The organism is Streptomyces sp. NPDC008150 (assembly GCF_042956945.1).
Lineage (GTDB): Bacteria > Actinomycetota > Actinomycetes > Streptomycetales > Streptomycetaceae > Streptomyces.
The window spans coordinates 791,905-848,631 of sequence record NZ_JBIBHJ010000001.1 but is presented as its reverse complement, the minus strand read 5'-3'; the positions used below and the strand labels follow the sequence as shown (position 1 = coordinate 848,631).

General features: G+C 73.7%; 49 protein-coding genes. 26 read left to right on the top strand and 23 right to left on the bottom strand.

The features are described from left to right. The first annotated feature begins 234 nt into the window (after positions 1–234). Both aceE and ACFZA0_RS03655 read left to right on the top strand, forming a co-directional pair. The gene (gene aceE, locus ACFZA0_RS03660; protein WP_391010599.1) at positions 235–2,949 is read left to right on the top strand and encodes a pyruvate dehydrogenase (acetyl-transferring), homodimeric type; all 2,715 of its coding nucleotides are present in this window, start codon (positions 235–237) and stop codon (positions 2,947–2,949) included. A 188-nt stretch (positions 2,950–3,137) separates the two neighbouring features. Further along, positions 3,138–3,656 (top strand): DUF4240 domain-containing protein, encoded by a 519-nt coding sequence (locus tag ACFZA0_RS03655; RefSeq protein WP_391011813.1) that lies wholly within the window; start codon positions 3,138–3,140, stop codon positions 3,654–3,656. 14 nt (positions 3,657–3,670) lie between these two features. Here ACFZA0_RS03655 and ACFZA0_RS03650 read toward each other — a convergent pair whose 3' ends face one another. Then, positions 3,671–3,943, bottom strand: coding sequence for a hypothetical protein (locus tag ACFZA0_RS03650; RefSeq protein WP_391010596.1), 273 nt, complete (start codon positions 3,941–3,943; stop codon positions 3,671–3,673). 99 nt (positions 3,944–4,042) lie between these two features. Continuing rightward, positions 4,043–4,858 (bottom strand): N-acetylmuramoyl-L-alanine amidase, encoded by an 816-nt coding sequence (locus ACFZA0_RS03645; RefSeq protein WP_391010593.1) that lies wholly within the window; start codon positions 4,856–4,858, stop codon positions 4,043–4,045. A 234-nt stretch (positions 4,859–5,092) separates the two neighbouring features. Here ACFZA0_RS03645 and ACFZA0_RS03640 point away from each other — a divergent pair, with 234 nt between their 5' ends. Continuing rightward, positions 5,093–6,277 carry a MarP family serine protease gene (locus ACFZA0_RS03640; RefSeq protein ID WP_391010590.1) on the top strand — a complete coding sequence of 395 codons (1,185 nt, stop codon included), beginning with the start codon at positions 5,093–5,095 and terminating at the stop codon, positions 6,275–6,277. A 21-nt stretch (positions 6,278–6,298) separates the two neighbouring features. Here the strand turns inward: ACFZA0_RS03640 and ACFZA0_RS03635 are convergent, their stop codons facing one another. Then, the gene (locus tag ACFZA0_RS03635; RefSeq protein ID WP_391010587.1) at positions 6,299–6,802 is read right to left on the bottom strand and encodes a GNAT family N-acetyltransferase; all 504 of its coding nucleotides are present in this window, start codon (positions 6,800–6,802) and stop codon (positions 6,299–6,301) included. A 149-nt stretch (positions 6,803–6,951) separates the two neighbouring features. Here ACFZA0_RS03635 and ACFZA0_RS03630 point away from each other — a divergent pair, with 149 nt between their 5' ends. The 3 genes from ACFZA0_RS03630 (at position 6,952) to ACFZA0_RS03620 (ending at position 10,012) form a co-directional block, all read left to right on the top strand. Then, entirely contained in the window at positions 6,952–7,848 is an 897-nt protein-coding gene (locus tag ACFZA0_RS03630; RefSeq protein WP_391010584.1) for a TIGR01777 family oxidoreductase, read from the top strand. A gap of 275 nt (positions 7,849–8,123) precedes the next feature. After that, positions 8,124–9,620 carry an FAD-dependent oxidoreductase gene (locus tag ACFZA0_RS03625; RefSeq protein ID WP_391010581.1) on the top strand — a complete coding sequence of 499 codons (1,497 nt, stop codon included), beginning with the start codon at positions 8,124–8,126 and terminating at the stop codon, positions 9,618–9,620. Between the two features lie 158 nt (positions 9,621–9,778). Further along, positions 9,779–10,012, top strand: coding sequence for a hypothetical protein (locus ACFZA0_RS03620; RefSeq protein ID WP_391010578.1), 234 nt, complete (start codon positions 9,779–9,781; stop codon positions 10,010–10,012). Between the two features lie 244 nt (positions 10,013–10,256). Here ACFZA0_RS03620 and ACFZA0_RS03615 read toward each other — a convergent pair whose 3' ends face one another. After that, positions 10,257–11,708, bottom strand: coding sequence for a regulator (locus ACFZA0_RS03615; protein WP_391010575.1), 1,452 nt, complete (start codon positions 11,706–11,708; stop codon positions 10,257–10,259). Positions 11,709–11,956: 248 nt separating this feature from the next. Here ACFZA0_RS03615 and lipB point away from each other — a divergent pair, with 248 nt between their 5' ends. The 4 genes from lipB to ACFZA0_RS03595 all read left to right on the top strand — a co-directional run bounded on the left by lipB (position 11,957) and on the right by ACFZA0_RS03595 (position 15,128). Beyond that, positions 11,957–12,754 (top strand): lipoyl(octanoyl) transferase LipB, encoded by a 798-nt coding sequence (gene lipB, locus ACFZA0_RS03610; protein ID WP_391010572.1) that lies wholly within the window; start codon positions 11,957–11,959, stop codon positions 12,752–12,754. Between the two features lie 125 nt (positions 12,755–12,879). Further along, positions 12,880–13,845 carry a lipoyl synthase gene (gene lipA, locus ACFZA0_RS03605; RefSeq protein ID WP_391010570.1) on the top strand — a complete coding sequence of 322 codons (966 nt, stop codon included), beginning with the start codon at positions 12,880–12,882 and terminating at the stop codon, positions 13,843–13,845. 257 nt (positions 13,846–14,102) lie between these two features. Continuing rightward, positions 14,103–14,315, top strand: coding sequence for a hypothetical protein (locus ACFZA0_RS03600; protein ID WP_391010567.1), 213 nt, complete (start codon positions 14,103–14,105; stop codon positions 14,313–14,315). Positions 14,316–14,426: 111 nt separating this feature from the next. Beyond that, positions 14,427–15,128 carry a DUF4191 family protein gene (locus tag ACFZA0_RS03595; RefSeq protein WP_391010565.1) on the top strand — a complete coding sequence of 234 codons (702 nt, stop codon included), beginning with the start codon at positions 14,427–14,429 and terminating at the stop codon, positions 15,126–15,128. A 104-nt stretch (positions 15,129–15,232) separates the two neighbouring features. Here ACFZA0_RS03595 and ACFZA0_RS03590 read toward each other — a convergent pair whose 3' ends face one another. Continuing rightward, positions 15,233–15,700, bottom strand: a complete 468-nt coding sequence (locus ACFZA0_RS03590; protein ID WP_391010563.1) for an RDD family protein — start codon at positions 15,698–15,700, stop codon at positions 15,233–15,235. A 209-nt stretch (positions 15,701–15,909) separates the two neighbouring features. Here ACFZA0_RS03590 and glnA point away from each other — a divergent pair, with 209 nt between their 5' ends. Beyond that, entirely contained in the window at positions 15,910–17,319 is a 1,410-nt protein-coding gene (glnA, locus tag ACFZA0_RS03585) for a type I glutamate--ammonia ligase (protein WP_391010560.1), read from the top strand. A gap of 127 nt (positions 17,320–17,446) precedes the next feature. On the opposite strand, the gene ACFZA0_RS03580 is transcribed toward glnA, so the two are convergent. The 9 genes from ACFZA0_RS03580 to ACFZA0_RS03540 all read right to left on the bottom strand — a co-directional run bounded on the left by ACFZA0_RS03580 (position 17,447) and on the right by ACFZA0_RS03540 (position 24,984). Continuing rightward, complete coding sequence (locus tag ACFZA0_RS03580) at positions 17,447–18,358, bottom strand: acyltransferase domain-containing protein (RefSeq protein ID WP_391010557.1); 912 nt, start codon at positions 18,356–18,358, stop codon at positions 17,447–17,449. Beyond that, on the bottom strand, positions 18,351–19,121 hold the full coding sequence (locus ACFZA0_RS03575) for a 4'-phosphopantetheinyl transferase superfamily protein (RefSeq protein WP_391010554.1): 771 nt from the start codon (positions 19,119–19,121) through the stop codon (positions 18,351–18,353). Before ACFZA0_RS03575 ends, ACFZA0_RS03580 begins: the two co-directional genes overlap by 8 nt. A gap of 121 nt (positions 19,122–19,242) precedes the next feature. After that, the gene (locus ACFZA0_RS03570) at positions 19,243–19,965 is read right to left on the bottom strand and encodes an alpha/beta hydrolase-fold protein (protein ID WP_391010552.1); all 723 of its coding nucleotides are present in this window, start codon (positions 19,963–19,965) and stop codon (positions 19,243–19,245) included. Further along, complete coding sequence (locus ACFZA0_RS03565; RefSeq protein WP_391010549.1) at positions 19,962–21,323, bottom strand: beta-ketoacyl synthase N-terminal-like domain-containing protein; 1,362 nt, start codon at positions 21,321–21,323, stop codon at positions 19,962–19,964. Before ACFZA0_RS03565 ends, ACFZA0_RS03570 begins: the two co-directional genes overlap by 4 nt. After that, complete coding sequence (locus tag ACFZA0_RS03560) at positions 21,320–22,618, bottom strand: beta-ketoacyl synthase N-terminal-like domain-containing protein (protein WP_391010546.1); 1,299 nt, start codon at positions 22,616–22,618, stop codon at positions 21,320–21,322. Before ACFZA0_RS03560 ends, ACFZA0_RS03565 begins: the two co-directional genes overlap by 4 nt. Further along, on the bottom strand, positions 22,608–23,414 hold the full coding sequence (locus ACFZA0_RS03555) for an SDR family oxidoreductase (RefSeq protein WP_391010543.1): 807 nt from the start codon (positions 23,412–23,414) through the stop codon (positions 22,608–22,610). Before ACFZA0_RS03555 ends, ACFZA0_RS03560 begins: the two co-directional genes overlap by 11 nt. Then, entirely contained in the window at positions 23,414–23,926 is a 513-nt protein-coding gene (locus ACFZA0_RS03550) for a hypothetical protein (protein ID WP_391010540.1), read from the bottom strand. Before ACFZA0_RS03550 ends, ACFZA0_RS03555 begins: the two co-directional genes overlap by 1 nt. A 25-nt stretch (positions 23,927–23,951) precedes the next feature. Then, on the bottom strand, positions 23,952–24,725 hold the full coding sequence (locus tag ACFZA0_RS03545; RefSeq protein ID WP_391010537.1) for an SDR family NAD(P)-dependent oxidoreductase: 774 nt from the start codon (positions 24,723–24,725) through the stop codon (positions 23,952–23,954). After that, the gene (locus tag ACFZA0_RS03540) at positions 24,718–24,984 is read right to left on the bottom strand and encodes a phosphopantetheine-binding protein (protein ID WP_391010534.1); all 267 of its coding nucleotides are present in this window, start codon (positions 24,982–24,984) and stop codon (positions 24,718–24,720) included. The genes ACFZA0_RS03545 and ACFZA0_RS03540 overlap by 8 nt, the downstream gene beginning before the upstream one ends. A gap of 442 nt (positions 24,985–25,426) precedes the next feature. Between ACFZA0_RS03540 and ACFZA0_RS03535 the strand changes: the two genes are divergently transcribed. Then, entirely contained in the window at positions 25,427–26,035 is a 609-nt protein-coding gene (locus tag ACFZA0_RS03535; RefSeq protein WP_391010531.1) for a helix-turn-helix domain-containing protein, read from the top strand. A 305-nt stretch (positions 26,036–26,340) separates the two neighbouring features. Here ACFZA0_RS03535 and ACFZA0_RS03530 read toward each other — a convergent pair whose 3' ends face one another. Then, entirely contained in the window at positions 26,341–27,660 is a 1,320-nt protein-coding gene (locus tag ACFZA0_RS03530; protein ID WP_391010528.1) for an alpha-amylase family glycosyl hydrolase, read from the bottom strand. Between the two features lie 184 nt (positions 27,661–27,844). Next, positions 27,845–28,414, bottom strand: a complete 570-nt coding sequence (locus tag ACFZA0_RS03525) for a MarR family transcriptional regulator (protein WP_391010525.1) — start codon at positions 28,412–28,414, stop codon at positions 27,845–27,847. Positions 28,415–28,543: 129 nt separating this feature from the next. Here ACFZA0_RS03525 and ACFZA0_RS03520 point away from each other — a divergent pair, with 129 nt between their 5' ends. From ACFZA0_RS03520 to ACFZA0_RS03505, 4 genes are all read left to right on the top strand, one after another. Next, positions 28,544–30,184, top strand: a complete 1,641-nt coding sequence (locus ACFZA0_RS03520; protein WP_391010522.1) for an FUSC family protein — start codon at positions 28,544–28,546, stop codon at positions 30,182–30,184. 164 nt (positions 30,185–30,348) lie between these two features. After that, entirely contained in the window at positions 30,349–31,857 is a 1,509-nt protein-coding gene (locus tag ACFZA0_RS03515; RefSeq protein WP_391010519.1) for a HEAT repeat domain-containing protein, read from the top strand. 135 nt (positions 31,858–31,992) lie between these two features. Continuing rightward, the gene (gene htpX / locus ACFZA0_RS03510) at positions 31,993–32,916 is read left to right on the top strand and encodes a zinc metalloprotease HtpX (protein ID WP_391010516.1); all 924 of its coding nucleotides are present in this window, start codon (positions 31,993–31,995) and stop codon (positions 32,914–32,916) included. A gap of 2 nt (positions 32,917–32,918) precedes the next feature. Continuing rightward, positions 32,919–33,524, top strand: a complete 606-nt coding sequence (locus ACFZA0_RS03505; protein ID WP_391010513.1) for a hypothetical protein — start codon at positions 32,919–32,921, stop codon at positions 33,522–33,524. Positions 33,525–33,566: 42 nt separating this feature from the next. Here ACFZA0_RS03505 and ACFZA0_RS03500 read toward each other — a convergent pair whose 3' ends face one another. The 3 genes from ACFZA0_RS03500 to ACFZA0_RS03490 form a co-directional block, all read right to left on the bottom strand. Further along, positions 33,567–33,884, bottom strand: coding sequence for a hypothetical protein (locus tag ACFZA0_RS03500; RefSeq protein WP_391010510.1), 318 nt, complete (start codon positions 33,882–33,884; stop codon positions 33,567–33,569). A 599-nt stretch (positions 33,885–34,483) separates the two neighbouring features. Further along, entirely contained in the window at positions 34,484–35,824 is a 1,341-nt protein-coding gene (locus tag ACFZA0_RS03495; protein WP_391010507.1) for a DUF2252 family protein, read from the bottom strand. A 227-nt stretch (positions 35,825–36,051) separates the two neighbouring features. Further along, on the bottom strand, positions 36,052–36,360 hold the full coding sequence (locus tag ACFZA0_RS03490) for a hypothetical protein (protein ID WP_391010504.1): 309 nt from the start codon (positions 36,358–36,360) through the stop codon (positions 36,052–36,054). Positions 36,361–36,606: 246 nt separating this feature from the next. On the opposite strand from ACFZA0_RS03490, the gene ACFZA0_RS03485 reads away from it, so the two are divergent. The 6 genes from ACFZA0_RS03485 (at position 36,607) to ACFZA0_RS03460 (ending at position 42,396) form a co-directional block, all read left to right on the top strand. Then, entirely contained in the window at positions 36,607–37,152 is a 546-nt protein-coding gene (locus ACFZA0_RS03485; protein ID WP_391010502.1) for a hypothetical protein, read from the top strand. A gap of 299 nt (positions 37,153–37,451) precedes the next feature. After that, positions 37,452–38,480 carry a glutamine synthetase gene (gene glnII, locus ACFZA0_RS03480; RefSeq protein WP_391010499.1) on the top strand — a complete coding sequence of 343 codons (1,029 nt, stop codon included), beginning with the start codon at positions 37,452–37,454 and terminating at the stop codon, positions 38,478–38,480. Positions 38,481–38,542: 62 nt separating this feature from the next. Further along, complete coding sequence (locus ACFZA0_RS03475; protein WP_391010496.1) at positions 38,543–38,752, top strand: hypothetical protein; 210 nt, start codon at positions 38,543–38,545, stop codon at positions 38,750–38,752. Positions 38,753–38,869: 117 nt separating this feature from the next. Next, on the top strand, positions 38,870–39,490 hold the full coding sequence (locus tag ACFZA0_RS03470; protein ID WP_391010493.1) for a winged helix-turn-helix domain-containing protein: 621 nt from the start codon (positions 38,870–38,872) through the stop codon (positions 39,488–39,490). Positions 39,491–39,604: 114 nt separating this feature from the next. Then, positions 39,605–40,612 carry an NAD-dependent epimerase/dehydratase family protein gene (locus tag ACFZA0_RS03465; RefSeq protein WP_391010490.1) on the top strand — a complete coding sequence of 336 codons (1,008 nt, stop codon included), beginning with the start codon at positions 39,605–39,607 and terminating at the stop codon, positions 40,610–40,612. Positions 40,613–40,845: 233 nt separating this feature from the next. Further along, a complete protein-coding gene (locus ACFZA0_RS03460; protein WP_391010487.1) occupies positions 40,846–42,396 on the top strand; it encodes a DUF1996 domain-containing protein in 1,551 nt (516 codons plus the stop codon). 140 nt (positions 42,397–42,536) lie between these two features. Here ACFZA0_RS03460 and ACFZA0_RS03455 read toward each other — a convergent pair whose 3' ends face one another. Then, positions 42,537–42,944 carry a hypothetical protein gene (locus tag ACFZA0_RS03455; RefSeq protein WP_391010484.1) on the bottom strand — a complete coding sequence of 136 codons (408 nt, stop codon included), beginning with the start codon at positions 42,942–42,944 and terminating at the stop codon, positions 42,537–42,539. 180 nt (positions 42,945–43,124) lie between these two features. On the opposite strand from ACFZA0_RS03455, the gene ACFZA0_RS03450 reads away from it, so the two are divergent. The 3 genes from ACFZA0_RS03450 to ACFZA0_RS03440 all read left to right on the top strand — a co-directional run bounded on the left by ACFZA0_RS03450 (position 43,125) and on the right by ACFZA0_RS03440 (position 46,445). Next, positions 43,125–43,640, top strand: a complete 516-nt coding sequence (locus ACFZA0_RS03450; protein ID WP_391010481.1) for a tetratricopeptide repeat protein — start codon at positions 43,125–43,127, stop codon at positions 43,638–43,640. A gap of 98 nt (positions 43,641–43,738) precedes the next feature. After that, positions 43,739–45,652 carry a hypothetical protein gene (locus ACFZA0_RS03445; RefSeq protein ID WP_391010479.1) on the top strand — a complete coding sequence of 638 codons (1,914 nt, stop codon included), beginning with the start codon at positions 43,739–43,741 and terminating at the stop codon, positions 45,650–45,652. Positions 45,653–45,755: 103 nt separating this feature from the next. Continuing rightward, entirely contained in the window at positions 45,756–46,445 is a 690-nt protein-coding gene (locus ACFZA0_RS03440; protein WP_391010476.1) for a TetR family transcriptional regulator, read from the top strand. Between the two features lie 30 nt (positions 46,446–46,475). Here ACFZA0_RS03440 and ACFZA0_RS03435 read toward each other — a convergent pair whose 3' ends face one another. Then, positions 46,476–46,832 (bottom strand): 5-carboxymethyl-2-hydroxymuconate Delta-isomerase, encoded by a 357-nt coding sequence (locus ACFZA0_RS03435; protein WP_391010474.1) that lies wholly within the window; start codon positions 46,830–46,832, stop codon positions 46,476–46,478. Positions 46,833–46,970: 138 nt separating this feature from the next. Then, entirely contained in the window at positions 46,971–52,385 is a 5,415-nt protein-coding gene (pulA, locus tag ACFZA0_RS03430; RefSeq protein WP_391010472.1) for a pullulanase-type alpha-1,6-glucosidase, read from the bottom strand. A 247-nt stretch (positions 52,386–52,632) separates the two neighbouring features. Between pulA and ACFZA0_RS03425 the strand changes: the two genes are divergently transcribed. Further along, the gene (locus tag ACFZA0_RS03425; RefSeq protein WP_391010469.1) at positions 52,633–54,708 is read left to right on the top strand and encodes a carbohydrate-binding module family 20 domain-containing protein; all 2,076 of its coding nucleotides are present in this window, start codon (positions 52,633–52,635) and stop codon (positions 54,706–54,708) included. A gap of 93 nt (positions 54,709–54,801) precedes the next feature. Here the strand turns inward: ACFZA0_RS03425 and ACFZA0_RS03420 are convergent, their stop codons facing one another. Next, entirely contained in the window at positions 54,802–56,493 is a 1,692-nt protein-coding gene (locus ACFZA0_RS03420; RefSeq protein WP_391010467.1) for an alpha-amylase family glycosyl hydrolase, read from the bottom strand. Between the last annotated feature and the right edge of the window lie 234 nt (positions 56,494–56,727).

The window sequence follows — 56,727 nt, the reverse complement described above, 5'->3', positions numbered from 1 at the left end:
CCTGCGCAAACCGCCGAAAATCACGGCACCGGGTGCCGATTCGGGAGGCACCGGGTGCCTACTTTCTCGTGATCAAGAGATTTTGACCTTCAACCCTTTGATCGATCATCGATCAGGGAGTTAGAGTCGCCGACGGGCTTCCACCGGAGCTCACGCCCTGTCCTGCCAAAGACCAAGGGCACCCCCGAACCCTTACCGATGAGGGAACCCCCTTCGACTGAGGAAGGCGGCGACATGACCGACCCCCACGCCATCCAGCCGAGCGAGCTCGACCAGCTCCCGGACCGCGACCCCGAGGAGACCGCCGAATGGCAGGCCTCCCTGGACGCCGTCACCCAGGCGGCCGGGCCGCACCGCGCCGCGTACCTGATGCGCCGCACGCTGGAGAGGGCGGAGGGCGCCGGCGTCGCGCTCCCCAAACTCCTGGAGACGGACTACCTCAACACCATCCCGACCGCCGCCGAGCCCGGCCTTCCCGGTGACCCCGAGCTGGAGAGCCGGATCACCGCGTGGAACCGCTGGAACGCCGCGGCGATGGTCAGCCGCGGCAGCAAGTACGGCGTCGGCGGCCACATCGCCACCTTCGCGTCGGCCGCGTGGCTGTACGAGACGGGCTTCAACCACTTCTTCAAGGGCAAGGAATCCAAGGATTCCCCCGGCTCCGGCGACCAGCTCTACATCCAGGGCCACGCCTCCCCCGGCATCTACGCCCGCGCCTTCCTCGACGGCCGCCTCGACGAGACGCAGCTCGACAACTTCCGCCGCGAGGCGGGCGGCAACGGCCTCCCGTCGTACCCGCACCCGCGCCGGCTGCCCTGGCTGTGGGAGTTCCCGACCGTCTCCATGGGTCTGGGCCCGCTCTCCGCGATCTACCAGGCGCGGTTCAACCGCTACCTGACCAGCCGCGGCATCAAGGACGTCTCCTCCTCGCACGTGTGGGCGTTCCTCGGCGACGGCGAGATGGACGAGCCGGAGTCGACGGCCGCACTCGCACTGGCCGTTCGCGAGGGTCTGGACAACCTGACCTTCGTCATCAACTGCAACCTCCAGCGCCTCGACGGCCCGGTCCGCGCGAACTTCAAGATCGTGCAGGAGCTGGAGGCCCAGTTCCGCGGCGCCGGCTGGAACGTCGTGAAGACGCTGTGGGGCTCCGCCTGGGACGAGCTGTTCGCGCTCGACACCACGGGCGCGCTGGTACGCCGGCTGCGCGAGGTACCCGACGCGCAGGTGCAGACGTACCAGACGCGCGGCGCCGCCTACATCCGCGAGGACTTCTTCGGCAAGGACCCGGCGCTCGCCGAGATGGCGAAGCTGCTGAGCGACGACAAGATCCTCGACTGCTTCCACCTCTCCCGCGGCGGCCACGAGCCCCGCAAGGTGTACGCGGCGTACAAGGCGGCCGTCGAGCACAAGGGCACGCCGACCGTGATCCTGGCCCAGACGGTCAAGGGCCACACCCTCGGCAACGGCTTCGCGTCGAAGAACGCCAACCACCAGATGAAGAAGCTCTCGGTGGACGAGTTCAAGACGATGCGCGACCTGCTCGAACTGCCCATCTCCGACGCGCAGTTCGCCGACGGCCAGGTGCCCTACGGCCACCCGGGCGCCGACTCCCCCGAGGTCCGCTACCTCCAGGAGCGCCGCGCCGCCCTCGGCGGCCCCGCCCCCGCGCGCCGCGTGCACCCCGTCGCTCCGCTGCCCGCCCCCGCCGACAAGGCGTTCGCCTCGTTCGACAAGGGCTCCGGCACGCAGAACCTGGCCACCACCATGGCGTTCGTCCGCCTGGTGAAGGACCTGGTCCGCGACAAGGAGACCGGGAAGCGCTGGGTGCCGATCGTCCCGGACGAGGCGCGCACCTTCGGCATGGAGTCGCTGTTCCCGTCGCTCGGCATCTACTCCCCCAAGGGGCAGACGTACGAGCCGGTCGACCGCGACCAGCTGATGTACTACAAGGAGGCCAAGAACGGCCAGATCCTCAACGAGGGGATCACCGAGGCCGGTTCGATGGCCGACTTCATCGCCGCGTCCACGTCGTACGCGACGCACGGCGAGACGATGATCCCGTTCTACATCTTCTACTCGATGTTCGGCTGGCAGCGTACGGGCGACCAGTTCTGGCAGCTCGGCGACCAGCTCGGCCGCGGTTTCGTGGTCGGCGCCACGGCCGGCCGCACCACGCTGACCGGCGAGGGTCTCCAGCACGCCGACGGCCACTCGCCGGCGATCGCCGCGACCAACCCGGCGGCGGTGACGTACGACCCGGCGTTCGCGTACGAGATCGGCACCATCGTCAAGGACGGCATGCGCCGGATGTTCGGCGAGGCGGCACCGGACGAGGACCAGAACGTCTTCTACTACCTCACCGTCTACAACGAGCCGCTGCCGCAGCCCGCGAAGCCGGCCGGCGCCGGTGTCGACGAGGGCATCGTCAAGGGCCTGTACCGCTACAACACGGCGGAGTCGGCGGGCCTGAACGTGGCCTCCGCCAACGCCCCGCGGATCCAGCTCCTCGGCTCCGGCACGGCGATCCACTGGGCGCTCGACGCGCAGCGCAGGCTCGCGGAGGAGTGGGGCGTGGCCGCCGACGTCTGGTCGGCGACGTCCTGGACGGAGCTGCGCCGCGACGCCATGGAGGCGGACGCCGCGCTGCTGCGCGGCGAGGAGCGGGTGCCGTTCGTGCGCCGCGCGCTCCAGGGCGCCGAGGGCCCGGTCCTCGCGGTCTCCGACTACATGCGCCAGGTCCCGGACCAGATCGCGCAGTGGGTGGACCAGGACTGGTCCTCGCTCGGCGCCGACGGCTTCGGTCTGTCGGACACCCGCGAGGCGGCCCGCCGCCACTTCGGTGTCGACGCCGAGTCGATCGTCGTCGCGGCCCTGGCCCAGCTCGCCCGGCGCGGCGAGGTCAAGGCCGCCACGGTGAAGGAGGCGCGCGAGCGCTACGGTCTGTAGAGACCGCCAGACCCCGCGAGGCCGGCGCCCCTTGAGGCTCGGTGACGCGGTGACCGCGCGAAGGGGCACGGCTTCGGCCGTGCCCCTTCGTCGTGCGCGGCCTTCGCCGGATCTCCCCCGTACGTGTACGAGGTGTTCGCCGCGCTCCGCGTGCGTGGGCGGGGCGCAGGAACCATGCTTGTCCCGTGATGGACGAGACGGAGTTCTGGGAGCTGGTGGACACCAGCCGCGAAGCCGCCGGGGGCGACCCCGAGGAGCAGGCCGACCTGCTGGTGGAACGGCTGCTGCGGCTGGACCCGGAGTCCGTGCTGGACTTCGCCCGTCATTTCGAGGCCCGCTTCAACCGCGCGTACCGCTGGGACCTGTGGGGTGCCGCGTCGATCCTGCTGGACGGCGCGGACGACGACACCTTCGACTTCTTCCGCTGCTGGCTGATCGGCCAGGGCCGCGAGACGTACGAGGGCGCCCTCGCCGAGCCCGACGCGCTCGCCGGGCTCCTGCCCGGCTTCGACGACGAGATCGACGGCGACGGCGAGGAGTTGGGGTTCGCCGCCGACGAGGCGTACGAACAGCTCACCGGCGCCGTCGCCGCCGACCTGGGCCTGCCCGCCGCGCCGGCCGAACCGGCCGGGCCGCCGCTCGACCTGGACGACGACGGCGCGCTCGCCGACCGGTTCCCGCAGCTCTGGGAGCGGTTCGGGGACTGAACCCCCGCACGCTCCTACGCGGTCGCCCGGCGCCGCGTGTCGGACGGCAGGTACGCCGGTGCCTGGTCGGCCCGCACCGCCGGGTGCGGCGGCGCCGCGTTGGCGAGGTCGAGGGCGGACGCGGTGACCGCGGCCGGGCCGAGCACGACCGCGACGGCCGCGCAGACCGCCGTCCAGGGGGCGCGCAGGACGCGGGTCCGGACGGCGGCCGCGGGTTCGTCCCCCGGCGCCCCCGCCGCCCTCGGCGCTCCCGGTGCCGCCGTGCTCACTCGGTGCTCGTCCTTCATGGTCCCCGCCCTCCGCTCGGTTGCCGGCTTCGACAACTCCGAACGTAGGGCGTGGAGTTCTGAGCACTCTGCGCACCCGCTGTGGTGTCGCTGTGGACCTCAGTCGCGGCCCTGGAGGTGGGCGGCGAGGCGGCGGACCTCCGGGAGGCGGACGCTGAGCGCGACGCCGGGGCAGGTGGTCGCGTAGCCCTCGTTGTGGCCGGAGAGCGCGGGCAGGGTGGCCTTGGTGCCCTTCGGGTAGCGGCTGAGGCTGTTGCTGGAGACGAGGTGCGCCTCGGAGCGCGGGTCGACGTCCGACATGCCGAGCTTCCACGCGACGATCGCGGCGATCGAGTCGGTCATCGCCTTCGGCACGTCCACTCCGGCCGTGAAGGTGCCGAGCGCGGCGATGCCGGCCGTGCGGTGGTTGAAGCCCTGGGTGTGCGCGCCGGTGACGGGGCGGTCCACGCCGCCGGCCCGGCCCTCGTAGATGGTGCCGCAGCGGTCGACGACGAAGTTGTAGCCGAGGTCGTCCCAGTGCCGGTTGTCGGTCTGCCCCGCGTACAGGGACTGGATGATGTCCGGCGCGTCCGCGCAGTCGTAGCCGTTCGGCGAGTCCGTGTGGTGCACGAACACGGCGACGACCCGGTCGTCGTAGCGCGGCGGCGGCTGGTGGTGCGCGGCGTCCTTCAGCCACGTGGAGCGCGGCAGGATGTGCGGCCTGGGCGCGGTGTGCCCGGCGGGGCGGGCCGCCGGCGCGGTCGTCGACCGCGCGGCCGACGGGCGACGGCCGCCGCCGCGCACGAACAGCGCGCCCACGACGGCGCCCGCGACCGCGAGGGCGGCCACGCAGGCGAGCAGGACGAGCACGCCGCGCGGGGGCCGGCCTGCCGAACGCCACGCGCGTACTCTCCGTGTCCACCTCGCCACGCCCATGGTCACCACTGTGGGTGCGTTCGGTTCGGCCCGCGATGTGTGCTGTGCCACCCGGTGGAACCATCGTCCCGGTCCGGCACGTTTTCGCAGGTGTCCGGAGCGTGCGCGCGCCGGTGCGGCCCGTGGCGTGCGTACGTGTCCGTGCACGCCCGTACGCGGCGCTCTGCATGGGTACGTTCCGGTACGCGTGCTCGTGTCCGTCGCGCCGCCGGGCCGTCCGACGAAAGGGGTTCCGTGGACCTGCTCGATGTCCTGCTGGTGCTGGTGATGGTCCTGTACGCCGCGTCGGGGTACCGGCGGGGCCTGCTGGCCGGCTGCGTGTCGCTGGCCGGGTTCGTGGGCGGCGCCGTCGTCGGCGTGTGGCTGCTGCCGTGGACGACGGGCCTGGTCACCGCCGGGACGAACACGGCGACGGTGGTCGCGGTGGTCACCGTGCTGGTGCCGGCGGCCGTGGGGCACGAGCTGGCCGGCCGGCTGGCGGTGAGGCTGCGGCACGGCGTGGACCGGGGCCCGCTGCGCGTGGCGGACGGGGTGGGCGGCGCGGCGGCGAACGCGGCGGCGGTGCTGATCGTGGCGTGGGTGGCCGCGAGCGTCCTGGCCGCCTCCTCGTCGTCCCTGCTGTCCACGGCGATCCGCGACTCGCGGGTGCTGGGCACGGTGCAGCGGGCGATGCCGCAGAGCACGCCCGCGTGGTTCTCCCGGGCCACCTCGGCGCTCGCCCAGGCGGGGTTCCCGCAGGTCTTCAACCCGTTCGAGAACGAGCCGGCCTCCGGGGTGTCCGCGCCGTCGGGCGACAGCGTCACCGCGAGCGCCACGCAGGCGGCGCGGCGCAGCACGGTGAAGGTCGAGGGCGTCTCCGGCAACCAGGGCCGCGAGGGCAGCGGTTTCGTGTACTCCGCCGCGCACGTGATGACGAACGCGCACGTGGTCGCGGGCATCGACCGGCCGACGGTACGGGTGGGCGGCACCGGCGAGTCGTACCCGGCGCGGGTGGTGCTGTTCGACCCGGACCGGGACGTGGCGGTGCTGTACGTGCCCGGCCTCTCCGCGCCCGCGCTGTCGTTCGACCGGAGCGCGACGCGCGGCGACCCGGCCGTGGTGGCGGGGTATCCGCAGGACGGCGACCTCAACCTGCGCGCGGCGACGGTCGCGAGCAGGGTGCGGGCGACGGGCCGGAACATCTACAGCGACGGCACGGTCACCCGCGAGATCTACTCGGTGCGCTCGGTCGTGCGGCCCGGCAACTCGGGCGGCCCGCTGCTCACCACCGGCGGCAGGGTGTACGGCGTGGTCTTCGCCCGCTCGACCTCGGACCCGGAGACGGGGTACGTGCTGACGGCGGGCGAGGTCGCCTCCGACGCGGCACGGGCGGCCACCGCGACGGAGTCCGTGGACACCGGGGACCTGGTGACGTCCTAGCTGGCCGCGCGGCCCCGCGGGTCAGACGAGGGAGAGCCCCATGGCCACGTCGTCGACGTACTTGCCGTCGAGGCAGAACTCCTCGCGCAGCACGCCCTCGACGACGAAGCCCTCCGACTCGTAGAGCGCGCGGGCGGGCGCGTTGTGGCCCAGCACGTGCAGCGTCATGCGGCGGGCGCCGGCGTCGCGGGCCTCGCCGAGGGCCGCGCGGATCAGGGCCCGCCCGACCCCGCGGCCGCGCGCCTCCTCGGCGACGACGAACCCCTGGATCTGCCGCACGTGCGCGTTGGAGGCGAGCGGCGTCGGGAACACCACGCGCACGTACCCGACGACCCGCCCGCCCAGCTCGGCGACGAGGTGCTCGCGCGGCCCGGCCCGGTCGGTGAAGAAGGTGTCGTCGTACGGCGGCCGCGGCCGCGGCTGCACGGCGTGCACGTACGACCAGGTGACGCGGTCGAGACGGGCCAGCGACGCCTCGTCGTCGGGACGCGCGGTACGTATGCGGGGCGGGTGCGGCTCGGACATGGGGGCAACGATACGACGGGCGGGAAGGGGGGCGGGGGCGCCCTCCGGGGCCTTTCCCGGGGGCCCGCGCGGTCCTCCGGCGGGGCCGCGTGCCCGCCGTACGGCCCCGCGGCCGGGAGGCACCCGCGCGGGTGGCGCAGGATGGGCGCATGGAACGTACGCGAATCGCGGTGGCCGGCGCGTCCGGACTCATCGGCAGCGCCCTGGTGGCGTCCCTGACCGCCGACGGGCACGAGGTGGTGCGCCTGGTGCGCCGCGCTCCCCGCGGCGCCGACGAGGTGCGCTGGGACCCGGAACGGCAGCACGTCGACGCGGCCGGGCTGTCCGGCTGCGACGCCGTGGTCAACCTGGCCGGCGCCGGCATCGGCGACCGCCGCTGGACCGACGCCTACAAGAAGACGCTGCGCGACAGCCGGGTGCTGGGCACGGCCGCCCTCGCGGAGGCGCTGGCCACCCTGGACCGGCCGCCGCGGGTGTTCGTGAGCGGCAGCGCGATCGGCTTCTACGGGGACACCGGCGACCGGGCCGTCGACGAGGAGGAGCCGCCCGGCGCGGGCTTCCTGCCGTCGATGTGCGTGGAGTGGGAGGAGGCCGCCGCCGCCGCGCAGGAGGCGGGCGTGCGCACGGCGTTCGTCCGCACCGGTCTGGTCGTCGCGCGCGGCGGGGGCGCCTGGGGGCGGCTGTTCCCGCTGTTCAAGGCCGGGCTCGGCGGGCGTCTCGGCAACGGGCGGCAGTACTGGTCGTTCATCGCCCTGCACGACGAGGTCGCCGCGATCCGGCACCTGATCGACACCGACGGCCTGTCCGGGCCGTTCAACCTCACCGCCCCGCACCCGGTGACCAACCGCGAGGTCACCGCCGCGATGGGCCGGGCGCTGCACCGCCCGGCGCTGTTCCCGGTGCCGGCACCGGCGCTGGGCGCGGTGCTGGGCGAGCTGGCGGGTGACGTGCTGGGCAGCCAGCGGGTGCTGCCGAAGCGGCTGACGGACTCGGGGTTCGTCTTCGCGTTCCCGGACGTCGACGGGGCGATCCGCGCGGCGCTGTGACGCGGGGGTGAACCCGGCGCGGCGCCCCGGTGTCCGCGGGGCGGCCCTCCCGTGGCCGGAAACGGTGCCGCGCCCGCCGCCCGCCCACGGGCGACGGTTTCCGCGCCCCCCTCCACCGGGATGCGACCACCGTGCGACCGTGCCCTGTTCATGCGCGTCTGCCGTGCGCCGGCCACCGGCCTACCCTCAAGCCGAACTCGGGTAACTCGGTTGATCCGAACGCCCGCCGGGGGCACGCGGCCCCCGGCGGCCGCGCAACCTCGGGGAGGGGCCACGTGCTTGAGCCCGTGTACGAAACCGATGTCGTCGTCGTGGGGGCGGGAGTCGCCGGACTCGCCGCGGCCCAACGCCTGAACAGTGCGGGAGTGACGACCACGGTCCTGGAGGCCGCCCCCGCGACGGGCGGCCGCGCGGCGACCGAGAAGGTCGACGGCTTCCGGCTGGACCGGATCGGGCAGCTCCTGACCGCTCCCGGCCCCGAACTCCCGCTGCCGCCGGGGCTCGACGCGCTCGTCCTGCGTCCGTTCGCCCCCGGGGTCCTGCTGCACGCCGACGGCCGCAGGCATCCGGTGGCCGTCCCGGCGGGCGGGGGGAGCGCGCGGGGCGCACTTCATGCCGTACGCGCCCTCGCGAGCGCCCCGCGGTCCGTACCGGCGCCGGTTGCCGGGGCGTTCGGGCGCCCGGGGGTGCTGGGCGGCCCGAGGGGGCCGGTGCGCGCGGGAGTTCGGGCCGGTGCCCGGACGGGCTCCCGCGGCGCGCACCGCGCGGAGGCCCGCGCCACCGCCCGGCCCGGCTTCCCGCTGGGCGGACCGCTCGACCAGGCCCGGCTCGCCGCCGCCCTCGCGCGCACGGCGGCCATGCCGGTCGAACGGCTGCTGGCCCGGCGGGAGTCGACCGCCCGGCAGGCGCTGGCGGACCGCGGTGTCCCGGCCCGCACGGTCGACGGGTTCCTGCGGCCGCTGCTGGCGGCCCTGTTGTGCGACCCGGACCTGGTGTCGTCCAGCCGCTGCGCGGACCTGGCGCTGCGCGCGTTCGCCCTGGGCGGCCCGTGCCTGCCCGAGGGCGGTGCCGAGGCGCTGCCGGTGCTGCTCGCCGAGTCGCTGCCGCCGGGCACCGTGCACACCGGGGTGCGGGTCACGTCGGTGTCCACGACGTCGGTGACGACCGCCGAGCACGGGGTGTTCCGCTGCCGCGCGGTCCTGGTGGCGACCGACGCGCGCTCCGCCGCCGAACTGCTGCCGGGGCTGCGCGTGCCGGACTTCCTGCCGGTGACGGTGGTGCACCACAGCACCGACGAACCGCCCACGACGGGCGCCGCCCTGCTGCTCGACGCCGACCGGGGCGGCCCGGTCGCGCACACCGCGGTCGTCAGCGAGGTCGACCCGAGCCGGGCCCCCGCCGGCCGCACGCTGGTCTCGTCCACGGTTCTCGGCGTGCCCCCGGCCGGTACCGACGCCGAGGTCCGCCGGCACCTGGCCCGGCTGTACGGCACGTCGACCGCGCGCTGGGAGACACTCGCCGTGCACCACGCCGCCGAGGCGGTCCCCGCGGCACGGCCCCCGCACGACCTGCGCCGTCCGGTGCGGCTGATGGCCGGCCTGTACGTGTGCGGCGACCACCGCGACACGGGCGTCGCGTGGTCGGCGCTGCACTCGGGCCACCGCGCGTCCGCCGCGATCCTCGCCGACCTGGGCGCCCGGGGCTCCCTGCACAGCGCGGAACCCGTTCGGAGCACCCCGGGCGACGGGCCGCGGGCGGCACGGGCGGCGTAGGACGGCCGGACCGTCACGGAGCGGGTGCGCCGGATCCGCCGCGGGGCCGGGTTCCATCCGGGTGAGTGCGCCGACGTGCCGTTTCGGCCGCGGAGAGCGCCGGGAAGGGATCACAGCGTTTTGCCCGCGCAGGACCCGAAAGTGAACTGGAGACGCTCATGCGTATTCGCTCTGTGGTGGCCGCGACCTTCATCGCGGCGGCCATCGCCGCCGTCGGCGCCGGCACCGCCTCCGCCCACGGCAACAACGACCACGACGGCTTCGTCGGCGCCGGCTACGCGCAGGAGTCCGGCTACGCCCACTTCTCCAACATCGGTGGCCCCTTCGGCATCACCGAGGGTCACTTCGGCGGCTCGGCCTCCGAGGGCGGCTTCATCGCCGCCGGTCACTGACCGACCGCTTCGCCCGGTGCGGGACCGGGAGCACGACGACGTGCCCCCGCCCCGCACCGGCGGTGCGTCCGGCACTCCCGCGCGGCGGGCCGTCGAGGCCGGTCCCGTCGCGCGGGGGCGCCGGACACATCGCCCGCCGGGTGCCTCCCCCCCAACAGGTGGAACCCGCAAGGGACTTGACGGCTCCGGGACGCCCGGGGCCGTCCGGCGCGTCCGGGACCCGCCGGCCCGCCCGGTCCCGCGCTCAACCCAGCGCGGCGACCTTGTCGCGGTACCCCCGCACCGGCGCCGCGTCCCGGTAGGGCTCCAGCCGGCGCTCGAAGTCGCGCACGTACTCGACCGCCCGCACCGAGCGCATCTCCGCCGCCTGGCCGGCCGCCTCCGCGCCGAGCTGGCAGGCCTGGTCGAGCTCGCCGAGCCCGAGCCGGGCGGTGGCCAGCACGACCCGGCAGAAGAGGCGGCTGCGCGCGTAGCCCGGCGCCCGCAGTTGCAGCGAGCGCTCGGCGTGCTGGGCCGCGACCCGGAACTGCTGGAGGTCGCGGTGGCAGTGCCCGAACTCGTCGGCGAGCTGGGCCTCGTCGAAGAACCTCGCCCACGGCGGGGTGTCCTCGCCGGACCCCGCGCTCTCCAGCGCGCGTTCGGCCCGCAGCAGCGACGCGGTGCAGGCCCGTGCCTCGCCGAGCACGCCGTGCGCCCGCGCCTCGGCCGCGTGCAGCAGGGACTGCACGATCGGCGGGGCCGCGCCGCCCGCGCCCTGCTGGGCGACCCGGGCGAGCTGCACGGCCTCCCGCCCGTGCCCGAGGTAGACGGCCTGCCTGCTCATCGTGACCAGGACGTACGAGCCGTACACCCGGTCGCCCGCGGCCTGCGCGAGCCGCAGCGCCTGGACGAAGTAGCGCTGGGCGAGGCCGTGCGCGGCGATGTCGTACGACGTCCAGCCGGCGAGCCGGGTGAGGTCGGCCGCGGCGGCGAACAGCCGGCGGCCCGTCTGCTCGCCGTAGGTGCCGCGCAGCATCGGGTCGCACTCGTGCTCCAGGTAGCGCACCAGGGCCTGCCGGGCGTGGCCGCCGCCGTAGGCGTCGTCGAGGGTGCGGAACAGCTCGCCCACCGAGCGCAGCGCGGCGATGTCCCCCGGGCCGACGCGCTGGGCGGTGCCGCGCTCCCCGTGGCCCCGCTGGCGCGGCACCGCCGGACGGCCCTGCACGGGGACGCGGACGGCCGCCTCGCGGACCGCCGGCTCGCAGCGGGCCACGTGGTCGTCGGCCCGGCCGATCAGCCAGTCGCGGCTGGGCACGACCAGGCCGGCCGCGGTGAACGCGATCTTCCGCAGTTCGGCATGACTGCCGGAGTCCTTGCGCCACAGTCCCCCGACGATGTCGACGGCCTCCTCGGGACTGCCGGCGAACTCCAGCCCCGCGTACACGGGGGCACAGGCGTCGAGGCCGAGGTCCTGTGCGGTGAGGCGGCGGCCGAGGCGGCGGGTGAACACCTCGGCGATGAGCGCGGGGGTGGTGCCGCGCGGTTGCTGCCCGCGCAGCCACCGGGTGACGGACGTCTTGTCGTATCGGAGATCCAGGCCGTGTTCCAGGCCGAGCTGGTCCACGCGACGGGCGAGACCTGCGTTGGAAAACCCCGCTTCTGCGATGAGCGCGGCGAGCTGGCGGTTGGGAGTGCGCTGCGCGGGTCGTTCCGTCATCTGCGGTGCGGTCTCCTGCCTTCCGGACCCTTGACGTGTCCGGATTGCCTGTGAGCAGCCCTTATGGCCTCGTGAACGGCGAGAATGTAGCGGAGGGTAAGCAGCCGGTAGCACTCTTGGACTTTCATTCATCCGATCGTGTGAGTATTGGCCTCGAAACTGACGCGAAAAGCGCGGACGTACAGTGGCGTGGGCGCTCCGGAAGCGCCCGACGCAGTCGTTGGTCGTGGTCGAGGGAGGCGCTTGCCGTGAGTGGGTTGCGGTTCGTCCGCATGGGGTTCGGCGCCGAGGCCGTCGACTACCAGGACGCCTGGGACGAGCAGCGCCGCGTGCACGCGGCCCGGTTCGCCGACGAGACCCCGGACACCGTGCTGCTCCTGGAGCACCCGCCCGTCTACACCGCGGGCAGGCGCACCCAGGACAGCGAGCGCCCCCTGGACGGCACCCCCGTCGTGGACGTGGACCGCGGCGGCAAGATCACCTGGCACGGCCCCGGCCAGCTCGTCGGCTACCCGATCCAGAAGCTGCCCCGCCCGGTGGACGTGGTGGCCCACGTGCGCCGCCTGGAGGACGCCCTGATCCGCACGTGCGCCGAGTTCGGCCTCGACACCAGCCGCGTCGAGGGGCGCAGCGGGGTGTGGGTGCTCGGCGACCCGGTGGAGCAGCGGCCGGCGGCCGGCGGGCTGTCCCTGGACTTCGACCCGCGGCTGGCCGACGAGGAGTTCGACCCGCGGCTCAACGGCCCGGAGTACGCGCCGTCCAACGCGGGCCAGCGCCGCGAGGACCGCAAGCTCGCCGCGATCGGCATCCGCGTCGCCAAGGGCGTCACGATGCACGGCTTCGCGCTGAACGTGAACCCGGACACCACCTGGTTCGACCGGATCATCCCGTGCGGCATCCGGGACGCCGGTGTGACCTCGATCTCGCACGAGCTGGGCCGCGAGGTGACCATCGCGGAGGTGCTGCCCGTCGTGGAGCGGCATCTGCGGGACGTGGTCGAGGGCGCCGAGCTGAAGCCGCGCGAGGTCGAACGAGCCACCGCGTAGGAATCGGCGGGCCCCGCGGGGTCCCGTGCCGACCCGGCGTCCGGGAGGTTCGCCCGGCGGCGGAGCAGCACTCGTACGGGCGTACCCTGGGTGTCGCCGTGGAATCGAAGCTACAGGGAGCCGATGTGTCCGCAGTCGCGCCGGACGGACGCAAGATGCTGCGCCTGGAGGTCCGCAACAGCCAGACCCCCATCGAGCGCAAGCCCGAGTGGATCAAGACGCGGGCGAAAATGGGCCCCGAGTACACCAAGATGCAGGGCCTCGTGAAGAGCGAGGGACTGCACACGGTGTGCCAGGAGGCCGGCTGCCCGAACATCTACGAGTGCTGGGAGGACCGCGAGGCCACCTTCCTCATCGGTGGTGACCAGTGCACCCGGCGCTGCGACTTCTGCCAGATCGACACCGGCAGGCCCGAGGCGCTGGACCGCGACGAGCCGCGCCGCGTGGGCGAGTCCGTGGTCACCATGGACCTGAACTACGCGACCATCACCGGCGTCGCCCGCGACGACCTCGACGACGGCGGTGCCTGGCTGTACGCGGAGACGGTCCGCCAGATCCACGCGCAGACCGCGGAGCGCGCCGAGGGCCGCACCAAGGTCGAGCTGCTGGCCCCCGACTTCAACGCCGTCCCGGAGCAGCTGGCCGAGGTCTTCTCCTCGCGCCCCGAGGTCTTCGCGCACAACGTCGAGACGGTCCCGCGCATCTTCAAGCGCATCCGCCCCGGCTTCCGCTACGAGCGCTCGCTGCGGGTCATCACCGAGGCGCGCGACGTCGGCCTCGTGACGAAGTCCAACCTGATCCTCGGCATGGGCGAGACGCGCGAGGAAGTCAGCGAGGCGCTGCGCCAACTGCACGACGCCGGCTGCGAGTTGATCACCATCACGCAGTACCTGCGGCCGACCGTGCGGCACCACCCCGTGGAGCGCTGGGTCAAGCCGCACGAGTTCGTGGAGCTGAAGGAGGAGGCCGAGCAGATCGGCTTCTCCGGCGTGATGTCCGGACCGCTGGTCCGCTCCTCGTACCGGGCCGGCCGCCTCTACCGGATGGCCGTCGAGAAGCGCGGCGCGTACGTCGCCTCGCAGGCCGTCTGAGAACGGCCGGGGCACGGCGCCAGCCGTGTGAATTCACGCACAAGGTGCTACCGGTGAGTAACCGGGCTGTCGGCGCGGGCCGCCGCCGTCCTCGCAGTTGAGGGCGTGCGGACGGCCCGCTTCGCGGTCGCGCACGATGCCGTCAGGGCTTCATGGCCGTTTGACCGCCCGGTCACGCCCTGGTAACACCAATCAGTGAGCATGGACTCACGCCACGTGCACCCACCACCCGCCGCCCTCACGAGGGGGACATCACCATGCAGGCCGCACCCGCCACCGCGTCCGTACGCGCCACCGCCATCCCGTCCTTCACCGGCGCCCTGCGTGCCGTCGAGTCCCTGCTGCTGAGCGGCGGACAGCGCACCGCCCGGCGCAACGCGTGGACCTCCGTGCTGGAGGACCGCCGCCGGGCCAAGGACCGGGTCGAGACGGAACGTGTCTTCGAACAGGTCCTCGAAGCCCGGCTCTGACCGCGCCCCGCCCGCTCCGGTCGTCCGCCGGTCCCGCCGTGCCCGTCCCCGCCCGCATTCCCCCGGGCACTGCCGTCGAAGGCGCTCGCGGGGGCACGTAGACTTCACGGCATGGCGAGGAAGGAACCCGCAGCGGACGCTGCGACGAACGGGCGACTCAAGCAGATCGCTCTGACCTACAAGATGACCCGCAAGGTCGACAAGAAGATCGGCCTTGTACTCGCGGCTGTCGGAATCGTCACCTTCGGTGTCTTCCTCGCGATCGGTTTCCTGATCGGGCACCCCGTCTATCTCGGCATCCTCGGTGTCCTGCTCGCCTTCCTGGCGACGGCGATCATCTTCGGACGCCGTGCCGAGCGGGCGGCCTTCGGACAGATGGAGGGACAGCCCGGCGCCGCGGCGGCCGTGCTGGACAACATCGGCCGGGGCTGGACGACCACTCCGGCGGTCGCGATGAACCGCAGCCAGGACGTCGTGCACCGCGCGGTCGGCAAGGCCGGCATCGTGCTGGTGGCGGAGGGCAACCCGAACCGGGTGAAGACCCTGCTCGCGGCCGAGAAGCGCCGGATGAACCGCGTGGTCGTCGACGTCCCCGTGCACGACATCATCGTGGGCAAGGGCGAGGGCCAGGTCGACCTGAAGAAGCTGCGCACCACGATGCTGAAGCTGCCGCGGGTGCTGGCCGGACCGCAGGTCACCAGCACCAACGACCGGCTGCGCGCGATGGGCGACCTGATGAGCAACATGCCGCTGCCGAAGGGCCCGATGCCCAAGGGCATGCGGATGCCCAAGGGCGGCCCGAAGACCCGCTGACCCGCTCCACCCACTCCGCTGCGCCCGATGCGCAGGACGAAGGGGGCGCCCCGAACCGAGGTTCGGGGCGCCCCCTTCGTCCTGCGCATCGGGCCGACGGCCGGTCAGATCCGGACCTCGACCGTGCGGGCCAGCCGGTCGTGCAGGCCGCGGCCGTCGCGGTCCCAGATCAGCGCGGGGATCGCCAGGCACAGCAGCACGGTGCGCACGACGGCGCGGGCCGGGCTGACCCGGCCGGTGCCGAGCGCCACGACGCGCAGGCCGAACAGCCGCTTGCCCGGCGTGAATCCGATGGTGCCGACCGTGAGCACCCCGAGGACCAGGAAGACCAGCAGCGCCCAGTTGCCGGTGGCGCTGTCGTAGCCGTGCGTCAACAGGCCGTATGCGATCAGCAGGCACAGGGCCCAGTCCACGACGAGGGCGCCGATCCGCCTCCCGGGACGGGCCACCGAGCCCGGCCCCTCCTCCGGCAGACCGAGCCGTTCGCCGCGGTACCCGAAGTCGTAACCAGCCTCTTCGGCGGCGGCGCGGGGTCCCGACAGCCACGATCCGATTGCTTGCCTGTTGTCCACCCGACCACGGTACTGCGCCCCTCCGGAGCCGTGGCACCTCGGGGTGCGCGCGGATCGGCCGTAAGCTGGCCTGGTTAACTTCTGCGAAACAAACGAGTCACGCCCGAGAAACCGCGCCTGCCTAGGGTCGGGCAAAGCGTGTGCCACCGCACTGGCCGCACGAACGAACTACCACCCCGGCGAGGACGGCCGGAAGTAGGAGGAGCTGGATGTTCCAGAACGCCGACGAGGCCAAGAAGTTCATCGCGGACGAGGACGTCAAGTTCGTCGACGTCCGCTTCTGCGATCTGCCGGGCGTGATGCAGCACTTCACGGTGCCTGCGGAGGCGTTCGACCCGGACGAGGAGCTGGCCTTCGACGGATCCTCCATCCGCGGCTTCCAGGCCATCCACGAGTCCGACATGGCGCTGCGCGCCGACCTGTCGACCGCGCGGACCGACCCGTTCCGCCGCGACAAGACGCTCAACGTCAACTTCTTCATCCACGACCCGATCACCGGTGAGCAGTACAGCCGTGACCCGCGCAACGTGGCGAAGAAGGCCGAGGCGTACCTGGCCTCCACGGGCATCGCCGACACCGCGTACTTCGGTCCCGAGGCCGAGTTCTACGTCTTCGACTCGGCCCGCTTCGAGACGAAGGCCAACGGCTCCTTCTACGAGATCGACTCCGAGGCCGGCGCCTGGAACACGGGCAAGGAAACGGACAACCGCGGCTACAAGGTCCGCTACAAGGGCGGTTACTTCCCGGTCCCGCCGGTCGACCACTTCGCCGACCTGCGCGCCGAGATCTCCCTCGAACTGGCCAAGTCCGGCCTCCAGGTCGAGCGCCAGCACCACGAGGTCGGCACCGCCGGCCAGGCGGAGATCAACTACAAGTTCAACACGCTGCTCGCCGCGGCCGACGACCTCCAGCTCTTCAAGTACATCGTGAAGAACGTCGCCTGGCGCGCGGGCAAGACCGCGACCTTCATGCCGAAGCCGATCTTCGGCGACAACGGCTCGGGCATGCACGTCCACCAGTCGCTGTGGAGCGGCGGTTCCCCGCTGTTCTACGACGAGGCCGGCTACGCGGGCCTGTCGGACATGGCCCGCTACTACATCGGCGGCATCCTCAAGCACGCCCCGTCGCTGCTCGCGTTCACCAACCCCACGGTGAACTCGTACCACCGTCTGGTGCCCGGCTTCGAGGCCCCGGTCAACCTGGTGTACTCGCAGCGCAACCGCTCGGCGGCCATGCGCATCCCGATCACCGGCTCGAACCCGAAGGCCAAGCGCGTCGAGTTCCGCGCGCCCGACTCCTCCGGCAACCCGTACCTGGCCTTCTCGGCGCTGCTGATGGCCGGCCTGGACGGCGTGAAGAACAAGATCGAGCCGGCGGAGCCGATCGACAAGGACCTCTACGAGCTGGCCCCCGAGGAGCACGCGGGCGTCGCGCAGGTCCCGACCTCGCTCCCGGCCGTCCTCGACCGGCTGGAGGCGGACCACGAGTTCCTGCTCCAGGGCGACGTCTTCACGTCCGACCTGATCGAGACGTGGATCGACTACAAGCGCACGAACGAGATCGCCCCGCTCCAGCTCCGTCCGCACCCGCACGAGTTCGAGCTGTACTTCGACGTGTGATCCGCCCCCGGTCCCGGACAGCCGTTCCGGGACCGCGGCCGTACGCGTGTGCCGAGGGCCGCGTCCGCTTCCCGCAGGGAGCCGGACGCGGCCCTCGGCCGTGAACGGGGTGCGCACATCACCCCGTTCACGGCCACCACTCGGCCGCCACCGCCGCCAGCCGGGCCGGGGTCGCGACCGGGCGGACCTGGACCTCCGGCGGCAGCCGGCGACGGGCCAGCCCGGTGAGGGTGGTGCCGGGGCCCAGTTCCAGGAGGCGCAGAGGGGCGCGGACGACCGTGGCCAGGGTCCGCATCGAGCCCGACCAGCGCACCGGCGCGACCAGTTGCCGCAGCAGCAGTGCGCGCCAGCGTTCGGGCTCGCCGCGGTGGGCGCGCGCGTCCACGTTGGCGATCACCGGGCAGTGCGCCGGGTGCAGCGCGGTCGCCGCGACGGCGGCGGCCAGGCGCGGGCGGGCCGCCGCCATCAGCGGGGTGTGGAACGCCCCGGCGACGGGGATGCGGATTGCCCGCACCCCGTCCGCCCCGTCCGCCGCGGCCTCCTCGGCGAGCGCGTCGACGGCCTCGGCGGTGCCGGAGACGACGACCTGCTCGGGGCCGTTGATGTTGGCCACCCACACCCGCGCGCGCCGGGTCGCGCGCAGCCGGGCGGCGAGGCGCTCCGCGCGGGCCGCGACGTCCGGGCCGACCAGCACGGTCATCGTGCCCGGGACGGCGCGCACCGCCTCGGCCATCGCCGCGCCCCGCTCGCCGACCAGGCGGCCGGCGTCCTCGACCGTGAGCACCCCGGCGGCCGTCAGCGCCGCGTACTCGCCGAGGCTGTGGCCGGCGCACACGGCCGGGCGCAGGGTCTCCACCGTCGCGCGCAGCGCGTCGAGGATCACCATCTCCAGGGTGAACGTGGCCAGTTGGGCGTTGTCCGTACGCATCAGCTCCTCGGGGCCCGCACGCAGCAGCAGCCGCCCGAGATCCCGGCCGCAGACGGCGGAGAGGCGGCCGACGAGTTCCCAGTGCGGGGTGTCCCGCCAGGGTTCACCCATGCCGGGCCGCTGCGCCCCCTGTCCCGGAAAGAGCAGGCCGGTGGCGAACGACGTGGGCGGCGGCACGGGCGCGGCCCTCGGGGGTGACGCCGGTGAAGTCGGTGCGGACAACGGTCCAGTCCTTTCCCAGTACGGCGACGGCGGCGGTGAACGGGCCGCCCGGTGAGGGGCGCAGCAGGGTCCAGTGCCCCGGCAGTCCGCGGGGCGTCCCGGACCCGTCGGGGACGACGACGCGGCGCGCGGCGGCCACGGTGACGCCCCGGCCGGTCGCCTTGAGGACGGCCTCCTTGCCGGTCCAGCGGCGCAGCAGCGCGGCCCTGCGCAGCTCGGGCGGCAGCAGGCGGTACGCGCGCAGCTCCGGCGGGGCGAGGACGGCCGCGGCCAGGTCGTCGAGGTCGCCGGGGCCGGGCGGACCGGCGGTGAGGTGTTCCAGGTCGGCGCCGACGGGCGCGCCCCGGCACACGGCGAGCAGGGCCAGGTCGCGGCTGTGGGTGAGGCTGAACCGCAGGGCGCCGCGCCCGGGTCCGGGCAGCCGGGGCTTGCCGTGCCGCCCGTAGGCGAGGGTGACGCGGTCGGGCGGTGTGCCGGTGCAGTGGGCGAGGACGGCGCGCAGCGCGACGCGGGCCGCGGTCCAGCGCCGCCGGTCCACGTCGGTCAGCAGGCGGGCGGCGCGGGCGAGTTCGTCCGGGGCGAGGACGCGGGGCGCGAGGGCGAGCGCCTCCTGGGCGGTGCTCCCGGTCAGCGGCACGCGCCACAGGTGCACGACTCCGGGGGCGGGGTCCGGACCGGCCGGCGCGGGGTGCGGGGGCCGCGGCAGGACCTCCGCCGCCGGTGGGGGAGCCGCCGGGGAGCGTCCTGCCGCGGTGGGGCGGGGCACGGCGGTCTCAGCTCGCCCTGGCCGTGGGGCCGGGCTCGCCGACGTGGGGCACCGGGGTGCCCAGGACCGAGCCGAGGAAGTCCGGCAAGGAGGCCCGCACCCCGGCGAAGGGTTCGTGGCCGCCGGGGTAGCGCTGCCAGGTCACCGGGTGTCCCCAGGAGGCGAGGAGGTCGCGCAGCCCCTCGCCGCTGCGTTCCGGGACGACCCAGTCCCGGGCGCCGTGCCCGATCCACACCGGCAGCCGCGCGTTGGCGGGCGCGGGCCCGCCGCCGGGCAGCAGCGCGGGCAGGTCCGGCGGCAGGTAGGGCGCGTACAGGGCGGTGCCCGCCAGGCGTTCGGGGTGGCCCAGCGCGAGGGTGAGGGCGACCGTCGCGCCCTGGGAGAAGCCGGCGACCAGGGTGCGGGCGGCGCCGACGCGGGCGGTCTCGGCGGTGAGCAGGGCGGTGAGCGGCGTGAGCACCGCGGCGAGGCCCTCGACGTCGATCCGGTCGAGCGCGAGGACGCTCTGCGGGAACCAGCACGACACGGGCAGTCCGGTCAGCAGGCTGGGCGCCGTGACGGGCGCGCGGGGGAAGACCCCGCGCACGCCCGCCCGGTCCAGCCGCAGCCGGTCGGCCACCTCGGCGAGGTCGCCGGGGACCTGGCCGATGCCGTGCAGCCACACCACGGTCGCCCGGTGCGGCCCCACGGGCTCGGTCACCTCCCGCTCCAGCCCCTCCACGGCGCTCACACCACCGCGGGCGCGGTGCGGGGCGCCCCCGGGCGGCGGAAGAACATCGACGCGTACTGGCCGCCGAAACCGAAGGAGTTCTTCAGCACGCCGGCCACGGGGCGCTCGACCGGGGTCAGCGACGTCTTCACGCCGCACGCCGGATCGGGCTCGGTGCACGTCGTCACCGGCGGGACGATGCCGCTGCACAGGGTGAGTGCCGCCACCGCCGTCTCCACGACGCCCGAGGCGGCGGAGCCGTGCCCGGTCAGCGACTTGACGGCGCTGACGTCGAGTCCGGCCATCCGCTCGCCGAAGACCTGGTGCAGGGCGCGCGCCTCGGTGACGTCGTTGAGGCGGGTGGAGGTGCCGTGCGCGTTGACGGTGTCGACGTCGTCGGGGGTGGCGCCGGCCTCGGCGAGGGCGGTGCGCATGACCCGTTCGATCATCTCGACGCGCGGTGCCGTCATGTGCGCCGTGTCCACGGCCAGGCCCCAGCCGCCGACGACGGCGTACGAGCGGTCCATGCCGCGCCGGGCGGCGTGCTCGGCGGTCTCCAGGACCAGCGCGCCCGCCGACTCGTTGATGACCATGCCGGTGCGCCGCCTGTCGAACGGCATGGACGCCTTCGCCGGGTCGCCCTTCCAGCGCGACAGCGCCATCAACTGCCCGTACTGGGACAGCACATAGGGGGTGTTGCGGGAGACGGCGGCGGAGACCACCGCGTACTGCGCGCGGCCCGAGCGCAGCAGCCGGGCCGCCTCGGCGATGGCGCGCAGACCGCCGGAGCAGGTGGCCTCCAGGCGCACCGGCAGCACGGCGGTGCCGAGCCGTTCGGCGATCTCCCTCGGGTAGGCCGACAAGTCCTGCGTCTCCAGAGTGAGTTGCTTGGTGCGCAGCCGGGCGAGGACTGCCGCGGGGTCGGTGCCGACGGTGTCGTAGCGCTCGGCGAGGTCCTCCATGTGCGTGACGTAGTCCTGCGGGAACGACCCGGTCGGGCCGGGCCAGACCCGCGCGTACACCAGGGCGGCCGGTCCGGCGGCGGGCGGCCGCGCCGCGAAGTCGGCGTCGGACAGGGCCTGTTCGACGCAGGCGTGCATGAGGGTGTCGCCCCAGGAGCGGTCGGCCGTGCCGTGCTCGGCGCGCACCTTGTCCTTGACGTCCTCCGGGATCAGCCCGGCGGTCCAGCCGCAGGGCAGCCCGGTGGTGTCCATCCGTTCCTCCAGGACGACCCCGGACCGGCCTTCGAGGTTGGCCGACCAGAAGGCGGGCACGTCGCCGCCGATGGGGGTGACGACTCCCAGGCCGGTGATGACGATGTCGTCGCCGTCCGCGTAACTTCCCTGCGAACCGGGGGTGTTGGTGTCCGTGCCGGTCATGTCCGTGCCTCTCCGGTGACGGGTTCGGCGGCGAGCACGACGGCTCCCGCCGCCGAGGCGCCGCGACCCTGGTTGAACGCGGTGAGCAGGGCGGTGGCGTCCGCCGGGAGCGGGCGGGGCTCCCCCAGCACCGGGTCGAGGCCGGCGAGCAGGGGGTCCGCCCGGCGCAGCAGCCCGATCGGGGGCAGTTCACGGCGGCCGAGGCTCTCCACGGTCAGGGCGGTGTCGATGAGCGCCGAGCACTCGAAGGCGTTGCCGATGGTGCCCTTGGAGCCGGTGACCGGCAGGCCCGCCCCGGCTGCCCCGGCGCCGGCGCCCGTGCGGCCGAGGACCGTGCGGGCCTCGACGGCGTCCAGGTGCGGGGAGCCCGCGCCGTGCGCCCACCACACGGTGGGCGCGCGGCCGGACGCGCCGAGGACGGCGTCGACGGCGAGCGCGGAGGCGGTCTCCGCGTCGGCGGCGGCCAGCACCTCGCAGCCGAGGAACCGGGCGAGCGCCGGGCCCCGCGCGAGGTCCGCCCGCTCCAGCAGGACGGCCGCGGCGCCCTGTCCGACCAGCGTGCCGGCCCGGTCCGTGTCGAAGGGGCCCGCCCCGGCGGTGGCGCGGGTGCCGAACGGGTCGTCCTGGTCGAAGGCGGCCATGGAGGTGACCGACAGCGGGGCGCCGACGCCGACGACGAGCACCCGGTCCAGCTCGCCGCTCTCCAGCAGCCGTGCGGCGAGCGCGAGGGCGCCGGTGCCGCCGGCCGCGGCCTCCCCGTACGCGGCGACGTTCGAGCCGCGGAAGCCGCTGGCCATCGAGACGAACTGGCCGAGCTGCGAGGGGATGCCGCGGATGTAGGAGTAGTCGGGGACCTCGTCGTGCAGGAACTTCGCCAGCGGGCGGGGGTCCTTGCGGAAGCGGGACGCCAATCTCGGTATGACGTCGCTGAGTTCGTCGCCGCTGCTGCCCACCGCCATGACAGTGCCGCCGCGCACGTCCTCGACCGCGCCGTCGATGCCGGCCTGCTCCAGCGCCTGCCGCGCCACGGCGACGGCCCACCGGGCGGACTGGTTCGCGTACTTGCTCGCGTCGGCCCACGAACGGCCCTCGGGCCAGCCGATCTCGGAGGTGTCCACGGCGGCCGACGGCCAGGGCAGCGCGGGGGCGGGCCCGTCGTGGTCACCGGTGCCGAAGAACGTCTTGCCGGCGGCCATGGCCTCCCACAGGCGGGCGGTGCCGAGGCCCGCCGGGGAGATCACGCCCGTACCGGTCACCACGACGGGCACGTGCCGCGTCCCCGGTTCAGACGGCACGCCGGCCTCCGCCGCTGATGCCGCCCCACAGGCGGTAGCCGCCGTCGACGGTGATGGTCTGCCCGGCGATCCAGGAGGCCTCCTCCAGGCAGAGCAGGGCCACCACGTCGGCGCTGTTCTCCGGCGTGGTCATCCGGTCGCCGGGCCACGGGGAGACGGACAGCTCCTTGGTGACCCCGTGCGCGAAGTCGGGGCGCACCTTGAACACGCCTGTCTGCACCAGGCCGGGGCGCACGCAGTTGGCGACGATGCCGTAGGGCGCCAGCTCGTAGGAGAGGTAGTCGGTCAGGGCCTCAAGACCCGCCTTGGCCGCCGCGAACAGACCGGCCCGCGGGATGATGCGCGTGGTCGTGGAGTTGGTGATGGTGATGAACCGGGCGCCCTGCCGGTCCCGCATCAGCGGCAGCGCGTGCTTGGCGAGCAGCCAGGTGGCACGGGAGTTGGTGTCCTGCACGAACTGCCAGTCGCCCAGGGAGGCTTCGGTGAGCCGGGCGAACTTCGTGGCGGCGGCGTTCTGCACCAGGATGTGCAGGTCCTGGTGGATCTCGCCGATCTCCGCCATCAGGTTCTCGATCTGCGCGGGGTCGCCGAGGTCGGCGCGGTGCAGGGTCACCTCGGTCCCCCGGTCGCCGAGTTCGGCGGCCAGCTCCTTGGCGGGCCCCTCCCGGTCGACGTAGTTGACGGCGAGGGTGGCGCCCCACTCGGCGAGCTTGCGGCTGATGCCCTCGCCGATGCCGCGCGATCCCCCGGTCACGAGGGCGACCTTGCCCTTGAGCGGCTGGTACTGGCTGTCCATCACTGAGCCCTTCCCGTCGTCGTGGCGGTGCGTGCCGCGGCCGCCGCGGGGCGGCCTGCGGTGGTGTCCGTCGCGGCGTGCCGCAGCAGCACGACGCTCATGCGTCCGATGGCGTACGTCCGGTCGTTCTCGTCGAAGACGCGGCGCGTGGTGTCGATCAGGCCGAGCCGGTCGTCGATCTCCGCGGCCCGGTCGGTGGCGGTGGTGAACCAGAACGGTGTGTCGGGGTAGAGGGGTCGTACGAAGTCCCAGCTCATGCGGCGCATGCCGACGATGGCCGCCGGTGAGCCGTGCTGGACGACCCAGCCCGAGGTGACCGAGTGGATGAACCCGCCGGGCACGATGCGCTGCCTGCGGTCCGTGCCGTGGGCGAACGAGTCGCTGTCGTGCACGGGGTGCTTCTCCCCCATCAGGTCCAGCAGCCGGTCCAGCAGCTCGGTGCCGAACACCACCGGCCCGAACGTGCGCACGGGCGCCTCCGCCAGGTCCTCCCAGTACTTCACGGCGCCCACGGCCGCACCTCCTCGTGTCGGGCGCTCACCGGCGGGACCGCCGGGGAGCACCGGCGCGCATGACCATGCGCCCGCCGTCGACGGTGAACGTCTGGCCCTGCACGTAGTCCGCCTCGTCGCCGGCGAGGAACGCGACCAGGCCGCTGATGTCCTCCGGCAGCCCCCAGCGGGTGCCGTCGCCGTCCGCGCCGAGCTGGTCGGCGACGGCGGCGGTCATCTCCGTGCGCACCTTGCCGGGGGCCACGCAGTTGACCCGGATGCCCTTGCGCCCCACCTCGACGGCGAGGGCGCGGGTGAGGGACTCGATGCCGCCCTTGGACGCCGCGTAGGCGCTCTGGCCGGGGCCGGGCGTACGGGCGGAGTTGGAGGAGATGTTGATGATCCGCCCCCAGCCCTGGTCGAGCATGGCCGGCAGGACCGCCCGGCAGGTCAGGAAGGGGCCGGTGAGGTTGGTCCGCAGGACGTTCTCCCAGCGCTCGGTGCGGGTCACGGCCAGCAACTGGTCGTCGATGACGGCCGCGTTGTTGACCAGGACGTGCAGGGCACCCTCCTGGTCGGTGACCGTGTCCACCAGGGCCTCGACCTCGGACTCCACTCCGACGTCCGCCCGGTGGAGCACGGCCCGGCCGCCGGATGCCTCGATCTCCTTGACCACCCGGAGCCCCGCGTCCGTGGCGCTGCGGCACACCAGGTGCACGGTGAGGCCGTCGGCGGCGAGCCGGTGGGCGATGGCGGCACCGATGCCGCGCGATCCGCCGGTGACCAGGGCGACGCGTGGCGCCGTCGCCGCCTCAGGCACGGCTGCCGGCGACGGCCGCCGCGATCGAGGCGACGCTGCGGTGGTGCTCGTCCGCCTCGGCGTTCCAGCTGTCGAGGTCGAACTCGGCGCCGAACTGGCGGTTGATGCGGCGCGAGAGCTGGAGCAGGTCGAGGGAGTCGAGGCCGAGGTCCTCCACCACCGACTGGTCCGCCTCGACCGTCAGGTCGGCGATGCCCGGCTTGACCTCCTTGAGCAGCTCGATGATGTCGTCGAGGGTGGCGTTGGATGCCGTGGTCATGGTGTTTCTCCTCTTGGATCGGACGGCTGGCGCAGCCGGGCCTCCCGGCGGCCCGACCATGCCAACAGAGCGCGGAATGCCATCGCAAGGCGTTCTCGGCGCGGGGCGCCGGACAGTTCCTCGGGCACCGTGGAGTCGACGCGGTAAAACACCCTGTCGGCACGGAGAATTCGTTCCTCCGCTTCCCGGACGGAATGAAACCGGTACGCGCCGCGAAGATCGGCCCAAGAGGCCGGTCGGGTAAAGCTGTGTAAAGTCTTCTTGACCCTTCATCTGCCCTGTCCATAAGGTTGATTCGATCGCACCCATTCCGGTTCCGATTCGATTCGTGCGGGCCGTGGAATCCGCCGCCTCCGGTACGCGGATGATTTCCGGGTGCGCCGTTCCTCCGGTCTTTGAAAAGCGCCGCACGTCCAGGGTTTCGCCATCCAGGGGAGCAGTGGTGGTTCGCAGCAGAGGACCGGTCCCGCAGTCCGCCGGCTACGACGAACTGGCGCAGTGGCTGCGCGCGCTGCGCCGTCGGGCGGGGCTGACCTACCGGCAGATGGCCGATCTCACGGAGCACGACAGGGTCGCCGCGCCGGGCTGTTCGGCCGTGACGCTGTGCCGCGCCGACAGCGGTACGGTCCTGCCGCGCCGGTCGGTCGTCGAGGCGTACGCCCAGGTCTGCGGGGCGACGCGGCGCGAGGCGCGGCTGCACTGGGAGCGTGCGGCGCAGCGGGCCGAGGGCGCGGGTGCCGGCCGGGAGACCGCGGCGGCGCGGACCGGGCGCAGGCTCGAATTCGTCTATCACCCGGCGCACCTGCTGGAGGCGATGCACCGGGTGCGGCTCGCGGCGGGCCAGCCGTCGTTGCGCGAAATGCAGCGGCGGGCCCGGGATCTCGGTGCGGGGCCGCTGCCGCGCAGTACCGTCGCCGATGTCCTGGCCGGTCTGCGGATGCCCTCGGAGGAACTTCTGATCGCCTATCTGCGCGCCTGCGGACAACAGGAGCAAAATCTCGCCCCGTGGCGGCAGGCATGGGCCCGCGCACTGGATTCCGACGCGGCGTGAGGGCGGCTGCCGGATGATCTCCCGAGGGTCGGTGGAAGAAGGCGGACCGGCCGTCGCCGGGCGTTCTCCGGGATGATCCGGAATTCCTCGGCACGGCATTCGTGAATCCTGTGAGTATTTCCAGGAACGAACACCGGATGGCGCACGGAAAATACGGCCGATATTCCGAACGGCCGATATTCGGCCGGATTCGGCCGGCCGCGGGGGATGTATCGCGGCCGGCGCATGGCCGGTTCTGTCCGCGGCGGCGCGGCGGACGGTGCCGGGCGGGCGCCGGCCGCGTCGGACGGGCCCGCCCGGCCGGGTCAGGCCGGGGCGCTCACGGAGGTCGCCACCGACCAGCCGAACGGGGGCAGGGCCACCGAACCGGTCACCGGGTCGACCGCGGTGTCGCCCGCCGCGTGCGTCCAGGGCGCCGCGGGAACGCCGACGGTGGTGTGGCCGGCGCCGAAGTTGAGGGCGACGGCGACGGACGCGCCGCCCTCCGGGTCCACGAGCGTGTAGGTGAGCGCCGCGTTGCCCAGGCTGTGGACGGTGGTCCGGGCCCGGACCAGCCAGGGGTGGCGGCGGCGGACACCGATCAGGGTCTGGTGCAGCCGTTGCAGCGGCAGCCCGTCGTCGCCGAGGCCCGCGGGGCCGCCGGGCGGGAACGCGGGCCGTACCGCGTCGTCGCCGCCGACGCGTTCCTCCTTGACGCCGAGCAGCCCGCGCTCGTCGCCCGCGTACACGGACGGGATGCCGCCGAGGGTGAACAACAGGGCCAGCGCGTGCGGGAGATGGCGCGAATCGTCCAGGCGGCTGGCGATGCGGGTGACGTCGTGGTTGCCCACGAAGGTCTGCGGGGCGAAGGTGTCGAGCAGCGCGTTGTGGCGCTTGAGGGCCCAGGCCAGTTCGTGCGGGTTGGCGTCGTTGAGGGAGCTCCAGACCGCCTTCCACAGCTCGTACTGGGTGACGGTGTCCAGACCCCCCTCGGTGACGTACGCGGCGTAGTCGCCGTGGATCACCTCACCGCTGAACCAGGCGCCGGGGTGGCGGGCGCGGACCCGGTCGGTGACGGCGCGCCAGAAGGGGCGCGGCACGGCGTACGCGGCGTCCAGGCGCCAGCCGGCCACCCCGCGGTCCAGCCAGTGGCCGAGGACGGCGGCGACGTGGTCGGCGACGGCCGGTGCGGCGTGGTTGAGGGCGACGAGGTGGCGGTGGCCCTCGAAGGTGCGGAAGTCGTCGCCCTCCGGGACGAACCAGTCGGCGTACGGGGAGGCCTGCCCGTCGCGCAGGACGTCCGCGAACGGGCCGAAGGAGCGGCCCACGTGGTTGAAGACGCCGTCGAGCTGGACGCGGACACCGCGCGCGGCGGCCCGTTCCACCAGGTCGACGAGGTCGTCCTCGGTACCGAGGCGCGGGTCGATCCGGAAGTGGTCGACGGTGTCGTAACCGTGCGTCTCGGACGCGAACACCGGGCCGAGCGCGAGGCCGTTGCAGCCCAGCGCGACCAGGTGGTCCAGCCAGTCCGCGAGGGCGGGGAGCCGGTGGTGGGGCGGGACGTCCGCGGGCAGGGCGGCGCGCTCGGCGCCGAGGAAGCCCAGCGGGTAGACGTGCCACCAGATGGCGTGGTCGGACCAGGGCACGGCAGCCTCCGTCGGCGAGGGGGTCGGGGCGTGCGGTCGGGTGGGGCGAACCGGTCGAACCGGCTGAACTGGGCGAAAGGGTCTGGCTGGTTGAACTGGTCGAACCGTTCTGGCGGGTCTGGCTGGTTGCTCTTGTCGGCGTGCTCTGCCCGGTCGGCCTTGCCGGTCCGGTCGGACCGGTCGCCTACCGGCCGAACTGCCGTGCCGTGTCGGGTGCTTGACCGTTCCGCGCGGCCGTCGTGCCGTCCGGATCCGTCGACGCGCCGTCCGGCGTGGGCAGTTCGGCCGCCGAGTCGGCGAGGCGGTTGAGGAGACCGGCGGCGAGAAGCAGGATCTGCCGCTCGGTCTCGGTGAGTTCGGACAGGGCGACGTCGAGCCACGCGTCGCGCCGCGCCATGTCCCGGGCGAGGGTCTCGCGTCCCGCCTCGGTCACCTCCAGCACCCGCTGGCGCCCGTCGTGGCCGTCCCGGGTGCGGCTGATCAGGCCGTCCCGCTGCAGCTCGGCGAAGACGCGGGTCAGGGACTGCGGCTGCTGGTGGTCGGCGGCGGCGAGGGCGCCCGCGGACATCGGGCCGTTGCGCCGTAGGTGACCGAGCACGCTGCTCTTGTTGAGGCTGAGCCCGTCCGCGGGGCGCTCGGCACTGAGCCTGCGGGCGAGCCGGACGACGCCCTGCCGGATCTCGGCCGAGGCCCGGGGCTCGGGCCGCGCCCCGGGGGCGGTGGACGCGTCGCGCCCTGGTTGGTCTGTCGTCACGACGCTAAGATATCACTTACTAAATCCCGTCGACCGATCTTCTCGGCCGATCTTCCGGAAGCCCGTCGCATGCGGCTCCGGCCATCATCCTGCCAGGCTCTGCCCGGCTGAAACCGGCGGTGGTATTACGTGCTGCTTAACTTCTCGCTGTCGCTGCGCCGCGCCCTGCACTTCGACCGGGGATGGTTCCACCTGCGCGCGACCGCGGTGTCGACGGCCACGGTGCTCGGCACGTACGGCTGGTCGCTGCTGGTCGAGCGGGAGGCCGGCCTGCACGTCGACAGCGTCGTGCAGGCGGTGGTGATCGCCTCCTCGCTCGGCCGGGTGCAGCGCGCCTTCGACCGCACCGACCGGTTGATCGCCTGCGTCGTACTGCCCTGCGCGGCGGCGGGCGGCACGGAACTGTCGACGCTGATCCAGCACCACCCCGACCCGGGCGACGCGCTGTTCACGCTCGGCGTGGCCGGTTCGCTGTGGGTGCGGAGGTTCGGCACGCGGGCCGTGCGGGCGGGCACACTCGTCGTCCTGCCGCTGGTGGCGGTCCTGGTGGTGCCCGGCGGGATCGCCCCGGCGGGCGGCCACGAACGCACCGGCTGGGCGGCGGTGACCGCCCTGTTCGCGCTCGCCTGGGGCTCGGCGGTGACATGGGCCGCGTGCCGCGCCGGTGTGGTGCGCCGTCCGCCGTCCGTGACGGTCGCGGCGATGCCCGGGACCAACCGGCCCGGGATCGCGGCGAGCACCCGCATGGCGTGCCAGGCGGCGACCGCGCTCGCGGCGGCCTTCGCCGTGGGCCGCGCCCTGTGGCCGGACCACTGGCCCTGGGTGGTGCTCACGGCGTTCCTGGTGGCCAGCGGGGCCCGCAGCCGCGGGGACGTGCTGGTCAAGGGGGTGTGGCGCACGGTGGGCGCGTCCGCGGGCACGGTGGTCGCGGGGGTGGTGGCGGGCTCGTTCGGACCGCGTTCGGACACCGTGGTGGTCGTCATCTTCGCGGTGCTGGCCGTCGCGACGTGGCTGCGCGAGCTGAGCTACGCGTACTGGGCCGGCTGCGTCACGGCGGTCCTGTCGCTGCTCTACGACTGGTTCGGGCAGAGCTCCGGGAGCCTGTTGCACACGCGGCTGGCCGGGATCGCGGTGGGCGCCGTGCTCGGCATCTCGGCCTCCTGGCTGGTGCTGCCCGTGCGCACCTCGGCGACGGTCCGCTCGCGCACGGCGGCGGCCCTGGCCGGCCTCGGCGAACTGCTGACGGCCGACGGCCACGACGTCCGCGCGGTGCGCACGGCACGGGCCCGCTTCGCCCACCGGGTGGACCAACTCACGCTGGCGGCGGCGCCGTTGAAGGTACTGGAGCAGGTGCCCGCGCCCCGGCGGGTCGCCGCGCTGTGGCGGCGCCCGCTGGAGGGGCTGCTCCCACCGGCGGCGCTCCGGCGGTGCGCGGCCCCGGCGGACGCGCTCGCGTCCGCGACACTGCGGGCGCCCGACGCGCTCGCCGCCGACGCCGCGACCGTCCGGCATCGCTCCGACGTGGCCACCCACGCGCTCGCCGTCCGCCGCGCGATCGGCCGCCGCCCGGCACCGGAACCCGCCCCGGAACAACCGCCGTTGACTCCCGCGGAGGGCCCGCACCCGGCGGAGACCGTGACCGTACGCGCGGCCCTCGACGCGATCGACGCGCAACTCGACGTGCTGACCGAGCTGTTCGGCACCCCGCCGAACGCACCTGCCGGACCCGCGGCGGACACGACCTCCCCGACCGCCGAGGCAGCACGGTAACTCCCCTTGCGCCACCGGACTTTCCCGCCCGACACGGCCGAGGGCCGCGCGCCGCGGCCCCCGTCCCCGCCCCCGCCTCCGCCCCGGGAAATCCCGCGCGGCCCCGCCCCGCTCGCGCCTACGATCACGCCGGGGCGGGGCGGGGCCGATCGGGGGGCGGGACGATGGATGACGGCACGGACGAGGGCGACGACACCGTGGGGCGGCTGCTGCGCGGCGCGGCGCTCGGTGATGCCGTGCCCGCCGACGTCCCGGACGCCTGGTCGTTGTTCGACCGGTCGGTGCGCGAGACGCCCCGGTACGGCCACGGGTGGCGTGCGGCGACGGACGGGACGGTGCCCGAGCACCCCCTCGCGGGCCTCCCCCGCGCGGTCCGGGAGGGCGCGCCCCTGACCACGTCCGAACTGGCGCTCGCGCTCTGCCACCCCGACGGGCGGACCAGGCGGGCGGCCCTGCGCCGCGCGGGCGACCGCCCCGAGCTGCTCCCGCTGACGGTCCTGCGCTGCGCCGACTGGGCCGGACCCGTACGGGACACCGCGCGGGACGTGCTCGAAGGCGCCCTCGACCCGGACCGCGCCGCCGCGCTGCTGCCGCTGGTCCTGCGCGTGGGCCGCCGGCAGCAGGGCGCCTTCGCCGTCGCCCTCGTCCGTGAGGTGCTGCGTGCCGCCGCCCCGGAGCGGACCGCCGCGCTGCTCGCGTCCCCCGACCGGGACGTGCGCGTGTTCGCCTGCCGGCTGGCGGTCGAGGAGGGCTTCCTGTCCCCCGTGGAACTGGCCCGAGCGGCGTTCCGCGCTCCCGACCCGGTCGTGCAGGACCTGTGCGCCTCCGCCGCGCTGGCGTCCCTGGCAGGCGGCGGCACCGGCGCGGAGGACGCGGAGGACATGGACGCCGTGCTGGCGCCCCTCCTCGCCGCGCGCGGTCCGCGGGCCCGGTCCGCCGGGGTCACCGGGCTGCGGCGCGCGGGGCGGCCCGAGCGGGCGGTGCCCTTCCTCGCCGACCGGTCCGCGCTCGTGCGCGCGTGCGCCCGGTACGTCGTGCGCGGGGCCGGAGGTGCCGGGGCGCCCGCGGCCGACCCGGTCGCCTGGTACCGGGACCGCTGCGCGGCGGCCGACGACCCGACGCTGCCGCCGGGTGCCGTCGCCGGGCTCGGCGAGTGCGGCGACCGGACCGACGCCGCGCTCCTGCGCGCGCTGCTGGCCCACCCGGCCCCCGGCGTACGGGCCCGCGCGGTCGGCGCCCTGCGCGCGCTGGACGCAACGGACGTACGGGAGCTGTGGGAACTGCTCGACGACCCCGCGCCCGGGGTCGTCCGCGAGGCGACCGTCGCGCTGCTGCCCGACGCGGGGCGGCTGCCGGTGGACGAGCTGTCGGCGCGGCTGGCCCCCGGGCGCCCCCGGCACGTACGGAGCTCGGCGTTCCGGCTGCTCGCCGCGCGCGGCGGGGTCGCCGCGCTGCGAGCCGCGGGCGCGCTGCTCGACGATCCGGACGAACGCCTGCGGCGGCGGGCGGGACAGCTCACGCAGAGCTGGCGGCCGTCCGCCGCCGAGCCGCTCGGCGACGCCGAGGTGGGCGAGCTGCTGCTGCGCGGGCGGCACCTCTTCAGCTCGTACGTGCTGCGCCGCCGCCTGCGGGAGGCCGGGCTCCCGGACGCCGTGCCGCCCGGGGACGGCTGAGGCGGCGACCGCCGGGACGGGCGGGGCCCGTGCCCCGCTCTTTGCTGCCCCTAGGCCGGATCGGGACCGCTTCATGGGCCGCCCCAGGTGCACACTGGATGCCGGGACGAGTGCGTGAACTGCGGGGTGATGCAGATGCAGAGTCGCTTCCGGAGCGACCGGCGGCTGACCGTGCGCATGGGGGTCACGCTGTTCCTGCTCGGGTTGCTGTACGTGGCGTTCGTCGCCGCGCTGATCGTGCTGCTGAAGTCGTGGGTGCTGGTGGTGGTGCTCGCCGCCGCGCTGCTCGGCGCGCAGTACTGGTTCTCCGACCGGATCGCGCTGTACGCGATGCACGGGCGGACCGTGGAGCGCGAGGAGTATCCCGAGCTGCACGGGGTCGTCGACCGGCTGTGCGCGGTCGCGGACATGCCGAAACCGGTCGTCGCGGTGTCGGACCTGGACATGCCGAACGCGTTCGCGACCGGCCGCAACGCGGACCACGCCGTCGTCTGCGTCACCACGGGACTGCTGCGCCGCCTCGAACCCGCCGAGCTGGAGGGCGTCCTCGCGCACGAGCTGTCCCACGTGGCGCACAAGGACGTCGCGGTGATCACGGTCGCGTCGTTCCTCGGCGTGATCGCGGGCCTGATCGTGCGGTTCGCGTTCTACTCGCAACTCTTCGGCGGGCGGGGCCGCAAGGACCAGAACACGCTCGCCGTGTTCGCCGCCGTCATGGCCGTGTCGGCCGCCGTGTACGCGATCAGCTTCCTGCTGATCCGGGCGCTGTCCCGCTACCGGGAGCTGGCCGCCGACCGGGCGGCGGCGCTGCTGACCGGGCGGCCCTCGGCGCTGGCCTCCGCGCTCGCCAAGGTCTCGGGCGAGATCGCCCGCATCCCGACCAGGGACCTGCGGACCGCGCAGGCGTTCAACGCCTTCTACTTCACGCCGGCGCTCGGTGCCGAGCCCGGTCTCTCCCGCTACTTCTCCACCCATCCGAGCCTGGAGCAGCGGCTCGAACAGCTCGGCCGGATCTCCGTCGAGCTGGGCGAGGCCGCCACGCCCGGAAGGGCGGAGTGAGGATGGGGTTCCTGGACATCCTGCTGGGCCGGACGAAGGCGGTCGCTCCCGACCTGGACCGCCTCTTCGCGCTGCCGTCCGCCGCGGTGACGCTGGAGGCGGCGGCCGGGTTCCGGCCCACCGGCCGGGGCGCGGTGTCCTTCGCGACGGTGGAGGGCGCGGCCTTCGAGCAGACCCACCGCGAGGTGCAGGCGCTCTTGGACGCCGACGCCGAGCGGGACGGTCCGCCGGTCGAACTGCGCCAGGACTCCTACGGGTACTCGTGGCTCGTCTCGCAGCGCGAGCCCGACCAGTTGCCGCAGCTCGTCAACGACCTGCACGCGGTGAACAGTTCGATGGAGGTCAACGGCTTCGGACCTCAACTCCTGTGCTCCCTGGCCGGGTTCGAGGACGACAAGGGGCGCTCGCTCGCCCTGGTCTACCTGTACAAGCGGGGCACCTTCTACCCTTTCGCGCCCCTCTCCGGCACCGGCGCGGGCGGCACCGACACCGGACAGCGGCGGGACAACGCGCTGGAACTCCAGGTGAGGGCCGCCCTGGGCGACGACCTGCGGATCGAGCAGGACCTGAGCAGGTGGTTCCCGGTCTGGGGCGCGCCGGGGCTGTGAACGCCGGTGGCGGGCGGGGCGCGAAGCCCCGCCCGCCGTGCGTCACTTGCTCTTCTCGCGCTCCTGACGGCGCGACTCCAGCGGACGCTCGCGGCGGTAGCGGCGCTCCCACTTCGCCTGCCGGTCCCGGCGGTCGCGGTAGGCCCGGTACGAGCCGGGGGCCGACCCCGCCGGCCCGCCGCCCGCGGCTCCGCCCGGCGGCGCGGACGGCGACGAGGACGAGCCGGACGACGAGCCCGACGCGTGCCGCCCGTACTGGAGGTACAGGAAGAGCACGGCGACTGCGGCGAGCCACCAGAGGTGGTTTCCGAATCCCATGACGACCAGGACCAGGGTCCCGGCCACGACGATGGTGCCCATTGCGGGTCTCCGTGTGCGGTGAGTGACTGAGCGGCTGTGCGGAACTGCGGCCCGGCGGTGGGGCGCGCGGGGACGCGGTGCCCGGTCGCGGGAGACCGGGCGGACTGGTACTCGGCGGGGGTCCCGGGTCCGGGGAGTCCCGCCCCTGAGCGGCTGAGCAGTGCGGACCGTCCGGAAGTCCGGAGATCCGGGGCTTCCGTCCGTGGGTGGACCGAGAGTAGACCCGGGCCCGCGACTTGTCGCCCACCCCGCGCGAACCGGTGGTGGGCGGCTCCGTTACGCGTGTCCAGCGTAGGGACGCGGTGACCGTGCGTGCATCCTCTTTTCCGGGGAGGTACGGCCGGATCCGGTCCCCGCCCGCCGCGTGCGCGCGCCGGGCACCGACCGCCGCGCGGGAGTGAACACGCGTACGGGCGGGCCGAGTTCGCGGCGCACGGTCGCCGGGGCGTCGCCCCCGGCCTCTCCGGGCACGGCGAAAGCAGCGGTGGCCTGCGGGAGTTGAGCGTGGCGGCCGGACGGCGGCCGGTCACGCGGTACTCGCGCCGCAGGAGAGGGTGTTGGCCGGGGCGGGTCCCAACAGGGCTGCGGCATAGCGCCGTTCAGACCCCGGGGGCCGCCGTGATCACTCCCGCCGCTATCGCCGCGCCCAGGCTCGCGTGGTCGGCCGCGGTCTGGTCGGCGTAGCGGACCGCGAAGTCGGCGACCGCGCGGTCGAACGTGTCGGCGCCGCCCAGGTAGGCCGCTATCGCGGTGCGGTCGCCGGTGCGGGCGTGCGCGCGGGCCAGGGCCGAGCCGCACAGCCGTGCGTACCGCAGCAGTTCCGGCGGGTCCATGACGCCGACGTCGACGCCGCCCTTCGTGTCGCGCAACTGCCGCCAGTAGTAGGCCCGTCCCTGCGGTCCGGTGGTCCAGCCCAGGAAGATGTCGCCGGCCGCCTGGAGCAGCCGCTGCCCGGTGACCACGCGCTGTCCGGGATGGACGTAGGGGCCGCTCGGCAGATGTTCCTCGACGGCGGACCTGCGGGCCTCCTTGAGCTGGAGGAACAGCGGGTCGTCGGCGTCCCGGCCGGCCAGCAGCACGACGAAGCAGCGGGTGCCGACGCCGCCGATGCCGACGGTCTTGCGGGCGGCGTCGACGAAGCGGTAGCGGTCGAGCAGGACGCGGCGCTCATCGGTGAGCGTGGAGCGGTAGTCGCTGAAGACCTTGCGCAGGGTGGCGGTGTCGGCGGCGCCCGCCGGTTCGAGCAGCGGCGGGTCGTTGACGATGCGGCGGCGCCCCTCGACCGTCTCGCTGAGCCGGTCGAGGGGCTGGAGCGCGGTGCGCCGCCGGGCGCGCGTGAGGCTGCACGCGGCGGCCCGGCGGCGCCGGGCGGCGCGGACCAGGGGCAGCAGCCGGTCGGCGTCGATCCGGGCGTACCAGACGGCGAGCTCGCCCTGCCCGGCGAGGCGGCGCACGGCGGTGCGGTAGGACCGCACCGCGCCGAGTGCCGCGAGGCGGGCCCGGCCGTCGTCGTGGCCGTTCTCGCGGGCGGCGACGACGATGCTCGCGGCGAGCCGTTTGACGTCCCACTCGAAGGGGCCCGGCCAGGTCTCGTCGTAGTCGACCAGGTCGAACAGCAGGGCCCGTTCGGGCGTCCCGAACAGGCCGAAGTTGAGCAGGTGCGCGTCGCCGCACAGTTGCACGGTCAGTCCGGTGTGGGGCACGGCGGCGAGGTCGCCCGCCATGACGGCGGCGGAGCCGCACAGGAAGGACAGCGGCGAGGAGACCATGCGTCCGTAGCGGACCGGGAGCAGTTCCGGCAGCCGGTCCCTGCTCTGCTGTTCGAGGACGGCGACGGGGTCGGCGCGGTCGACCGGCGGGAGCCAGCCGGCGTGCGCGGAGCGCGGGACGCGCCTGCGGGCGGCCTTGCCCCGCCGGCCGCGCTCCTCGGGCGTGGTCATGGCCCCGTGGGCGCGGTCGTCGCGGGGGTGCCCGGCGCGGGCCGCCGTGTGCCGTTCCGCTCCATCGCACCTCCCGCGGGCTTCGTGGGACGGGCGGTGCGGTCCGTGCCGCCCCGGCCCACCGTCTTCCGTACGAGTGAAGTCCGGGGGCGGGGGCCGCGCATACCGGGTCCGGCAAACGGGTGACGGACCCGGCGTGCGCGGGCCGCCGGGCGGCGGCCGAGGTGTCAGCGGGCGTAGCGCATCAGTGCCCGCACCATGTGGCAGGTCGTGGCGGACGGCGGGTGGACGCCGATCAGCTCGGCGGTGCGGTGGATGGTCTCGTCGCGGGCCTGACGGGGCAGGTAGACGCCCGAGTCCAGCAGGGCGATCGCCAGGCGCATGGCCTTCAGGCGCCGGTTGTGGGTGACGTACCAGTCGCGCGGCCTGCCCGGCGGCAGCGGTCGCTTCTCGACGGGCGCGTACGGCAGGTCGAGCTGCACGGGGCGCCGGGCGGTCGACTGGGTGGGCAACGGCTTGAGTGCGGCAGCGGGCACGGGCATCCTCCTGTCGCGGTCGGGGCACGTCCCGGAACCTCCGGCATACCCTCGAACACTACGTACAGTCTACCGTCGGCCACTGACATCCGGGGAGGGCACAGGGGTCGTCAAATGACCAGGTGGGAACGGGAATTGACGCCAGTCGCCGCATGCTCCGAGAGGGACTGGTGAGGCGCGAAAAAATCGAACAAGGGGAACGGCGAAGACCTCGCCGGGCCCCCGCACGCAACGTGGAGGGGAACGATGTCGGGGGAACTCCTCGCCCTGGCCGGTGTGCTCGTCGGCGCGGGCGCGTCCTACGTGGGCTCGGCGCTGACCGAACGCAGGCGCTGGGACCGCCAGTTGGCGACCCGGTGGGACGAACGCCGGCTGGAGGCGTACCTCCGCTTCGCCGACGCCGTCAAGAAGTTCACGTCGGTGGCCGGCCGGCTCGCCGCCGGACGGGGTCTCACCGGGCTGCCCCAGCCGCTCGAACCCGGGCCGGGGCTGGGCCTGTTGGCCGATGCCGAACAGGAGCGCGGCCACGCCTTCGAGGCGGTCCTGCTGATGGGCGACGCGGAGACGATCTCGGCGGCGCGGGCACTCCAGCGCCAGGCGTGGGTCCTGGAGCAGTTCGTCCGCGACCTCCGGCCGGGCACGCCGCAGGACTGGCTGCGGGAGTTCCACCTGTTCCAGGAGAGGCGGGACGAGTACTACCTGGCGGCCCGCGGCAGCCTCGGCGTCCGCAGCACGTTCCGCAGGCGCTCGCAGGACCCGCCCACGAGCGGCCCGGCACCGCGCCTCCCGTGAGGCCGGGCGGACACCGCGCGGGCCGGTCCTGCCCAGCTCCGGGCCTTTCACTCCCATCGCATACGGCCCGCCCCTCCCCCGTGCCGCCGGTCCCGCGGCCGGGCGGTCGGTGCCGCCACCGGGCGCTGGCCGCGTTCTCCGCGTCACACCAGGTGCAGGTAACACGTGGTTCACACCCGGGCAATGATCGGGAAACCGCCTGTTGACAGGCTGCCGGGCAGGAAAGTGCGGTGCCTCAGTGCCGCAGCACCGCACCACCCGCACATGCGCCTAGAGACCCACCCCGAAGGATGTGGCCCGTGACCTTCAAGGCTGAGTACATCTGGATCGACGGCACCGAGCCGACGGCCAAGCTCCGTTCCAAGACGAAGATCCTGGCGGACGACGCCAAGGGCACCGAGCTGCCGATCTGGGGCTTCGACGGCTCCTCCACGAACCAGGCCGAGGGGCACTCCTCGGACCGTGTGCTCAAGCCGGTGTTCACCTGCCCCGACCCGATCCGCGGCGGCGACGACGTCCTCGTCCTGTGCGAGGTCCTCGACATCGACATGACGCCGCACGCGTCCAACACCCGTGCCGCGCTCGTCGAGGTCTCCGAGAAGTTCGCCGCCCAGGAGCCGATCTTCGGCATCGAGCAGGAGTACACGTTCTTCGACGGCTCCCGTCCGCTGGGCTTCCCCGAGGGCGGCTTCCCGGCCCCCCAGGGCGGCTACTACTGCGGTGTCGGCGCCGACGAGATCTTCGGCCGCGACGTCGTCGAGAAGCACCTCGACAACTGCCTGAAGGCGGGCCTCGCGATCTCCGGCATCAACGCCGAGGTCATGCCCGGCCAGTGGGAGTTCCAGGTCGGCCCGGTCTCGCCGCTGGAGGTCTCCGACCACCTGTGGGTGGCCCGCTGGCTGCTCTACCGCACCGCCGAGGACTTCGGCGTCTCCGCCACCCTCGACCCGAAGCCGGTCAAGGGCGACTGGAACGGCGCGGGCGCGCACACCAACTTCTCCACCAAGGCCATGCGCGAGGGCTACGACGCGATCATCACCGCGTGCGAGTCGCTCGGTGAGGGCTCCAAGCCCCTCGACCACGTCAAGCACTACGGCGCCGGCATCGACGACCGCCTGACCGGTCTGCACGAGACCGCCCCGTGGAACGAGTACTCCTACGGGGTCTCCAACCGCGGTGCCTCGGTCCGCATCCCGTGGCAGGTCGAGAAGGACGGCAAGGGCTACATCGAGGACCGCCGCCCCAACGCCAACGTCGACCCGTACCTGGTCACGCGCCTGATCGTCGACACCTGCTGCTCCGCCCTGGAGAAGGCCGGCCAGGTCTGATCCGCCGCACCACCGCGCTTCCCCGAGGGGGCGCCCGCCGGCCGGCGGGCGCCCCCTCACGCGTGTGCCGCGGGCGCCGCGCGCGCACCGGGCGTCCGACCTGTGAGAGGAGGGTCCTCAGCGGACCCGGCGTCTGCTTCAATGGCTCCATGGCCAGCTTCCAGAAGTACACCGCGACGGGTCGTCCCGACCTCGAGCCCTTCTGGCCCTCCCGTCAGCACCACGACTTCGACCGGGTGTGTTGCCGCGCGACGAACGCGCGGGCCCTCTAAAGCCGTACCCCGGCCTTCGGCCAGCGCGCGAAACGACGTACGTCCCTCGACCGCCCGACCACGAATCGCGGCCGTCGAACCTCCCGACGAACCTCTCGCGCGAAAGAGCTGACTCCCATGGCGACTTCTCGTCCGCTGACCTCCGCCCCGCTCCCCGCCGCCGCTCCCGCGTCCACCGGCACCGCACGCCACCGGCTGCGCGCCGTCGACCGGGACGAGGTGGTCCGGATCGCCGACTTCCTGCCGCCGGGCGCCACTTGGCTGCCCGCGCCGCAGGGCACCCTGCCCGCGCTGCCCGGCCACCCGCCGATGATCGGCTACCTGGTCCTCGTCCCCGCCGACCAGCAGCCGCAGTTCCCGCAGTTCCCGCCGGTCGCGGTGCCCGACGTCGCCGACTCCCGGCCCCCGTCCGCCGCACCGGAGCACACCGCCGGTACCGTCGGCGACCCGCTGGTACGGGTCGACCCGGTGCGCCGCACCGCCGCCGTGGACGGGCGCGACCTCGACCTGACGTACCTGGAGTTCGAGCTGCTCGCGCACCTCGTCGCCCACCCGGGCCGGGTGCACAGCCGGGACCGGCTGGTGACCACGGTGTGGGGCTACGACCACGTGGGCGACGGCCGCACGGTCGACGTCCACATCGCCCGGCTGCGCCGCAAGCTGGGCGCGGAGCACCGCCGGGTGATCCAGACCGTGCGTCGCGTCGGCTACAAGTACACCCCGCCGACCGGCCGTTGACGGCGGACGGGGCGGCCCCCGGTCGGGGGCCGCCCCGTTGCCCGTCGCACCGCGCGCTCTTCCGACGGCAGAACACCGTTCCGTGCGCGCGCCGCGTCGCGCAGACTCGGCGCCATGAGACTTCTGGTGATGGGCGGTTCGGAGTTCGCCGGACGTGCCGTGGTGGAGGAGGCGCTCGCGCGCGGCTGGGAGGTGACGGTCCTCAACCGGGGGCACCGCAGGCCCCCGCCGGGCGTGCGCCTGTTGACCGGTGACCGCACCGCGCCCGGCGGCCTCGCGCGGCTGGCCGACGCCGACGGGACCTGGGACGTCGTCGTGGACACCTGGTCGGCGGCACCCCGCGCGGTGCGCGACGCGGCCCGGTCGCTCGCCGGGCGGGCCGGACGGTACGTGTACGTGTCGAGTTGCTCGGTGTACACGTGGGCGCCGCCCGCCGGGTACACCGAGGACGCCCCCGTCGTGGCGGGCGCCTCGGCGGACGCGCGGGAGACGGACTACGCGCGGGACAAGCGCGGCGGCGAACTCGCCGCGCTCGACGCGTTCGGCGCCGACGACAGCCTGCTCGTCCGGTGCGGGCTGCTGCTCGGCCCGTACGAGAACGTCGGGCGGCTGCCGTGGTGGCTGGCCCGCACCGCGCGCGGCGGCGAGGTGCTCGCCCCGGGGCCGCGCGAACTGCCCCTCCAATACGTCGACGTCCGCGACCTCGCGGCCTGGATCCTCACCGCCGCCGCCGACGGCCGCGGCGGCCCGTACAACCTCATGAGCGCCCGGGGCCACGCCACGACGGGCTCGCTGCTCGACGCCTGCGCACGCGTCACCGGGGCGGGCGCCGAGCTGCGCTGGGCCGACCCGGCCACCGTGCTCGACGCGGGGATCGAGCCGTGGACCCAACTGCCGGTGTGGGTACCGCCGGACAGCGACATGCACGACGCGCTGCACGGTGCCGACGTCTCCCGCGCGCTGGCCGCGGGCCTCGTCTGCCGTCCCGTCGAGGAGACGGTCGCCGACACCTGGGCGTGGCTGCGGGGCATCGGGGGACACGCGCCGCAGCGGCCGGACCGGCCCCCGGTGGGCCTCGACCCGGCGCTGGAGGCGACGGTGCTGGCCCGGCTCGCGCGGTAGCCGGCGGTCCGCCGGCATCACCGCAACAGTGGTCGATGCGTTTCAACTACAGCTAGTTCTGGGCAAGTTGGGAGTGCCGGTAGGTCAGGGGCGTGGGTCGCGCCCCGGCCGCCGGGCGTCTCTCATGAATTTCTGAGACTTCTGAACACCCGTGGGACGGGGCCCGTATGGATGGGCGCCGCTTCACTCCTGTCGGGCGCCTCGCTGCCCCGCAAGGAAGTCAGAGGAGTTCCATGGGACGCAACACTCGAAAACGCCGTTCGTCACCGGCCACCAAGGCGATCGCCGCGTCGGCGGCCCTGGCCCTGGGTGGCGGTGGACTGGTCTGGGCGAACTTCTACGCCTCGGCCCACGAGCAGAACGGGGCACACGGCCGCACCAAGGCCGCCGCCGCGCAGATCGCGACGGTCTCCTGCCCGGACGTCGGCCAGCAGCTCACCGACGTACCGGCCCGCGCGCGAAGCAGGGTGGACGCCGAACTGGCCCGGCTCGACCGTCAGATCACCGAGGCCTACCAGCGGCTCGCGGACACCCGCAACGCCCAGGCCAGGGACGCGAACTTCGTCCAGAACGCGATCCTCGGACCGCTCGCCAGCAAGCGCAAGGCGGTCCTCGACCGGATCGCGCTGGACATCAACCGGGTCGGCGGCACCGCCCCCGCCGGTCTCGCGGAGCTGGCCGCCTGCACCGGCATCCCGGCCACCCCGCCGGCGACGGCCGATCCGTCGGCGTCCGCGGACCCGTCGGCGGACCCCTCCGCCGCAGACCCCTCGGCGGACCCCTCCGCCGACCCGTCGGCCGACCCCTCCGCCGACCCGTCCGCGAGCGCGGGCGACGGCGGCGCCCAGGCGGGCGCGGGGCAGGCGGGGAACGGGCCGTCCGCCGACGACTTCGTCGACATCACCACGGTCCGGGCCAACGTGCCGGCCAAGCCGCGCAACAGCCGCAACGCCTCCACCGGCGTCTTCACCACCAAGTGCGGCGTCAACGCGAACGGCAAGCACAACACGGACAACGTGATCGTGGCACCCGGCGTGACCAACGGCGCGCACCACCTGCACGACTACGTCGGCAACCAGTCGAACGACGCGTTCGCCACCAACGACACGTTCGCGGCGGCCGAGACGACCTGCGCGAACCAGGGCGACAAGTCGTCGTACTACTGGCCGGTGGTCCGGGTGCAGGACGGCACGCAGGACTTCGACCAGAACGCGGACGGCGGCGGCAAGGAGGGCAACGTCGGCCGCATCCTCCAGGCGAAGAGCGCGTCGATCACCTTCAAGGGCAGCGCGCGCGGCAAGGTCGTCGCGATGCCGAAGTTCCTGCGCATCATCACCGGTGACGCGAAGGCCTTCGTCAACGGCACGGCGAACGCCAACGCCCACTGGTCCTGCACCGGGTTCGAGAGCAAGGTGCAGCTGACCGACAAGTACCCGATCTGCCCGCAGGGCAGTTCGGTGGTGCGCAGCTTCGCGTTCCAGAGCTGCTGGGACGGCACGAACATCGACAGTGCCAACCACCGTACGCACGTGGCGTTCGCGGACGCGAGCGGCGCCTGCCCGACGGGCTTCAAGGCCATTCCGCAGCTCACGATGCGGCTGGTCTACGACGTGCCGCGGCCGACCGTCGCGAACGGCACGGTGACGAACGCGTACGCGGTGGACGGCTTCCCCGACCAGTTGCACAAGGCGGTCACCGACCACGACGACTTCATCAACGTCTTCGACGAGTCGCTGATGAACCGGCTGGTGCGCTGCGTCAACTACGGCAGGAAGTGCCAGTGAGCCCGCGCCGGCACGGCTGAGACCGGGCCGGGGCGGTACGTGACGAAGGACCGGCGGGGACCCCCCTCCCCCGCCGGTCCTTCCCGCCGTCGCCCGCCGCCGGGCCGCCCGCCACGCGCGCGGGCGGCCCTCGCGTGCCGTCAGCCGGCGGTGTGGTCCGCGTGCGACGTGCCCACTTCGAGGTCGCCGCCGAGCCGTCGGCGCAGCGCGCCGACCACCCCGTCGCTGCCGACCGCGACCCACTTGCGGCCGACGAGGTAGTAACCCCCGTAGTCCTTCGCCTCGTTGATCCACTCGCGCTGGCCGCGGTCCGTCGCGAAGGTGGCGAGCACGAACCTGCCGTCGGTGTTCTTGCAGACGGCCTGCCGGATCTCGTCGGCGTCGGTCTGGATGTCGGGGGTGCACCGTGCCTCGGCGGCGAGGTGCTCCAGGCTGCCGCTCGCCGTGGGCGGCACCTCGTCGTCCCCGCCGCCGCCCGAGGCGCACCCGGTCAGCGTGAGCAGCGCGGCGGCGCCGGCCGCGGCGAGCATCGGTCGGGTCAGCCTCATCGTTCCTCCGGTGGTGGCTTCCGGCGCCCGTGCGCGACGGCACGGGCGCATGGCGCGCGGGCCCCGGCGCGGGGCCCCGCCCTCGATACGGCCGGGGGCGGCGCGGCACTCAATGCGCCCGCGATCCGGTTCCGGCGCAGACCATGGCCGCCCGGTGCACGCACGTGCGAAGGTTGACCCGTGAACCAGAACTGGGAAGATCGCGTGGCGGCCGCCTGGGCCTCCTTCGACGACTACGCCGAGGAGGACGCGGCCGACTTCCGGCGCCTCGTCGACGATCTCGTGGCCGAACTGCCGGCCGACAGCCCCGTCGGGCCGTTCGAGCGGGCCTGCGCGTGGGACTCGACCGGCCACTCGGACAAGGCGGTGCCGCTCTACCGGGAGGCCCTCGACCGCGGCCTCACCGGCTACCGGGGCCGCCGCACCCGCATCCAACTGGCGAGCTCGCTGCGGAACATCGGCCGGGCCGAGGAGGGCGTCGCCCTGCTCACCCCCGAACTGGTGGCTCCCTCGGACGAGTTGGACGACGCCGTACGGGCCTGCCTGGCCCTGTGCCTGTCGTCGCTGGGCCGCGACCGCGAGGGACTCGCCCTCGTCATCGGTGCCCTGGCGCCCCATCTGCCGCGCTACCAGCGGTCGATGGCGAACTACGCCCGGCTGCTGGTCGAACCCGGGGAACCGGCCGAACCGGCTTGATCCACCGGCGCGTTGACGCGGACGCCGCCGGATCCCACGGGAGGGTCGAGTCCGCGCCGGGCCGGTGACCAACGTCCGATTCGCTCGTTCTGCTGAACGTGCAGTCACAGGATGTCGCCCCGCGCCCCGCACCCGCCTCCGCCTCCTCCGCCCCCGGGCGGACCGGGGCGGCACTCGTCGAGCACTACCCGCGGCTCGTCCGGCTCGCCTATCTGCTGCTGCCGCCGGGCGCCGGCCGCGACCGGCGCGTCCTGACGGCGCACGGCCTGGTGCAGCGCGCCCTGCCCCGCGGCCGGTCGGCGTCCGGGACGGCGATCCCCGCGCAGGCGGCGGCGCGGGGCGACGACCCCGAGTACGCGTATCTGCGCGTCCAAGTGGTCCGGGCCGCGCTCGCGGCGGGCCGCCCGCGCCGCCGCGCCACCCTTCCCGGCCGCGGCCAACTGCCGCCGCTGCTGCCCCGCGTGCGCGGCCTGCGGCTCTCCCCGCACACCCCGGGCCCCGACGAACTGGCCCTGGGGCAAAAGCTTTCGGCACTCTCCCCCGCCGCGCGTGCCGCCTACGTGCTGCGCGGCCTGGAGGGGCTCGCCGACGCCGACGTCCGCGCGGTGCTGTCCGCCGCCGGGGTCGCGCAGCCCGACGGGGCGCTGCGCGAGGCGGGCAGGGAGGCCGCCCCCGAGGGGCTGCTGGAGGCCGCCGCGTTCGACCCCTGCCTGCTCCTGGCCCGCCCCACCGACCTGGTGCGCCGCCGCCAGCACCTGAAGGCGGGCCTCGCGGCGGCGGCGGCCGTCGCCGTGTGCGGCGCCCTGCTGGTGCTGCCCGGCGGCGGCTGGGGGCCCGACGGCGCCGCGGCCCCGGCGTACGCGCAGAACCCGGCGGCGGAGGCGGCCCTCGACCCCGCCCGGCTGACGTCGGTCGCGCCGTCGGCGTGGCGGACCTCGGCGCGCACCGACTTCTCCGTCTGGCCGGCCCGCGGTGAACTCACTTCCGACACCGCGCTGTTGCGGCGCGCGCTCGCCGTCTGGGCCCGCCCCGGCTCGGCGGTGCGGGTCTCCGCGACGCCGGGCACCGCCTCGGGCGGGCCCGCCGGACCGCCCCAGCTCCTGTACGCGGGCGACGTGGACGCCGCGCGCGTGGTGGTCCTCTACGACGGGCAGCGCATCGCGCGGTACGCGGAGCCGAAGGACGGCACGGCGGGCGCCGCCCTCGACTTCGCGCGGGTCGACGGCGCGTCCGGCGCGGAGTCGGAGGCCGTGGTCCTGAACCGCACCGACGGCAACACCCGCTATCTGACCGCCCCCTGGGTGACGAAGGCCGCCTCGGTCGACCTGCTGAAGCCGGCCGCCGGCCCCGCCGCGCTCGCGCTGAAGGACGGGGTCACCGCGCCGCTGGCGGGCCCCGCGCAGACGGGCGACTGCACCTCGTGGAACGCGCTGCGGCTCTCCGGCGGCCTCGGCACCCACGTGTCGACCGACCTCGGCGAACTCGTCCCGGCGCACCTCACCGCGGGGCGGCCCACCGCGACGCACGAGGTGTCCGGCAGCGGCGACCTCGCCTCCTGGTCGCCGTACGCGTGCTCGCTGGCCTCGGAGCGCGGTCAGGGCGTGCGGTCGGTGAACGCCTGGGAGTTCGCCGAGCAGCCGCTGCCCGACGCGACGGGCACCGCGTCCTGGGTGTGCACCCGCGCCGAGACGTGGCGCGGCGACGGCGCCACGGCACTGGCCCAGTTCCACACCCCGGCCGGGACCTACGGGGCGCTGGCGGCGAAGGGCCAGGACGTCCCGGCCTGCGGCGCGCGCGACGCGCAGGTGCTGGCGGGCGTGCTGTGGAAGTCGAAGCTGGGCAACTGGTTCCTGCTCGCCGCGGGCAGCAGGGGCACGGAGTCGCTCCGGGCCACCGGCGGCGTCACCGGCTCGCGGCAGGGCCGGCTGCTCGCGGTGCGCACGACGAAGGGCGCGCAGGCGGTGCTCCAGGGCACCCTGTCCGACGGCCGCAAGGTGGAGGGGCTGAAGTAACCCAGGTCAACGCGGCTGCGACAAAAGGGTGTTGGGGGCTTCGCGTCGGTTCCGCGACCGGGAAGGGTCGTTCGGGGACGGAACCGATCGCTAAAGTGCTCGCATGACGACCGGGGTTCGCCGCAGGATGGGAGTCGAGGAGCGCCGCCAGCAGTTGATCGGCATCGCCCTCGAACTGTTCAGCCGTCGCTCCCCCGACGAGGTCTCCATCGACGAGATAGCGACCGCGGCGGGGATATCACGGCCGTTGGTCTACCACTACTTCCCCGGCAAACTCAGCCTGTACGAGGCGGCGTTGAGGCGTGCGGCCGACGACCTGACGACCCGTTTCCAGGAGCCGCACGAGGGCCCGCTCGGACAGCGGCTGCGCCGTGCGATGGGCCGCTACTTCGACTTCGTCGACGAGCACGGGCCGGGCTTCTCGGCCCTGATGCGGGGCGGCCCGGCGGTCGGCTCGACGACCGCGAACGCGCTCGTCGACTCGGTGCGGCAGGCCGCGTACGCGCAGATCCTGACGCACCTGGGCGTCGAGGAGGCGCCCGCGCGTCTCGATCTCGTGGTCCGCTCCTGGATCTCGCTCGCGGAGTCGACCGCGCTGATCTGGCTGGACGGGCGGCGCGTCCCGCGGGCCGAGCTGGAGATCCAGCTCGTCAACGACTTCGCCGCGCTCGCGGCCGTCAGCGCGGCCTACGACGACGAGATGCGCACGCTGCTGCGCCGGGCCGTCCGCGACGAGCCGGCCGACGGCCCGTTCGCCGAACTCCTCACCCGACTGGCCGCGTTGGCGGCCTGACCTGCCGCCGCGAGCGGCCGCGGGGTGCGGTCAGCGGTCGAACTTCGTGTAGGAACCGTCGAGTTCGCGCACCTCGGCGGAGGCGTGCAGGACCAGGTCCCCGGTGGGCTTGACGTACTCGCGCAGCAGGTCGAGCACCTCGCCGGTGAGCCGGGCCTTCGTCTCGTCGGTGCGGCCGGCCAGCAGTCCGATGGTGACGTGGACGACCGCGTGCCCGTCCGCGTCGGGACCGACCACGGCGTCCTCGGTGCGGCGGAACTGCGTCTTGCAGGCCTGCGGGGTGGCACCGGCCGTCTCCACGGTCCGCTCGTGCAGGGCGCGGGCGAACGCGGGGCGGTCGAAGGTGTCCGCGAGCCGGTCCGAGTAGTCGACGGTGATCTGCGGCATGGGCACTCCTGTTCAGGGGCGTTCTGGGTGTTCGAGGCCAACTGCGCCCACTGTAACGGCCGTCGGTCCGGGCGGATGAAACAGGACGGACCGCACCAAGAGGTGCGGTCCGTCGCGTCGCGGCGTCCTCGCCCGCCCTCAGCCCGCGCTGGTGAACACCGCCACGGTGCGGGCCGGGACCGTGAACGTGCCCGTGGACCTCGCGTACGCGGCCGACCGGACGACCTTGTCCGCGCCGGACGCCTGCACGGGGTGCAGCCTGTAGCCGGTGCCCGCGAGGGCGCCGACCCGCTGGTCCTGCGTGGTGGGCGTCGCGTTGAAGACCACCACCAGGTCACCGAGCCGCATGGTGATGACGCCCGGCGTCTCCGTGTCGCCGGAGAGCGGGAAGGACAGCGCCGACTGGACCGCGTCCGCCGTCCCGAGCGAGAAGTCCGGCTCGGTGGTGCGGATGCGCAGCAGGTCCCGGTAGGCGGCCGAGGTGCCGTCGATCTGTGCGCAGCCCACCTTGACGGTGCTCAACAGAGGCTTCGCGTACGACCACTTGTCGGCGTTGTCGGCGGCCGGGGGCAGCCCCCGGCCGAAGCCGTTGCCGTCGGCGCAGTTCCAGTGGATCGCGTTGAACCAGTCGCCGCTGTCGAAGGAGTTGCGGTCGAGCGACTTGGAGCGCAGCAGGTCGGTGCCGGCCTGGGAGAGGGCCGGGCCCTGCGAGAGGGCGGCCGTCGCCATGGCGAGGACCTGCATGCGGGAACGGTCGTCGGCGGAGGTGCCGGCGGGGAGCTTGTAGGTGAGGGCGTCGAAGAGGGACTCGTTGTCGTGCGCGTCGACGTAGGCGAGGGCGTCGCCGGGTGCCGCCGCGTAGCCGGCGGGCGAGCCGTTGTAGTCGACTCCCGCGCCGGTGACCGTCTTTCCGGTGCTGTCGGTGAACCGGTAGCCGGCGAGGCTGCCCGTGAGACCCACCTTGATGAGGTCCTGGTAGTGCAGCAGCCGGGCCTTCTGCTCGGCCGGAGTGCCGTTCGCGGCCGAGGAGTTGGGGTCGGTGTACAGGCCGGAAGCGAAGCCCTGGACGCCGGGGTCGGCGTCGAAGGGGCTGCCGCCGCGCACGGCGTCGCGGGCCCGGTCGGAGAAGGTCGCGATGCCGGTGCCGGCCATGTTCTTCTGGGTGGCCTGCACGAACCGGGCGTCGTCGGCGACCTCGCCGAAGTTCCAGCCCTCCCCGTACATGATGATCTTCTTGCCGTCGACGCCGTCCTTGGCGGGGGTCAGCGCGTCCAGCGCCTTGCGCACGGCGAGGATGTTGGCCTTCGGCTGGTGGCCCATGAGGTCGAAGCGGAAGCCGTCGACCTTGTACTCCTTGGCCCAGGTGACGACCGAGTCGACGACGAGCTTGCCCATCATGCGGTTCTCGGTGGCGGTGTTGGAGCAGCAGGTGCTGTTGGCAACGGACCCGTCGGCCAGCAGGCGCTGGTAGTAGCCGGGCACGACCTTGTCGAGGACGGAGGTGTCGGCCTGGCCGGAGGCGGCGGTGTGGTTGTAGACGACGTCCATGACGACCCGCAGCCCGTCCTGGTTCAGGGACTTGACCATGTCACGGAACTGGGTGGTGCGGGCGGTGCCGTCCGGGTCGGTGGCGTAGGAGCCCTCGGGGACGGTGAAGTGGTACGGGTCGTAGCCCCAGTTGTAGGCGTCCGTCGCCGCCGTCCTCGCCACGCACTCCTGCTGCTTGTCGGAGTCGGCGGCGTAGGAGGCGAGGTCGCAGTCGGGGACGGCCTGGTCGGCCCGCTTCTCCGGGACGGTCGCCATGTCGAAGACGGGCAGCAGATGGACGTACGAGGTTCCCGCGGCGGCCAGTTGGCGCAGGTGCTTCGAGCCGTCGCTGTCCTTGTCGGTGAACGCGCGGTAGGTGCCGCGGTCCTCGGCGGGGACCGTGCTGTCGGCGACGGAGAAGTCGCGGACGTGCAGTTCCTGGATCTGGGCGTCCTTGAGCGGCACGGCGGCCGGCTTCCGCAGGTTCTTCCAGCCGGCCGGGGCGAGCGACGGATCGGCGAGGTCGACGACGAGGCTGCGTGCGGAGTCGGCGGTCAGGGCCACCGAGTACGGGTCGGTGACCTCGTTGGTGACCATCCTGCCGACGCTCGGCGCCCACACCCGCACGACGTAGCGGTAGGACTTGTTCTTCCAGGAGGCCGGGCCGGTGACGGACCAGACGCCGGTCGCGGCGTCGCGCCTCATCGCGACCTTCGCCCCGCCGATGTCCAGCCGCACGGACTGCGCGGTGGGCGCCCACACGGAGAGGGTGGGGCGGCCGTCGTGGAAGACCGGGCCGAGGTGCGCGGAGCCCGCGTCGTAGAGGTCGTCGAGCACCCCCGCCGTCTGCACCCCGGTCGCGGCGAGGACGGCGCCGGTGGCGGCCCGCTGCGAGGCCACGACCTGGCCGCCGAGGGCCTCGCGGACCCGGTCGCGGTCGCGCGGGTCGACCGACCAGGCCGTGTAGTCCTTCAGGTACGGGAACCTGGACTTCTGCGCGTCGGTGAGCGTGGTCCGCCCCAGGCGCAGCCAGCGTTCGTCGTCGCTGGTGAGCGTTCCGTCCTTGACCGCGATCGAGCCGTCGCGGGAGTAGAGGAGCTGGGTGGAGGCGGCGGCGTCGCTGCCGTTCCAGGCGACGGTGTTCCGGTCGATCCACACCGCCTTGGACGTGGTGAGGTCGAGGGCGGCGGCCGAGCCCGCAGGCTGCGGCAGCAGGTGTTCCTCCTGGCCGTTCAACAGCCACACCTCGTGGCCGTTCGCCGCGGTGAGGTCGAGCGACTGGTCGGCGGCGAGGTCCTTCTCGTCGCCCTTGTGCAGGATGTAGGCGAGGCTGGTGGCACCGTCGGTGAGGGGCACTTCGAAGACCGCTCCATAGGAGTCGATCCTCACCGGTTCGAGGGGTTTCGACCAGTCGGTGGGCTCGGCGGCGCCGGTCCACACGTGCAGTCCCCAGCCGCTGTAGTCGCCGTCGGCGCGGTGGTAGTGCAGCACCGCCTTCGCGGTGTCCTGGGCGGGGTAGTCGGGGCGCTCGGTGAGGACGGTGTCCTTGCCCTGTTCGAGCCAGACCTCGCCGGTCGAGGTCAGGTCGATCGTGCGGTCGGCGGAGACGTCCTTGTCGCCGTCCTTGTCGACGACGAGGAAGCCGAGGCTGGTCGCGCCGGGCTTCAACTTCACGTAGGCGAAGGCCCCGTAGGCGTCCCGCCCGGTGAAGGGGTGCCCCGCGGGATAGGTCGTCGCCTCGCCGTCGGCGAGGTCGCCCCACGCGTACAGGCCCCAGTCGTCGTAGTCGCCGTCGGTGCGCCTGTAGTGGACGACGGCGTAGTCGCGGGAGGTCGCGGTGGGTGTCTCCGCGACGGGCGGCGTGCCGGAGACGGACGTGGCCGTCGCGGACGCGGTGCGGCCGGACGGGTCGACGACGACCGCCTTGTAGCGCAGGGCCGTACCGGCGGGCACGTCCGCCGCGAGGGTCTGGGTGACCTTGTAGGGGGCGTGGTCGGCGGAACCGAGGGTCTGCCACTTGCCGTTGCCGACCTGGGCGGCGAAGACGACGCGGTCCAGCCCGCTCCCGTCGACGTCCGCGCCGAGTTCGACGGTGCCGGTGGCGCCGGCGGCGGGTGCGGTCAGGGTCAGCGCGGGCTTCGCGGCGGGCACGGCGGTGCGGGCGGCGGCCTTGAGGACGATCGCCGAGCCGGCCGGGACGGTGACGGTGATCTTCCTGGCGGCGTCGCTGGTGACGGTGGCGTCGGTGCCGTAGATGCCCCGGAAGCGCGTGCTCGCGGTGCCGGTCGCGAAGGTCACGGTGCTGGGGCTGCCGGCGTTGTTGAGGGCGACGACGTACTCGGTGCGGTCGGTGCCGGTGCGGGAGAAGGCGTAGACGCCGGCGCCGTCGGCCGCGTAGCGCTGGACCTGGGTGCCGTCGGTGAGGGCCGGGTTGGCCCTGCGCAGTTCGGAGAGCGCGGCGATCTGCTCGTAGAGCGGCGCACTCGTGTCGTAGGCGGCGCTCGCGTGGGTGCGGCCGGTGCCGATCTCGTCGTCGTCGAGGTAGTCGGCGACCTTCGAGGCGAACATGGTCTGACGGGCGTCCTTGTCGCCGCCCGCGCCGGTGAAGCCCTGCTCGTCGCCGTAGTAGACCACCGGGTTGCCGCGGCTGAGGAACATCACGTCGTTGGCGAGACGGTCCTTGGCGAGGAGCTCGGCGTCGGTCGCGTCCGGGTTGTCCTGTTCGAGGAACGACCCGATGCGGCCCATGTCGTGGTTGCCGAGGAAGGTGACCTGCTCGTAGGCGTTGGCCTTGTCGGTCGTGTACTTGTAGTCGTCGCCGAAGACGCTCGCGAGCCGCTGCGCGCTCGCGCCCTGCGAGGCGTACGCGCGGGCCGCGTCCTGGAACGGGAAGTCGAGCGTGGCGTCGAGGCGGCCCTGGGTCACGTAGGGCGAGGTGACGGAGGTGTCGGCGGAGTAGACCTCGCCGAACATGAAGAAGTTCTTCCGGCCCTGCTTCGCCGCGTAGGCGTCCAGGGCGGTGGCCCACTGGGTCCAGAAGTCCATGTCGACGTGCTTGACGGTGTCGATGCGGAACCCGTCCACGCCGAAGTCGCGCACCCAGCGCTCGTAGATCTTCTCCATGCCGGAGACGACCTCGGGCCGTTCGGTCCACAGGTCGTCGAGACCGGAGAAGTCGCCGTACGTGGTGGACTCGCCGGCGTAGGTCGAGTCGCCGCGGTTGCTGTACATCGTCGGGTCGTTGAGCCAGGACGGGACCTTGACGTTCTTCTTCGCCGCCGGCACGACCGGGGTGCGCGGGAAGGAGTCCGCGTCGACCGCGGGGAAGGACTTCCCGGTGGCGGCGCTCGCGTGGTCGGCGTCGTCGAAGGGCTCGCCGTCCTTCGTCAGGTACGGGAAGGCGCCCTTGGAGAGGTAGTCGTAGGACTTCTCCTGGTAGTCGACGACGTCGGCGGTGTGGTTGGTGATGACGTCGAAGAAGACCTTCATGCCCTTGGCGTGCGCCTTGGAGATGAGGGTCGAGAGGTCCTTGTTGGTGCCGAAGTGCGGGTCGACCTGCGTGAAGTCGGTGATCCAGTAGCCGTGGTAGCCGGCCGAGGCGTCGGCCCCGGTGCCCTGCACCGGCTGGTTCTTGAAGATGGGCGCCATCCAGATGGCGGTGGTGCCGAGCCCCTTGATGTAGTCGAGGCGGTCGGTGAGGCCCTTGAGGTCACCGCCCTGGTAGAAGCCCTTGTCGGTGGGGTCGTAGCCGGTGGCGAGGCGTGAACCGGTCAGCCCGCCCCGGTTGTTGGAGCTGTCGCCGTCGGCGAAGCGGTCCGGCATGACGAAGTAGAACTGCTCGCGCGTGTCGTCGTGCCGCGCGGGCTCGGCAGCGAGCTTCGCGTCGGACGGGGGCGCCGGCGGGGTGGCGGCCCGTGCGGCGAGCGGCTGAACGAAGGCGGCGACCAGAACCGCCGCCGTGGCCAAGGCCGTTCGTGCGGCGTGCGCGGTGCGGCGCCCGCGGGGCACCGGCCATCTCGGTATCACAGGCGTGAACTCCCATGCGTACGGAGCGGGTTGGCTCCGACCCCTGCACCGGGACGGCTGTGTCACCGGCGCCGGCGTGACCGTATCGCCGCGGAAAGCATTGCAGCAAGAGTCATGAAAGGCGCAGCAAGAAATTTCAGTCGCCAATCTTGACGTGCCCTTCTCAACAGGCCCACGCTCGGGCCGTGTTGGAACCCGTTCCGACCGTGTTCGACATCCCCCTCAACACCCCTCATCGGAGCCGCACATGAGCAGACACCGGCCCCCTGGTGTCTTCCGGCGCACGGCAAGTGCCGTGTCCGTGGGCGCCCTCGCCCTGGCCTGTGCCACCGTCCTGCCCGCCGCGACGGCGCGGGCGGACACCGGCGCGCGGGGCGACGTCATCGCCAACCTGTGGGAGTGGAACTGGGACTCGGTGGCGTCCGAGTGCACCGACGTGCTCGGCCCCGCCGGGTACGGCGCGGTCCAGGTCGCGCCGCCCGCCGAGTCGCTGAAGCAGTCCAACTTCTACTGGTGGGACGTCTACCAGCCCTACTCGTACGACCTGAACAGCCGCTTCGGGTCGGCCGCCAAGTTCGCCGCCATGGTCACCTCCTGCCACGCGGCGGGCGTGAAGGTCTACACGGACGCGGTGATCAACCACACCGCCGCGCAGACCGGCACCGGCTACAACGGCACCACGCTGACCAGCAAGTACGACACCCCCGAGTGGGACCGGGGCGACTACCACGACGCGGGCGACTGCCCCACGTCGGACCTCACGGTCCAGGACTACAACAACCTCACCCAGGTCCAGAACTGCGAACTCCTCGGCCTGCCCGACCTCAGGACCGGCTCGGACTCGGTGCGCGCCGGCATCGCGGACTTCCTGAACTCCCAACTGGCGCTGGGAGTCGACGGTTTCCGGGTGGACGCGGCCAAGCACATCCCCGAGGCGGACCTCGCGGCGATCGAGGGCAAGCTCACCGACACCACGTCCGGCAAGGACCCGTACGTCTTCCAGGAGGTCTACCCGGGCTCCACGCCGCAGCCGTCCGACTACTACGCCTCCGGCGACGTCCTGGACTTCACGTACGCGAGCAGGATGAAGTCGGCCTTCCAGGGCAACGTCTCCGAACTGGCCTCGCTGTCGTCCTCGGGCATCCTGCCGGCCGCCAATTCGGTGTCGTTCGTGACGAACCACGACACCGAGCGCAACGGCCTGCACATGAGCTACAAGGACGGTGACGCCTACCGGCTCGCCAACCTCTTCCAGCTCGCCTACAAGTGGTCCACGCCCACGGTGTACGCCAGTTGGGAGTGGACGCAGAGCGACCAGGCGCCGCCGAACTCGTCCGGCTTCGTGACGGGCACCGACTGCTCGAACGGCTCCTGGTACTGCCTGGACCGCGACACGGCGGTCGTCGGCATGGTGGCGTGGCACAACGCGGTCGACACGGCGGCGGTCTCCGACTGGCAGACCAAGTCGTCGAACGTGATCGGCTTCGGCCGCTCGGGTGCCGGGTTCTTCACGGTCAACAACGGTTCCTCGGCGGCCACTTACACCTTCAGCACCGGCATGGCCGACGGCACCTACGCCAACGTGGTCGACGGCGGGGCGACCCACGTCACCGTCGCGGGCGGCAGCGCGAGCATCACCGTCCCGGCCAAGGGCGCCGTCGCGTTCTACAACGGCTCGTACACGTGCACCGTGGGCTGCGGCGACCCCGGTGACGGCGGCGGCTCCGGCTCCACGGTGAACGCCACGTTCAGCGAGTACGCGCCGACCACCACCGGCACCGACGTGTACGTGACCGGCTCGGTGGACGCGCTCGGCGGCTGGGACACGAGCAAAGCCGTCAAGCTGTCCTCCACCGGCTACCCGTACTGGTCCGCCGAGGTCGGCCTGCCGGCCAACACCGCCTTCCAGTACAAGTACCTGAAGAAGAACGCCGCCGGGGCGGTCACCTGGGAGTCCAACGCCAACCGGAGCGGGGCCACCACGGCGTCGGGCGTCCGGCTCGACACCTCGTGGAACGTGGCGCAGACGGACGCGACCGACGTCACGTTCGGCGTGGACGCCACCACGCCCGCGGGCACGAAGGTGTACGTCGTGGGCTCCACCGCGTCCCTGGGCTCCTGGAACACGGCGGACGCCATCCCGCTCTCCTCGGCGGCTTCTCCGCACTGGAGCAGGCTGGTGATCGTGCCCAGGTCCACGGCCTTCCAGTACAAGTTCCTCAAGAAGGACACCGCGGGGAACGTCACCTGGGAGTCCGGCACCAACCGGTCGTTCACCACGGGCACGTCGTCCGGCTACACGGCGGGCGGCGCCTGGCAGTAGCGCCAACACGCGCTGTAGGCACGGCAGTTCGTGCGACAGGGCCCGTACCGCCCGCCGGCGGTACGGGCCCCGTCGCGCTCGGCGGGCCCGGGGTCAGGCCGTTGCCCACCAGGCCGTGGTGTCGGCAGGCACCGTCGCGGTGCCGTCCGCCTCCACGACCTCGCCACTGGCGAGTAGCAGCCGACCGTACACCGGAACGGCCACCGGCTCCGCAGTGGTGTTCGCCACACACACGAACTCGCCCCGGGCGAGGGCGAGTACGCCCTCCGGAGCGGGCAGCCACCGCACCGCGTCGCCGGCGCCCAGGTCGGGCCGCTCCCGGCGCACCGCGAGGGCCGCCCGGTACAGCTCCAGGGTGGAACCGGGCACGCCCTGCTGCGCCTCGACGCTGAGTTCGCCCCAGCCCTCGGGCTGCGGCAGCCAACTGCCCCCGGAACCGAAGCCGTACGAGGAACCGTCACGGGTCCACGGCACCGGCACCCGGCAGCCGTCGCGGAAGCCGTCCTGGCCGGCGCCGCGGAAGTACGCCGGGTCCTGGCGCGCCTCGTCGGGCAGGTCGACGACGTCGGGCAGGCCCAGCTCCTCGCCCTGGTAGACGTAGGCCGAGCCGGGCAGCGCCAGCATCAGCAGGGTGGCGGCACGGGCGCGGCGCAGCCCGAGTTCGCGGTCGCCCGCGAGCCGGATCTGGGTGCCGAGGCCGGGCGGGTTGGCGAAGCGGGTGGCGTGCCGGGTGACGTCGTGGTTGGACAGCACCCAGGTGGCCGGAGCGCCGACCGGGCGCATGGCGTCGAGGGTGCGGTCGACGACCTCGCGCAGTTCGGCGGCGTTCCAGGCGGTGCTCAGGTACTGGAAGTTGAAGGCCTGGTGCAGTTCGTCGGGGCGCACGTAGTTGGCGGTGCGCTCGACGGTCGGCGTCCACGCCTCCGCCACGAAGATGCGCTCGCCGGAGTACTCGTCGAGGACGGTGCGCCACTGCCGGTAGATGTCGTGCACGCCGTCCTGGTCGAAGAACGGCATGACGTCGTTGCCGAGCAGCTTGAGCTGTTCGCGCGAGCCGAGGTCGGGCAGTCCCGCCGCCTTGACGAGGCCGTGGGCGACGTCGATGCGGAAGCCGTCGACGCCCATGTCCAGCCAGAAGCGCAGGACGGAGCGGAACTCGTCGGCCACGGCCGGGTGTTCCCAGTTGAAGTCGGGCTGCTCGGGCGCGAAGAGGTGCAGGTACCACTGGCCGGGCGTGCCGTCGGGCTCGGTGACCCGGGTCCAGGCGGGGCCGCCGAAGATGGACTCCCAGTCGTTGGGCGGCAGTTCGCCGTCCGCGCCCTTGCCGGGGCGGAAGTGGTAGCGCTCCCGCAGCGGCGAGCCGGGGCCCTCGGCGAGGGCGCGCCTGAACCACTCGTGCTGGTCCGAGGAGTGGTTGGGCACCAGGTCGACGATGACGCGCAGGCCGAGGCCGTGGGCGTCGCGGATCAGTCCGTCGGCGTCGTGCAGGGTGCCGAACATCGGGTCCACGGCACGGTAGTCGGCGACGTCGTAGCCGGCGTCGGCCTGCGGGGAGGCGTAGAAGGGGCTCAGCCAGACGGCGTCCACGCCGAGGTCGCGCAGGTAGGGCAGGCGGGTGCGGATGCCCGCCAGGTCGCCCATGCCGTCGCCGTCGCTGTCGGCGAAACTGCGGGGGTACACCTGGTAGATGACCGCGTCCCGCCACCAGTCGCCGCGCTCGGGGACGGTGGCGAGGGCCGATGCGGGGTCGACGGTGGGGGCCGGGTCGGCAGGGTGCTTGCTCATGACGTCCTTGGGGCGTGGCGTGGGCGTGAGGGGTCGGAGTCGGTGGGGTGCCGGCCGCCGGCCGCCGACGGCTCGTGGTGGCCGGCGGCCGGTGGCCGGGGGCGGTGGGTGTGGCGGCCGCGGTGACGGCGGGGCGGGCGCGTCACCGCGGCCGCGGGCCCCCCCCCCGGGGCCCCGGGCCCGCCCGGCGCCGGACCCCCCCCCCGGGCGCCCAAACGGCAGGCCGCCCCCCCC

What these genes read in the sequence shown, in the direction of transcription:
- ACFZA0_RS03515 (WP_391010519.1), top strand. Translation starts at nt 30,349, where the DNA reads ATGGATGACGGCACGGACGAGGGCGACGACACCGTGGGGCGGCTGCTG.
- ACFZA0_RS03500 (WP_391010510.1), bottom strand. Translation starts at nt 33,884, where the DNA reads ATGGGCACCATCGTCGTGGCCGGGACCCTGGTCCTGGTCGTCATGGGA.
- ACFZA0_RS03505 (WP_391010513.1), top strand. Translation starts at nt 32,919, where the DNA reads ATGGGGTTCCTGGACATCCTGCTGGGCCGGACGAAGGCGGTCGCTCCC.
- ACFZA0_RS03615 (WP_391010575.1), bottom strand. Translation starts at nt 11,708, where the DNA reads ATGACGGAACGACCCGCGCAGCGCACTCCCAACCGCCAGCTCGCCGCG.
- aceE (WP_391010599.1), top strand. Translation starts at nt 235, where the DNA reads ATGACCGACCCCCACGCCATCCAGCCGAGCGAGCTCGACCAGCTCCCG.
- ACFZA0_RS03440 (WP_391010476.1), top strand. Translation starts at nt 45,756, where the DNA reads ATGACGACCGGGGTTCGCCGCAGGATGGGAGTCGAGGAGCGCCGCCAG.
- ACFZA0_RS03495 (WP_391010507.1), bottom strand. Translation starts at nt 35,824, where the DNA reads ATGACCACGCCCGAGGAGCGCGGCCGGCGGGGCAAGGCCGCCCGCAGG.
- ACFZA0_RS03465 (WP_391010490.1), top strand. Translation starts at nt 39,605, where the DNA reads ATGAGACTTCTGGTGATGGGCGGTTCGGAGTTCGCCGGACGTGCCGTG.
- ACFZA0_RS03600 (WP_391010567.1), top strand. Translation starts at nt 14,103, where the DNA reads ATGCAGGCCGCACCCGCCACCGCGTCCGTACGCGCCACCGCCATCCCG.
- ACFZA0_RS03540 (WP_391010534.1), bottom strand. Translation starts at nt 24,984, where the DNA reads ATGACCACGGCATCCAACGCCACCCTCGACGACATCATCGAGCTGCTC.
- ACFZA0_RS03635 (WP_391010587.1), bottom strand. Translation starts at nt 6,802, where the DNA reads ATGTCCGAGCCGCACCCGCCCCGCATACGTACCGCGCGTCCCGACGAC.
- ACFZA0_RS03655 (WP_391011813.1), top strand. Translation starts at nt 3,138, where the DNA reads ATGGACGAGACGGAGTTCTGGGAGCTGGTGGACACCAGCCGCGAAGCC.
- ACFZA0_RS03425 (WP_391010469.1), top strand. Translation starts at nt 52,633, where the DNA reads ATGAGCAGACACCGGCCCCCTGGTGTCTTCCGGCGCACGGCAAGTGCC.
- glnA (WP_391010560.1), top strand. Translation starts at nt 15,910, where the DNA reads ATGTTCCAGAACGCCGACGAGGCCAAGAAGTTCATCGCGGACGAGGAC.
- ACFZA0_RS03565 (WP_391010549.1), bottom strand. Translation starts at nt 21,323, where the DNA reads ATGACCGGCACGGACACCAACACCCCCGGTTCGCAGGGAAGTTACGCG.
- ACFZA0_RS03595 (WP_391010565.1), top strand. Translation starts at nt 14,427, where the DNA reads ATGGCGAGGAAGGAACCCGCAGCGGACGCTGCGACGAACGGGCGACTC.
- ACFZA0_RS03485 (WP_391010502.1), top strand. Translation starts at nt 36,607, where the DNA reads ATGTCGGGGGAACTCCTCGCCCTGGCCGGTGTGCTCGTCGGCGCGGGC.
- htpX (WP_391010516.1), top strand. Translation starts at nt 31,993, where the DNA reads ATGCAGAGTCGCTTCCGGAGCGACCGGCGGCTGACCGTGCGCATGGGG.
- ACFZA0_RS03650 (WP_391010596.1), bottom strand. Translation starts at nt 3,943, where the DNA reads ATGAAGGACGAGCACCGAGTGAGCACGGCGGCACCGGGAGCGCCGAGG.
- ACFZA0_RS03455 (WP_391010484.1), bottom strand. Translation starts at nt 42,944, where the DNA reads ATGAGGCTGACCCGACCGATGCTCGCCGCGGCCGGCGCCGCCGCGCTG.
- ACFZA0_RS03420 (WP_391010467.1), bottom strand. Translation starts at nt 56,493, where the DNA reads ATGAGCAAGCACCCTGCCGACCCGGCCCCCACCGTCGACCCCGCATCG.
- ACFZA0_RS03555 (WP_391010543.1), bottom strand. Translation starts at nt 23,414, where the DNA reads ATGGACAGCCAGTACCAGCCGCTCAAGGGCAAGGTCGCCCTCGTGACC.
- ACFZA0_RS03620 (WP_391010578.1), top strand. Translation starts at nt 9,779, where the DNA reads ATGCGTATTCGCTCTGTGGTGGCCGCGACCTTCATCGCGGCGGCCATC.
- ACFZA0_RS03580 (WP_391010557.1), bottom strand. Translation starts at nt 18,358, where the DNA reads ATGGGTGAACCCTGGCGGGACACCCCGCACTGGGAACTCGTCGGCCGC.
- ACFZA0_RS03630 (WP_391010584.1), top strand. Translation starts at nt 6,952, where the DNA reads ATGGAACGTACGCGAATCGCGGTGGCCGGCGCGTCCGGACTCATCGGC.
- ACFZA0_RS03435 (WP_391010474.1), bottom strand. Translation starts at nt 46,832, where the DNA reads ATGCCGCAGATCACCGTCGACTACTCGGACCGGCTCGCGGACACCTTC.
- ACFZA0_RS03470 (WP_391010493.1), top strand. Translation starts at nt 38,870, where the DNA reads ATGGCGACTTCTCGTCCGCTGACCTCCGCCCCGCTCCCCGCCGCCGCT.
- ACFZA0_RS03460 (WP_391010487.1), top strand. Translation starts at nt 40,846, where the DNA reads ATGGGACGCAACACTCGAAAACGCCGTTCGTCACCGGCCACCAAGGCG.
- ACFZA0_RS03645 (WP_391010593.1), bottom strand. Translation starts at nt 4,858, where the DNA reads ATGGGCGTGGCGAGGTGGACACGGAGAGTACGCGCGTGGCGTTCGGCA.